Origin of the sequence: Rhizobium sp. NPDC090279 (assembly GCF_044769665.1) — a bacterium.
Classification (GTDB): domain Bacteria; phylum Pseudomonadota; class Alphaproteobacteria; order Rhizobiales; family Rhizobiaceae; genus Rhizobium.
The window spans coordinates 562,278-619,444 of sequence record NZ_JBIVYI010000002.1 but is presented as its reverse complement, the minus strand read 5'-3'; the positions used below and the strand labels follow the sequence as shown (position 1 = coordinate 619,444).

Here is a 57,167-nt window from a genome sequence, read left to right as displayed (position 1 = left end):
CTGCCTGCCTGATTGCTAGCCCAGTAGCGGTAGCCGCTATAGGCGGCGGTGGCGAGAACGACGAGCACGGCCGCGCCGATGATGAGCTTGCCAAAACGGCGCCATACGAACCGCAACCGGTCCGAACGCAGTTCCTCGTTCACCTCGCGGATGAAGCTGTCGTCATTAAATGCCATTCTCGTCTCCGGCCCAGGCCAAATAATTCCAAAAAAGCTTAGGGGTTGGGGGCCTTCTACTCCATTTTACGGCTGATGTAAGGGGGAACGGCAGAAATCGTCACATAACGAGCGGCGAAACCCCGATAATCCACGCATGAAGCTTCCAAATGATCAGCGCCCAGACGACGATACCGATGATGATCGCATAGAGATCGTATTTCCCCGAGACGAACGGACGCAGCGTGATTTCGCCGGCACGTTCCCGCCGCTTCAACGAAATGCGCAGGATCACGCCCCAGGCAAGGAAGGCGGCAAACAGCAGCATCGCCGCACCGTCGCCGTTGGACAGCAGGTGCGCCAGCGCCCAGATCTTCACCGACAGCACCATAGGATGCTTCGTCCTGACCGCGATGTGCCCCGCCGGCAGCAGCGAGGCGGTGAGACAGATCATCGCAAACAGCATCAAAAGGATGGTGATGTGGCTCATCCAGAACGGTGGCGACCAGATCGGCGTCATGTCCCGCGCCTGGCCGAAGCCGTAAATCAGGACGATCAGCGCGACGATGCTCGCGATCGAATAGGCGATCTTCCAGCCGGAGTCACCGAGGCTTGCGATCAACGATGCTCGCAGGCCAGGTGCCACGACGCGGATCAGATGGAGGCCGAGAAAGAGAACAATGCCGAGAATGAGCAATGCCATGAATGGAATCCTCTATAGTCTTGTAGTCACATCCTTATCGGCTGCTGCAAAAAAACGCCAGCGTCACCGCAGCTTCGCCGCATTTGCGCGAAAGGAAGGTAGCGACCCGGAGCACGCATCCGATATCGCCAGACGATCCCTCGCAAGCCGTGCTCGATCCAATCAGTGTTCGGTGCCCATGTTTCGCTTAGTTTCCTGTCTCTCCCTCGCCGTTTCCTTAGGGCTGCCCGTAGCCGCCCAAGCCGACGGCAAGCCCAAGCAGCTCGTCATGATCTCCTTCGATGGCGCTCATGACAATGCGCTCTGGACCAAGAGCCGCGAGATCGCGTCGCGCAACGGCGCGCATTTTACCTATTTCCTCTCCTGCACATTCCTGATGAACAAGGCGCAGGCCAAGGCCTATCAGGGGCCGAAGCAGCGACCGGGCAAATCGAATGTCGGCTTCGCCAAGAGCGAGGACGATGTCCGCACCCGCGTCGCCAATATCTGGGGCGCGCATCTGGAAGGCCACGATATTTCCAGCCATGCCTGCGGCCATTTCGACGGCAAGGGCTGGAGTGCCGCCGACTGGAGCCAGGAATTCATGAATGCGCGCATCGCCCTTCGCGACGCCTGGAAGAATGTCGGCCTTGCCGACAAGGAGCCTCAAGGCTGGGAAGATTTCGCCACGCATGACGTCAGGGGATTCCGCGCGCCCTACCTCTCCACCAGCGACGGCCTTGTGCCGGCTGAGAAGCAAATGGGCTTCCAGTATGATGCAAGTCTCGTCACCAAGGGGCCCGCCCTGCCGCAGGTGGTCGACGGCATCTATCGCTTCGGGCTGCCCTTGATCCCCGAGGGACCGGAGCATCGCCTGGTCATCGGCATGGACTACAATCTCTATGTCCGCCACTCCAAGGGCGTCGAGGACAAGGCCAACGCCAGGACCTATGAAGACCGCACCTTCGAGGCCTTCGAGGCCGCTTTCAACAAGCAATATGACGGCGAACGCATTCCGCTGCAGCTCGGCTTCCATTTCGTCGAAATGAATGACGGCGCCTATTGGCGCGCGCTCGACCGCTTTGTCAGCGACGTCTGCCACAAACAGGATGTTGCCTGTGTCAGCTACTCCGAAGCCATTCCGCTGATCGCCTCCCGCGGCAAGCCGCAGCAGGGGTAGGAGCGGTCGGGCAGAGCAAGAACAATCGATCCGGTGGATCGACGGCAGCGACGAACGCCCTCAGCCAAAGCGAAGAGCCGGCGGCGCGGCAGAGGGAGGTCCCTCCGTTACCTCTAAAGCCTAACACTCCAGCTCCCCATTGAAAAAGGCCCCGTTTCCGGGGCCTTAATTCGTTAGCCATCCGCGTGAATGACGCCTGCTTCACGCTCCAAATAGCGCTGATCAATCGGTGGCAGCGGCTCGTCGTCGATGGCAGCCTCGAAAGCTTTCAGACGCTTGTGGATCGAGAGAAGCTCGATGATCGTCGTCCAGGAGCTGACGAGATACTGGAAGGAGTTGCTGACTTGGCCAAACGCCGTGGCAACCTGCTGCCAGATGCCGAGTGTAATCTTATGGGCAACGAAGGTTGGCACCAGCACGAAGTAGAGAAATATCGCGTCGAGCTGGCCATAGGAATAACGCGCCACGTTGAAATACGCATAGTGGAAGTACATGCGGAAGTAGTTGCGCCGAACGTTGGAGAAGAGTTCCATCACGGTAGGCGGCTGCGCGCGATCGTCGCGATCCTCTCCGTAGACGAGTTCCTTTCGGTAGGCGGCCTCGACACGCTGATTGCGGAAGTTCAACCCCGGCAGTTTTATCCCGAAGAGCGCAAGCAGGAACGTACCGAATACCGACCAAACCAGCGCCAGCCAAACGAGCGAATACGGAATTGCACCGATAATCGGCAGATCCGTCACATATTTCGACAGCTCCAGGAGGATGGGCAGGAAGACGATCAGGGTCATGACGGAACCGATCAGGCTGACGCCGAGCCCTTCGAGGTTCGTCGCAAAGCGCATGGTGTCTTCCTGAACACGCTGAGATGCGCCTTCGATGTGCCGAAGCTTTTCCCATTTTGACATGTAAAAATTGTTCATCGCCCAGCGCCAGCGGAAGAGGTAGTGGCTCAGGAAAAACGATGAAATGACGCTGACCGCTACGCCCACCATACCGAGCTGCGTGAACGCCCATAGCAATGTGTAGAAATCCCCATCCGTAACGCCAGGCTTTCCGCCGAGCGCATTTTGCAACAGGTCAAAAAACGGCCGGCGCCACACATTCACCGCCACATCGATCTGAACACCGAAGTAAGTGATGAATATGATGAATGCGGAACCCCACACCGACCAGACGGCCCAGGAATTGTTCCTTGAAATCGCGTGCCAAACGCCACAGAAAACCGCGGAGCAGAGAATAAAATATAAATAAAACAGGAAATTATTGGGAACAGCAAAAAACGCCGCCCCGACCGGCTGCTGCTCTTCCGGCAGCGGTGGATAGCCCATGGATGCCACGACATGCGCGCCGGCAAAGTACCACAGGAAGACGCAGACGAGCGCCCAGACGACCGCTGAGGAAAAAAACAATCTCGGATTCGGGAAGAATGAATGGAACACGACGGTTAGGCTTCCTATTGCTTCGAACGACCGCAAATGGCGTCAATTTGCGGCGAGCCTAAGACAGTTCGCCGGGAGCGGCAACCGGCAGAGGCCTATTCTTACGTAGATGTAATCGCTTATCCCATGATCGTGATGCAGTTGTTCAGCAGCGAAATTTCACCCAATGGATGAACTCCCTCTCCAAAAGAGCTGATCTCCCCACGACAGCCAACCATCCGAAAATCGTCCCCCTTGCAAGATGCTATCTTACGATATATATCTTACGACATGACTAACGATACAAACCTTCACACTTCAAGGAGAAACGATATGAGAGGTTTTAGAGATCGCCATATGTGCGGAGATGGCTTTGACATCGTCGAGGCATATATCCTACGACATGGTCGAGGCCGTGAATCGCACGGCGAGCATAGGAGAGACTTCATGAGAGGCTTCAAGGGCGGCATGTTCGGCGGCGGGTTTCGCACCGGCCGCAAGTTCGATGCTGCCGATCTGCAGCTCATCATCCTTGCTTTGCTCTCCGAGCAGCCACGTCACGGCTATGAACTGATCAAGACCTTCGAGGAGCGCTCCGGCGGCTTCTACGTGCCGAGCCCGGGCGTCATCTACCCCGCCCTCACCTACCTCGAGGAAACCGGCCAGGCCGAAGTCGAGGCAAGCGGCACGAAGAAGCTCTACCGCATCACCGAAAGCGGCCAGAAGCGCGTCGACGATAACAGCGAGCTGGTGGAAGTGACATTCGCCAAGCTCGCCGCAATCGGCGAGAAGATGGCCCGCGTCCGCGAGGTCTTCGACGGCGGTGACGAGGACGGCCGCGACAATCCGTTCGATCGCCATGGCGCCGGCGACGTGCATCGCGCCCGCCATCTGCTGCGCTCGGCCCTTCGCACGAAGTTCCCGTGGAGCAAGGCCGAAGGCGCGCGCATCGCTGATATCCTCGAGCGTGCCGCAGCCGATATCATCCGCGGCGAAACGCAAACTGAGAGCGACCCGAAGTCCGACGATTGAGCCGGGCTTTCACTTGTCCGGCCCGGTCTTTCACTTGTCCGGCAATGTGAGGATGACAGGTCCGTTGCGGGTGGCGATGATCGTATGTTCGTACTGGACGGTGGGTGCCTGCGGATCGGCATAGAGCGTCCACGCATCGTCGCCACCCTCTGCCCAGGTCGCACCGAGCGAGAGAAACGGCTCGACCGTGAAGACCAGGCCGTCTTCAATGATCCGGCTTTCGGAAGGGTCCGCCCAGGTGGAAACCTCGGCGGGCTCTTCGTGCAAGGAACGGCCGATGCCATGGCTAGCGAGGTTGGCGATCAAAGTATAACGGTTCTTCTGTGCGAAGGCGCCGACGGCCTGCCCGATCTTCGATAGCGGCGCGCCGCTGCGCACTTGGTTGAGTCCGACCCAGAGCGCCCTCTTGCCATCCCGGCACAAGCGCTCGATCTTCGGCTTGACCGGCGGCACGGTAAAGGATGCGCCGGTATCGGAAAAGAAGCCGTCCTTCTCCGCGGAAACGTCGAGATTGACGAGGTCCCCCGCCTTGATGACGCGCGGACCGGGAATGCCGTGGGCGACCTCCTCGTTGACGCTGATGCAGGTCGCTCCTGGAAACTTGTAGACCAGCTCCGGCGCCGATTGCGCGCCGGCATCCTCCAGCACCTTGCGGCCGATCGCATCCAGCTCCAGCGTGGTGATGCCCGGCTCGAGCGCGGCCGCCATGGCCTGCAACGCATTGGCGCAGATGCGGCCGATATCTTTCAGCTTGCTCAGTTCTTCTTCGGTCGAGACGATCATTTACGGCTTCCGGCACTCCCACTCTCTCGGCAACGGTCGGCGAGAGGCTCAAGGTCGCTTTCGCCCCTTCGCTCCCAGCAGTCAACGTCTTTCTTACGCTTTCTGGCAGATAGCGCGACTTTCGGATTCCAAAAGAGATCAGGATCGCGGATCGTCAGCGAGCAATGCCCAGCGCTCGTGATCGCACCACACGCCGCCAATCTTCAGATATTTGGGCGAAAATCCTTCCTTCCGGAATCCGAGCCGCTTGACCAGCGCGATCGAAGGCTGGTTGCCGGGCTGGATATTGGCTTCCAGCCGATGCAGGCCAACAGCATCGAAGGCGTGCGTCACCGCCAGGCGAACCGCTTCCGTCATGAAGCCCCGGCCGGCAAAACCCACCATGCCGTGATAGCCGAGAAAGGCGCTGCGGAAACCGCCCCAAACCATCTGGCTGATATTGACGACGCCGACGATAGCGCCAGAGCCGGGATCGCGCGCCACCAGGCCTATGTTCGGCCCAGTCACCGTCTGGCCGAACCAAGCATCGAAACCGTCGCGATCGAGGAAGGGATAGGCCCAGGGCACATGATGGGCGCGGCTGGCGATATTGGCGGCAATCAGCTCGTCCGCATCTGACTGTCTGACCGGCGCGATGATCACTTGCGGCATAGCTCGCTCCCTCTATTCGAGGCAGCGAGCCTTAGCAAATCGAATCCGAAATCAAAAGCTTCGCTGAAAGAACGGAATCATTTTCCGAACCGCTTCATAACGTAGATAAAGTCCGCCCCAGGCCATCACGCCGACATAGACGCCGAACAAGAGATGCGAGAAGATCGGGCTACCGACCCTCAGATGCGTCGCGATCGCTCCGCCAAGAAGGCCGGTCAACAGGATCGCGCCAAGGACCGAAGTCCTCGGGATCGCGTAGAGAATGGCGCAGCCAAGCGTGATGACGCCAAGGAGCCGCGCCAGCGCCGGATCGGCAGAATAGCCGAGCCCGGCCATCGTCTCCGTGACGACTGGCAGCGGCACGAGTTTGATGGCGCCGTCGAAGACGAGAAAGGCGACGATGAGGCCGCTGAGGATCATACCCGCCACGCGCTGAGCGCGCGTGACCGAAGGCACAGATGAATCGACTGCATAAGACATTCCAATATCCCCCGGAATTGAATCAGAAATTCAGATCTTCGCCGCCAGCGCGGCAAGCTGATCGGCGCACTGGGCCCATCCCTGATGGAAGCCCATTTTCTCGTGCGCCTCGCGATCTCCAGCCGACCAATGCAGGACGGTCGCCGTATAGCGCGTCTTGCCGCCGCCGAGATCGTCGAGCTGGATCGTCACCACCATGAAGGGCTTTGCCGACGGCACCCAGGCGCTGGTGAAGGCATCGGTGAAGACGATCCGCTCATTCGGAACGACTTCCAGATAGACACCATTGCCTGGGTAATCCTCGCCTTCGGGGCTGCGCATGGTAACCGAGCTCGAGCCGCCCGCGCGAAGATCGATGCTGGCGGCAGATACGGTCCATGGCAGCGGCGCGAACCATTGTTTCATAAGCTCCGCTTCGGTCCAGCAACGGAAAATCTTCTCGCGCGGCGCATCGATGACGCGGGTCAACGAGAGTTCGTGGCGCTGGGTCTGCTCAGTCATGATTCCATTCCTCTTTGCTGTTTGACGCGGCCTGCTCGGCCTATACCTTAATGACGTTCGGGACCGTCGTTTCCCGACAGCGCAAACACAATTTTTTCGATTATTTTGAAGCGGCAACAGCATCCGCGCTCAGACGATCCAGCTGGTGGCGGATATGGGCCGCTTCGGCGGGCGAGCGGGCAAGCGCAATCGCCCTGTCGAAAGCGACGCGCGCCTCCTGCGAGCGGCCGAGCTGCGCGAGCAGGCCGCCCCTGACGCCATGAAAATAGAAATAGCTGTCGAGCGGCGCTTCCAGCGTCGCAATCAGCGCCAGAGCCGCCTCCGGTCCCTTGAGCTTCGAGACTGCGACCGAGCGATTGAGCGTGACGACCGGCGACGGCGTCAGCCGCTCCAGCATCTGGTAGAGAAGGTTGATCTCTTCCCAGTCCGTATCCTCAGCCCGCTTTGCTCTGGAATGCAGCGCCGCGATTGCCGCCTGAACCTGATAAGGGCCGGGCCGGCGATGGCGGATCGCCTTGTCGAGCAGAGCAAGTGCCTCGTCGATCGATATACGGTCCCAGAGCGAACGGTCCTGATCTTCCAGAAGGATGATCTGCCCGTCCGTATCAAAGCGCGCCTCCTTGCGCGATTGCTGCAGCAGCATCAGCGCCAGAAGCGCCATGGTCTCAGGCTCGGAGGGAAAGATCCGCAGGAGCAGTCGGCCGAGCCGGATCGCCTCGTCGGCGAAGGCTGCCGCCTCGCGATGTGTCCCGCCAGCCGAATAGCCTTCATTATAGATGAGGTAAATCATGGCGCTGACAAGTGCCAGCCGTTCGCTCCGCTCCACCGCGCCAGGCGTTTCGAAGGGAACACCGGCTGCGGCCACACGCGCCTTGGCGCGGGTGATACGCTGCTCCATGGCGCTGTCGCTAACCAGGAAGGCGCGGGCGATCTGTGGCACGGAAAGGCCCGATACAATGCGCAGCGCGAGCGCAATCTGCTGCGTCGCCGGCAGGTCCGGATGGCAGCAGATGAACAGCAGCCGGAGAATATCGTCGCGATAGCCAGAACCATCAAGGCGTTCGGCAAGATCGCTCTCGGCGTCGCCGGTGTCGGAAATCGTCTCCTCGTCCGGCAGGCTCTGCAATTTCGCCTGCTTGCGCACCGTATCGATGCCGCTGTTGCGGCCGACGAAGATCAGCCAGGCAATGGGATCGCGCGGCGGCCCCTTGTCGGGCCAGGTCTTCAGCGCCCTGAGACAGGCCTCCTGGAAGGCCTCCTCGGCGATATCGAGATTGCGGAAGTAGCGCAGCAGCGCGCCCAGCGCCTGCGGCCGGGCATTCGTCAACGCGATGTCGATCCAGGCAATATCCGTCATGTCGCAACCGTTCCCGGCCTGAACACGTAAAGCGGGCGAATCTCGTAGGAGCCGACACCCGGATTAGCCTCGGCCAATTGTTTTGAAAATTCAATCGCTTCGTCGAGCGTTTCAAAGTCGATGACGTAGAAGCCGAGCAATTGCTCCTTCGTTTCGGCGAAGGGGCCATCGATGACGAGCGGTTCGTTCTTGCCTTTGCGCAGCGTTGTTGCTGCCGTCGTCGGCATCAAACGCGCGACGGGGCCGAGCTTGCCCGCTTCAGCCAGCGGCGCCTGCACGGCAAGCAACCGCGCCATAGTCGCCTCCTCCTGCTCCTTGGACCAGGCGAATACGGTATCTTCGTCATTGTAGCATAGGATCGCATAGAGCATGAGGACCTCCTTCTCCAGTAAAGACGAAGGAATAGCATCTGCTCCGACAGGCTGTGTCAAAAAAATCGTTGTGGAAAGAGGTCAGGTGTCGTTGCGCCCGATCGCCAATGTCCCCGCCCTTGCATCGAGCTCCGCGACGGCACCGATGAAAACGCTTGCCGGGCTATCGCCGTGCCCGAGCGGCAAGCCGCCAAGCACCGGCACGCCCAGCTCGGCCAGATGTTCGCGCAGGATATCGATCACCGAATAGGGGCGATCGAACTCGAAATCCGTGAATTGACCAATCGCAACACCCGCCAAACCATCCAGATGGCCCGCCTTGCGCAGCATCGTCATTTGTCGATCCACCTGCCCGCGATACAAATTGACGGCTTCGAGCAACAGGATCGCGCCACGCAGATCCGGCAACGCCCAGCCGGCCGATGTCGCCACCAAATCGAGATTGCCGCCAATCAATCGCCCCTTGGCTGCTCCGCTTGTTGTCAGACCGGAGGTCGGCTCTTCCGGACGCGCATCGATGACGATGTCCTCCGTTGTCATCAACGCCCGACGCAGCGATTCACTGGTATAGGGACTGACACTCTCTTCTTTCGGCCCGAAGGAGAAGGCTCCATGGATGCCGATCTGATTGCAGTTCTTCAGAAGGCTCAAATGCAATGCGGTGATGTCGCTGAAGCCGATGACGAGCTTGGGGTCGCGCCGCGCGGCGGCAAAATCCACTTGATCGGCAATCCGATACGACCCCTTGCCGCCGCGCGTCGTGAAGATCGCCCGAACGTCCGGATCGCGAAATGCGGCGTTGAGATCCGCCAATCGCTCCCCGTCGGTGCCTGCAAGATAAGCCCACTTGCAAAAGGCGTGCTCGCCGAAATCGACGTTCAGCCCCCAGCCTTCCAGTATTTCGGCACTCCTCAGAACCCTGTCCTTGTCGGGGGAGCTTGCGGGCGACACAAAACGCACCTTATCGCCCGGCCGAAGTGGCGGCGGCATCAGCATCTGACTGACCTCTGTGCAATCGAGTGATTCTATGCCGCGATCTTGGCATAAATCGACGACCTTCGTCAGCCGTCGTTCAGCTGCATCCGCATCAACCCGGCGACGGATTGACAGCGATCGTCTGCTGCAATTCTGCGCGCGTCGCTTGGGTGGCCGCCTCCGGCGCGCGCGCCACCTCCGCCCTGCCCTTCCACAAGGGGAGGCCGATCGACCGCGACACGGCCGGATCGCTTGTGAACACCGGATAGCCGCGTTCGAGAAGCCGTTCGAGAACTTCGCGGTCCTTGCGGACATGCAATCGGGCGAGATTTTCGGTGTTGTAGACATGCCCGCCGGAATCGGGGTTGATGCCGGTAATGATGACTTCGGTCGCACCGTTATAGAGCGCGAAAAGCACCGCGTTGATGCCGTTGGAGCATTTGTCGTCCGCGCCGAGCTCGCTGCACTTTACCCCGCCGACGCGGTCGAGAAGCGCCATGCGCTTGTAGCGATCGACGATCTCAAGCCTGTCGTAGCGGTAATTGAAGGCCTTCAACCCGTCTTCCAGCCGCTGAAACTCCTTCCGCCAGAGCAGGACGTAGAGCATCCTCGTCCGCTCGCCGTTGAGAACGCGGCGCACCTCGACGGCGTTTGTATTCGTTCCCTCGATCTGATTGAACTGGACGAGCGTCACATCGGGCGCCTCTATTCCCCAGCCCTTCGTCACCGTCTGCGATCCATTGATGGTGATGACCCGGAAGCTCTTGTCGAAATCCACCGGTCTGTTCGAGACCGGCGCCGATCCGACGACAAGAACAGGGCCATCGAACCGCTCCGCCAGCACCGGTGGCCGCGGCCGCGTCAGATGATACTTGATCCGTCTGTAGATGTGCTTCTTCAGTTCGCTAAATTGAGCAGCCATCATTCGCTTTATCGTCTCTCGGAAGGCGTCCGTCCCGATGGGATTGATCCTGCGAATCGCGATCCGGGACTTTCCTCCCGAGCCGCGAATGAGGCGAGTATCGCTGCGTGCGTTTATATAAGCAAAATAAAGAAATCTTACACGGCATAACCTGGGGTGAGCAGCCGATGAAAGCTTATCACCCCTACCGTGTACTCAAGGTGCGCGAGACCACGTTTTTCCAGCCTTTGAGCTTCGCATTTCGGGTCTTGTCATCCATGTCGGGCTCGAAACGCTTGTCGCGCGCCCAGGCCTTGGCAAAACCGGCGCGGTCCGGCCAGACGCCAGCGCGGCTGCCGGCGAGCCAGGCGGCGCCAAGCGCGGTCGTTTCAAGGATCGTCGGGCGGTCGACCGGTGCGTTGAGCAGGTCGGCAAGCCGCTGCATCGTCCAGTCGGAAGCGACCATGCCGCCATCGACGCGCAGCACCGTATGCTGTCCGCCGCCGTTGCGCCAATCCTTGTGCATGGCATCAAGCAGATCGCGCGACTGGTAGCAAACGGCCTCCAGCGCCGCCCGGACGATTTCCTCAGGCCCGGTATTGCGAGTCAGCCCGAAGATGGCGCCACGAGCATCCGGGTCCCAGTAGGGCGCGCCGAGGCCGGTGAAGGCCGGCACGAGATAGACTTCCTGCAATGGGTCGGCCTTGGCCGCCAGTTCGCCGGAGTCGGAGGCGCGCTGGATCGTCTTCAAGCCGTCGCGCAGCCATTGCACGGCCGCGCCTGCGATGAAGATCGATCCCTCGAGCGCATAGGTCGTCTCGCCGTTCAGCCTGTAGGCAATAGTGGTCAGCAACCGATTCTTCGAGCGTACCATGTCGGCGCCGGTATTCAGCAGCGCAAAGCAGCCGGTGCCATAGGTGGATTTCATCATGCCGCGCTCGAAGCAAGCCTGACCAATGGTCGCCGCCTGCTGGTCGCCGGCAACGCCGAGGATCGGGATTGCGGCGCCGAAGAGCGAGGGATCTGTGATGCCGAAATCGGCAGCACAATCCTTCACTTCAGGCAACATCGCACCCGGCACCCGCAGTATATCGAGCAGTTGCTCGTCCCATTCGTTGCTGCCGATATTATACATCAGCGTCCGGGACGCATTGGTCGCATCGGTGACGAAGCTCTTACCCCCCGTCAGCCGCCAGATCAGGAAGGTATCGACGGTGCCGAAGCAGAGGCTGCCCTTGGCGGCGCGGGCACGGGCGCCCTTCACATTGGTCAGCAGCCAGGAAAGCTTGGTGCCTGAGAAATAGGGATCGAGCAGCAGGCCGGTGCGGCGGGTGAACAGTTTTTCCAGGTCCTGACGCTTGAGCTTCTCGCAATAGCTCGCCGTGCGGCGATCCTGCCAGACGATGGCATTGTGGATCGGCTTGCCGGTCTCGCGATCCCAGACGACGACGGTCTCGCGCTGGTTGGTGATGCCGAGTGCTGCAATATCCTTGGCGGTGATGCCGGCAGCCTCGATCGCCTTGCGGACGGTAACGAGAACCGACGACCAGATCTCTTCCGGATCATGCTCGACCCAGCCAGGCTTCGGATAATGCTGGGTGAATTCCTTCTGCCCGACGCCGGCAACCTTCATCTTGCCGTCGAAAACAATTGCCCGCGTCGACGTCGTTCCCTGATCGATCGCCAAGACATAGCCGCTCATACAGTCCTCCCGCCTGTTGTGTCCCGAAACAACAGATACGCGAGCAAAACGAATGTGAAAAGAAAGCAAAACGAAATTTTTCGCCAAAGCCGGCGCTTTCCTGTTCACGGCATCGTGGGTCAAAGCGCCGCAAAGGCGACCGGCAGCAATGCGATTGCCATATCCGACGATTTGGGACTAGGCTCAACCTGTTTTGCACTGCAGCAGGAAGCTGCGCTGTCCAAGGAGAAGATCATGGCTAGAACAGTTGTCGTCACCGGTTCCACGAGCGGTATCGGCCTCGCCATCGCGACGGCCTTCGCCGCCAAGGGCGATAACGTTGCCATCAACGGCTTCGGAAAACCCGAGGAAATCGACGCGATCAAGACCAAACTGGAAGCCTCGGGCGGCGGCAAGGTGATCTATCATCCCGCCGACATGACCAAGCCCGCCGAAATCGCCGATCTGATCGCAACCGCCAACTCCACCTTCGGCAGCGTCGACGTCCTCGTCAACAATGCCGGCATACAGCATGTCGAGAAGATCGAGGACTTCCCGATCGAGAAGTGGGACCAGATCATCGCGATCAATCTCTCCAGCTCCTTCCACACCATCCGCGCCGCCATTCCGTTGATGAAGGCCAAAAAATACGGCCGCATCATCAACATCGCTTCGGCGCATGGCCTGGTCGCCTCCCCGTTCAAATCCGCCTACGTCGCTGCAAAACATGGTATACTTGGCCTGACCAAGACGGCGGCACTCGAGCTTGCCGAATTCGGCGTCACGGTCAACGCCATTTGCCCCGGCTACGTCCTGACCCCGCTTGTCGAAAAGCAGATCCCGGACACGGCCAAGGCCCGCGGCATGACCGAGGAGCAGGTCAAGACCGAGGTCATCCTCAAGGCCCAGCCCACGCATGAGTTCGTCAAGGCCGAGGAGATCGGCGCCCTGTCGCTTTACCTTGCAAGCGACGACGCGCGCCAGGTCACCGGCACGCATGTCTCGATTGACGGTGGCTGGACCGCGGAATAACCATATGCGGTTAGGGCCGGATTCGTGTGAGCGCCTCCGGCCCTAACCAAACAGATAATAATCGGGAACGACATGAGCGACAGCATCCGCTTTATCCTCAACGGCGAGGATATTACGCTAACAAGCCTGCGCCCCACTGAGACGTTGCTTGACTTCCTGCGTCTCAACCGGCGCCTGACGGGAACGAAGGAAGGGTGCGCGGAAGGCGATTGCGGCGCCTGCACGGTGCTTGTGGGACGCCTGATCGATGGTGGGCTTTACTATGAGTCCGTCAATGCCTGTATCCGCTTCGTCGGCTCGCTGCACGCTACCCATGTCGTCACAGTCGAACATCTGGCCGCCCAGAACGGCACGCTTCATCCGGTGCAGCAGGCCATGGTCGATTGCCACGGCTCGCAATGCGGTTTCTGCACGCCGGGTTTCGTCATGTCGCTCTATGGCCTCTGGCTTTCGACGGATAAGCCGAGCCGGGCGCAGATCGAGAAGTCGCTCCAGGGCAATCTCTGTCGATGCACGGGCTACGAGCCGATCGTCAAGGCGGCCGAACAGGTCAGCCAGAAGCGGCCGAGCGCCCTCTTCGACCCGTTGGAGAAGACCAGGGCCGATATCATCGCCCGCCTCTGGGCAATGCAAGGCGGCGACACGATCGAGATTACCGAGGGCGACGATCGTCTCATCGTGCCCGGTTCCGTGGCCGCTCTAGCGCAAGTGCTTGCCGACGAGCCGAAAGCGACCGTCGTCGCCGGCTCGACCGATGTCGGCCTCTGGGTCACCAAGCAGATGCGCCGGCTCAATCCGGTGGTCTTCATCAACCATCTGGCCGATCTGCAAAAGATTGTGGTCGAAGACGAAGGCTTGAGCATCGGCGCCGGCGTCACCTACAGCCGCGCCTTTACTGTGATCGGCGAAAAGATCCCGGCCCTTGCCAATCTCATCAACCGCATCGGCGGCGAGCAGGTGCGCAATATGGGCACCATCGGCGGCAATATTGCCAACGGCTCGCCGATCGGCGATACGCCACCGCCGCTGATCGCGCTTGGCGCCACCGTAAAACTCCGCTCGACAGCAGGCACACGCAGCTTGCCGCTGGAGGATTTCTTCATCGATTACGGCAAGCAGGATCGCAATCCCGGCGAGTTCGTGGAAGGCATGTTCGTGCCCTACCCTGCCGCGTCAGCACATTTCGCCGTCTACAAGATCTCGAAGCGCCGCGACGAGGATATCTCGGCCGCCTGCGGCGCTTTCCACCTATCGCTGGATGCCGCCGGCAATGTCGCCGATATCCGCATCGCCTTCGGCGGCATGGCCGGCACGCCGAAGCGCGCCCGCGCTGTGGAGGCAGAATTGATCGGCAAGCCCTGGACGGAGGCGACGGTAACAGCCGCACGCGATGCCTTCGATAGCGACTACACACCGCTATCCGACTGGCGCGCCTCGGCCGAATATCGCCAGCTGACTGCCAAGAACCTCCTCATCCGCTTCTACCTGGAAACATCGGGCGCGCCGCAAGAGCTGAAGCGCTTTGCGACGGCGGAGGTCTGAGCCCATGGACAAATCCACTTTCCAAGAACCCAAGGTCGTCATCAACGGCTCCATGCACGGCTCGCTGAAGCATGATTCAGCGCATAAGCACGTCACCGGAGCAGCTGATTACATCGACGATATTCCCGAACCCGCCGGCCTGTTGCACGGCGCGCTCGGCCTTTCCGACCGCGCCCATGCCGAGATCGCCGGCATCGATCTTTCGGCTGTGTCAGCCTATCCGGGTGTCGTCTGGGTCTTCACCGGCGCCGATATCCCCGGCGTCAACGACACCAGCTCCAACGGCATGCATGACGAGCCGCTACTCGCCGAAACGAAGGTCGAGTTCCACGGCCAGCCGATCTTCGCCGTCATCGCCGAAACCCGTGATGCCGCCCGTCGTGCGGCCCGCCTTGCCAAGATCGACTATCGCGACCTCACGCATTGGAGCGATATCGACGGCGCACTCGCCAATGGTTCACCGCTCGTCTACGAGCCGATGACCTTGAAGCGCGGCGAGCCCGAAACCGAGATGGCGAACGCCAAGCATCGCATCAAGGCGCAGATGCGCATCGGCGGCCAGGAGCATTTCTATCTCGAAAGCCATATCGCGCTCGCGATCCCCGGCGAAGACGATGAGGTCGCTGTCTGGTCGTCGACGCAGCACCCGAGCGAAATCCAGCATATCGTCGGCCACGTCCTCGGCATCCCGTCCAACGCCGTGACCGTCAACGTCCGCCGCATGGGCGGCGGCTTCGGTGGCAAGGAGACGCAGGGCAACCAGTTCGCGGCGCTCGCCGCCGTCGCCGCCAAGAAGCTCGGCCGCGCCGTGAAATTCCGGCCAGACCGCGACGAGGATATGAGCGCCACGGGCAAGCGGCACGACTTCCTGGTGGATTACGAAGTCGGCTTCGACGACGAGGGCCGTATCCATGCCGTCGATGCCACCTATGCGGCGCGTTGCGGCTTCTCCTCCGATCTTTCCGGCCCGGTCACCGACCGCGCGCTGTTCCATGCGGATTCGAGCTATTTCTACCCGCATGTGCATTTGGTTTCGAAACCGCTGAAGACGCACACCGTTTCCAACACCGCCTTCCGTGGCTTTGGCGGCCCGCAGGGCATGGTCGGCGGCGAACGCATGATCGAGGAGATTGCCTATGCGCTCGGCAAGGACCCGCTCGAAATCCGCCGGGCCAATTTCTACGGCCAGCCGGGCTCCGGGCGGACGCTGACCCCCTATCACCAGGAAGTTACCGACAACATCATCAACCGCGTCGTCGACGAGCTGGAACAGACCGCCGACTACCAGACACGGCGCAAGGCCATCATCGAGTTCAACCGCTCCAGTCGCTTCATCCGCAAGGGGATTGCGCTGACGCCGGTGAAATTCGGCATCTCCTTCACCATGACCGCCTTTAACCAGGCCGGTGCGCTCGTGCATATCTATCAGGACGGCTCCATCCACCTGAATCATGGCGGCACCGAAATGGGCCAGGGCCTCTATACCAAGGTGGCGCAGGTGCTGGCCGACAGCTTCCAGGTCGATATCGACCGGGTGAAGATCACGGCGACGACAACAGGCAAGGTGCCGAATACGTCGGCAACCGCGGCATCCTCCGGCTCGGACCTGAACGGCATGGCCGCCTTTGATGCCGCCCGGCAGCTCAAGGAGCGCCTCGTCGCCTTTGCCGCAGAAAAATGGGGCGTCGGCGCTGAAGACGTGCAGTTCCTGCCGAACCGCGTGCGCGTCGGCGAGGAGGAAATCCCCTTCCCGGATTTCGTCAAGCAGGCCTATTTCGCCCGCGTCCAGCTCTCGGCTGCCGGCTTCTACAAGACGCCGAAGATCCACTGGGACCGCAAGGCCGGCCGCGGCACGCCCTTCTATTACTTCTCCTACGGTGCCGCCTGCTCGGAAGTGTCGATCGACACGCTGACGGGCGAATATCTGATCGACCGCGCCGACATCCTCCACGACGTCGGCCGCTCCCTTAATCCGGCGATCGACATCGGTCAGGTCGAAGGCGCTTTCGTGCAGGGCATGGGCTGGTTGACCACCGAAGAGCTGTGGTGGGATGCCAAGGGCCGGCTGCGCACCCATGCGCCGTCGACCTATAAGATCCCGCTGGCGTCGGACCGGCCGAAGATCTTCAACGTGCGCTTGGCGGAATGGTCGGAGAATACGGAGGCCACTATCGGTCGTTCCAAGGCTGTCGGCGAGCCGCCCTTCATGCTACCGATTTCGGTGCTCGAGGCGCTATCGATGGCGGTCGCGAGCGTCGCGGATTACCGCGTCTGCCCACGGCTCGATGCCCCGGCAACGCCGGAACGGGTGCTGATGGCGGTGGAGCGATTGAAGGGGATGTGATATCTGCCGAGCCAAAGCTGGCATGCAGACCGTCGGATGTCACAGAGGGAGCTCGTGTTTGCCGCAGCATACCCCCTCTGTCACTGTCGTGACATCTCCCCCACAAGGGGGGAGATCGTTGGGAGTTTGTCCCGCCGCCTAACAGAACATCGCAACATTGTTTCTGCAGGCATAGTGTTCGTTTGATACTCGTAGAAGCTACGAGTTACCAATCTCCCCCCTTGTGGGGGAGATGTCACGACAGTGACAGAGGGGGGTACGGAGTCTCAGCATACTCATAGGTCTTAACTCGTGACCGGAATTAACATCGAGCCGACCCTTAACACCCCTTCACCCACTACAGCACTCGCCTATCGTCATAATGCGGTTCACGCCCGTCGAGAAATCCAAGGTCGCGCTTTAGCCGGTCCGGCATCTCATCGAGATCCAGATGTGGCGACGGCTCCGCATGTTTGACGAAAGCCTGTGTCAATGATTCCAAAAGACGTGCCAAAACCGTGGGCTTGGCTGCCGCCACCGGCTCTACGATATAGCAATCCATGATAACACCTCAGTCCAGTCAACGATATGGATTGCAGTTTGTCGCGAAAAATGCTGAAATTCCAATCGAACTATCGTCTGCATACATAAAGAGAACTTATCCATGAAGCTGTCCAAGCGCTTTCCTTTGAATGCGCTCCGCGTCTTCGAGGCCGCCGCCCGGCTCGGCAGTTTCACGCGGGCCGGCGAAGAGCTCGGCATGACGCAGACGGCGGTCAGCTATCAGATCAAGTTGCTGGAGGAGACCGCAGGCGAGCCATTGTTCCTGCGCCGGCCGCGACAGATTCTCCTGACCGAAGCCGGAGAGCAGCTGGCGCCGAAGGTGTCGGAAGCCTTTGCCATGCTGCAGGAAGCCATGGCCTCGATCAGAGGCGAGGCCGAAACCACGCTGCATATCCACTCGACCCCCACTTTCGCCTCGCAATGGCTGGCCCGTCATCTCGGCTCGTTTCAGCTCAGGCATCCCAATATCGCCGTGCGGCTGGACACGTCTGGCTCGATCATCGACTTCGCCCGGGAGCCCTCCGATATCGCCATCCGCGCCGGACGTGGCCAGTGGCCGGGACTGCGCGCGCACCTGCTGATGAAGGTCTATTTCACGCCGATGTTGAGCCCCGCGCTGGCGGAAACGATCGGCGGTATCCACGAACCGGCGGATCTCTTGAAACTCCGCATCATCGATGCCGGCGATCCATGGTGGGTGCAATGGTTTCAGGAGGCCGGCGTTCCCGATCCCGGCCTTCAGGGCCGGCCGCGCAGCAGGCTCGGCGCCCAATCCTTCGAGGCGAGTGCCGCATTGGCGGGTCAGGGCGTTGCCGTTCTGACACCCGAATTCTATGTGGATGATCTGGCTTCCGGCAGACTGATCCAGCCCTTCGATATTCTTTCGTCCGACAATACGGACTACTGGGTCGCCTATCCGGAAAACAGGCGTCATACGCCGCGCATCCGCGCATTCAGGGATTGGCTGCTTGGCGAATTCGGCATGCCGCTGGAATAATGCTCAATAGTCCATATCAGGTGCGTAGAAACAGCGTGGCGTATTCTCGTCCGGAAACAGGCAGAGATGATAGGCGCCATCCGGCGAGCGCATCGTCTTTTGCTGTGGCAGATTGAAGATATGCGCGTGCGTTATGTAGCGATGGTCACCGGGATTGAGCGTCACCCGATAGCCGCCGGGCACGATGGTAACGCTGCGCGAGGGGATCATCTCGCAATCGCCGGTCTTGCTGTCGCCATTGCAGCAATATGGATCATAGGACCAGCCGGAGGGCGCATCATGCGCCAGGGCAGAGCTTGCGAAGAGAATAAATACGAACGCCAGAATACCACGCATGGGCAATTCTCCGTCGAAAGATGGACGGCCGCCGCGGACACGGCCCGCTCCAAGCAGCCGAGGGCGTTTTATTAAAAACTGCCGTAATCTGATCTAATGCGGCCTGGGCGCCAGACAAGCCCGCGGCTTTTTGCCGGCGCATCAAACTCTCCGCTTCCATCCGACCCCAACATTTTGCAAGGTGTCGAGTCGGGAGAGAAAAAGGGGAACTGAATGTACGAATACGCCATCGCGTGGGAATGGCTGTCCTTTGCGGCCCGCTGGTTCCACGTCATAACCGCGATCGCCTGGATCGGTTCGTCCTTCTATTTCATCGCGCTCGATCTTGGGCTGGTGAAGCGTCCGCATCTTCCACCCGGCGCCTATGGTGAGGAGTGGCAGGTTCACGGCGGCGGCTTCTATCACATCCAGAAATATCTCGTGGCGCCCGCGCAGATGCCGGAGCATCTGACCTGGTTTAAATATGAGAGCTATTTTACCTGGCTTTCCGGCTTCCTGATGATGTGCATCGTCTATTATGGCGGCGCCAACCTCTTCCTCATCGACCGACATGTACTCGACGTCAGCGTCCCCGTCGCAATCCTGATTTCGCTCGCCTCGCTCGCCGGCGGCTGGATCGTCTACGACCTGCTCTGCAAGTCACCGCTCGGCAACAATACCTGGGGCCTGATGATCGTGCTTTACGCCGTTCTGGTCTTCATGGCCTGGGGCTACACGCATCTCTTCACCGGCCGCGCCGCCTTCCTGCATCTCGGCGCCTTCACCGCGACGATCATGTCGGCCAACGTCTTCATGATTATCATTCCCAACCAGAAGATCGTCGTCGCCGACCTCATTGCCGGCCGCACGCCCGACCCTAAATATGGCCGCATCGCCAAGCAGCGCTCGCTGCACAACAACTACCTGACGCTGCCTGTCATCTTCTTCATGCTATCGAACCATTATCCGCTCGCGTTCGGCACGGCCTATAACTGGGTGATCGCAGCACTGGTGTTTCTTATGGGGGTCACCATCCGTCACTGGTTCAACACGACGCATGCACGCAAGGGTCATCCAACCTGGACCTGGATCGTCACGCTCGTCCTCTTCATCGTCATCATGTGGCTTTCGACCGTTCCAAAGGTGCTGACCGGCGAGAAGGAGGTCAGTACAATCCCTCCCGCCTTCCGGCAGTTTGCCTCGGATATACATTTTTCGTCCGTCAAAGAAGTTGTTTCGACGCGCTGCACGATGTGCCATTCGGCCGAACCCGTCTATGAGGGGATTGTCCGGCCACCAAAGGGCGTCATGCTGGAAAATGACGAGCAAATCGCTACACATGCCCGGGAGATCTATATTCAGGCCGGCCGCAGCCATGCCATGCCCCCGGGCAATGTCACCGAGGTGACGCCCGAGGAGCGCAAATTGCTGGTCGCCTGGTTCGAAAGCTCCATCGGAGAAAAAAGCCCATGACCACCCTTCTGCGCGGCCGACTGCTTTCCTTCAAGCGCCTGCCGCAAAGCCTCGATGACACGGATAGCTACGCCTATGAAAACGACGGCGGTCTGCTGATCGAGAATGGTATGATCGCCGCGATCGGCCCTTACGCCACCATCAAGGCGCAGGCGCCGGATGGCGTGTCCGAAATCGATCATCGCCCGCATCTGATCCTGCCCGGCTTCATCGACATGCACCTGCATTTCCCGCAAATGCAGGTGATCGCCTCCTATGCCGCCAATCTTCTGGAATGGTTGAACACCTATACCTTCCCCGAGGAATGCCGCTTCGTCGAAAGCGCCCATGCCGAGCGTATCGCCACCCATTTCTACGACGAGCTGATCCGCCACGGCACGACGACGGCCGTCGCCTATTGCTCGGTGCACAAGACCTCTGCCGATGCCTTTTTCTCGGAAGCGATGCGCCGCAACATGCGCATGGTCGGCGGCAAGGTGATGATGGATCGCCACGCGCCGCAGGGCCTGCTCGACACGCCTGAGATGGGCTACGACGAAACCCGCCAGGTGATTAGAGACTGGCATGGCAAGGGCCGCAACCACGTCGCCATCACCCCGCGCTTCGCCATCACATCGACACCGGCGCAGATGGAGGCGACTGCCGCCCTCGCTCGTGAATTCCCCGATCTGCACATCCAGACGCATCTCTCCGAGAACCACGACGAGATCACCTTCACTTGTGAACTCTACCCGGAAGCGATCGACTATACGGACATTTATGCCCGCTATGGCTTGCTCGGTTCGAAGAGCCTGTTCGGACACGCAATCCACCTCTCCGAGCGCGAAGCCGACGCCATGAGCGAAGCAGGCGCAGTCGCGGTGCATTGCCCGACATCGAACCTGTTCCTCGGCTCCGGCCTCTTCCCGCTGAAGGCGCTGGCACGCCGCGAGAAGCCGGTGCGCATCGGCGTCGCCACCGATATCGGCGGCGGCTCCAGCTATTCCATGCTCAGAACCATGGATGAGGCCTATAAGATCCAGCAGCTCCTCGGCGAACGCCTCAACCCGCTGGAAAGCTATTACTATATGACGCGCGGCAATGCGGAGTCCCTCTCCCTGGTCGACAAGATCGGCACGCTCGACGCCGGCACGGAAGCTGACCTCATCGTCCTCAACGCTGCCGCAACACCGGCCATGGCGCTGAAGATGGAGGTCACGAAGAGCCTCACCGAAGAACTGTTTCTGCTGCAGACCATGGGCGACGATCGCGCTATCGTTGAAACCTATGTGGGCGGGAAACCGATGAAATCGATCCTTCAGTAAGGCGATCCAATCCCACCGCACTACAACCATTCAGAGGGCCCACAGCCATGACCGCGCCGCTTACCATTGCCGAACTGAAGACGCTCGCCAAGCGGCGCGTACCGAAGATGTTCTTCCAATATGCCGATTCCGGCTCGTGGACGGAATCGACATATCAGGCGAACGAGGCGGATTTTGCCAAGATCAAGCTGCGCCAGCGCGTCCTCGTCGACATGTCCGATCGCTCGCTGGAAACCACCATGGTCAGGCAAAAAGCCTCCATGCCGGTGGCGCTGGCGCCAACTGGTTTGACCGGCATGCAGCATGCCGATGGCGAGATGCTGGCAGCCCGCGCGGCGGAGGAATTCGGCATTCCCTTCACGCTGTCGACGATGAGCATCTGCTCGATCGAGGACATCGCCTCGGTGACGAAGCAGCCCTTCTGGTTCCAGCTCTATGTCATGAAGGATCGCGATTTCGTCCTCAACCTGATCCATCGCGCCAAGGCGGCGAAATGCTCGGCGCTGGTGCTGACGGCCGATCTGCAGATCCTCGGACAGCGTCACAACGACATCCGCAACGGCCTCTCCGCGCCGCCAAAAATGACAGCGAAAAACCTCTGGCAGATGGCGACGCGGCCGGCCTGGTGCATGGAGATGCTGAAAACGAAGCGTCATTCCTTCGGCAACATCATCGGTCATGCCAAGGACATTTCCAACATGACGACGCTGTCGAATTGGACCCATTCGCAGTTCGATCCCAAGCTTTCGTGGAGCGATGTCGCCTGGATCAAGGAGCAATGGGGCGGCCCGCTGGTCATCAAGGGCATTCTCGATGTCGAGGATGCCAGGGCAGCCGTGGATACCGGCGCTGACGCCATCATCGTTTCCAACCATGGCGGTCGTCAGCTCGATGGTGCTCATTCCTCGATCAGCATGCTGCCAAGGATCGTCGACGCCGTCGGAGACAAGATCGAGGTGCATATGGATGGCGGCATTCGCTCGGGCCAGGATGTGCTCAAGGCCATCGCTCTCGGCGCCAAGGGCACCTTCATCGGCCGCCCCTTTCTCTATGGCCTCGGCGCCATGGGCAAGGAAGGCGTTTCGCTGGCACTGGAAATCATCCGCAAGGAGCTGGATATCTCCATGGCGCTCTGCGGCAAGCGCGATATCAAGGCGGTGGATCGGTCGATCCTGGCGGATTTCTAACGCAGCCAGCCCGTCGCCAGGCCGCTTGCCCATTCGTGCCGGCCCTTCTCCGCTGCCAGCTCCGCCATCGCCTGATGATCGTAGGCGACCTGCCGGAAGACGGGCAGCCAGCGCTCGCCGTCTTTTTCCAGAATGGCGTAAGAGGCGAAGGGATGGCCGGCCTCCACTTTGTGATATCTGGGCAGATCGTCGTCATAGGCCGGGCAACCGACGCTGCCGGGATTGACGATGAGGCGGCCATCGGAAAGCCTGACGGCGCGCGGAATGTGGGTATGCCCACACAGGATCAGCGGAAAATCGACACCCGCGGCCAGCGCTTCGATCTCCTCCAACGGGCTTAAATGGACATGACCGTCCGACGAGACGGATTCCAGCCAATAGACGTTGTCATCAGCCGGCGTCGCGTGGCAGAGATAGGCCTCGTCCCGGTAGACCGCATTGAAGGGCAATCCGCGCAGCCAATCGAGATGGCGTTCCGTCAGTTCCGAGTATGCAACTCTATCCGATACGTGCATGGCCTCCGGCGCCTGATCGATCAGATACCGATCATGGTTGCCGCGAACCGTCAAAGCATCGAGTCCCAGCAGGATATCAGCCGTCTTCCCCGCCGTCAGCGGCCCGCTGAAACAATCGCCGAGATTGACGATCTCGGTAATGCCCTGCCTTCTGATATCCTCAAGCACCGCCTCCAGCGCCAGATGATTGCCGTGAATATCCGCGATGGCTGCAAAACGCATATCTCAACTTCCGCGATAGGTGGAATAGCCGTAGGGTGAGATCAGCAGCGGCACATGATAATGCGCCGTCGTATCGGCGATGCCGAAGCGGATCGGCACGAGATCCAGAAAGGCCGGCTGCGGCAGCTTGGCGCCGCTGGCACGCAGATAGTCTCCGGCGCGGAACAGCAATTCATAGGTGCCGATAACGAAGCTGTCGCCGATCAGGATCGGACCGCCGTCCACGCGCCCGTCGGCATTGGTCGTAACGGTCTTCAGATGCGTGCGGGCATCGCCCTCGATTTTGAAAAGATCGATCACCAGGCCTTCGGCCGGCTTGCCGAGGGCGGTATCGAGCACATGGGTGGTCAATCCGGTCATGACGTCGGTGCTCCGATGATGAAGGGCGCGTCGAAGAAATATTCTTCCAGATTATTTCCCGGCCCGTCGCGATCCACGATAAGGAAATCGCTCTGCTCGTCGAGCGCCATCAGGGGAAAATGCCAGACATTGACCCGGTAGTTCACACCCTGATCGCCGCGCGCTAGGAAGACCTGCGGCCTGCCGGGCTTGCCGCCCTCATCCTCTGCGACGACCACGAGGAACGGCCGGCCGTTCAGCGGCACGAAACACTGGCTGCCGAAGGGGTGGCGTTCCATCATGTCGATCGAGAAGGGAAAGGCGCGCGGCTGGCCGCGAAAGAGGTTCAGGATAACGCGTGCCCCGTCTCCGGAAGCCTCGGCGTTGGACAGTGCATGGAAGCGCTCCGTCGTGCCGCCATTGATGAATCGCATCGTTGCCGGATCGGCCTCGATCACATCGCCGAAGGATGCGAATGCGGCCTTTGTCAAAGGATTGATGTCTAGATGCTGTGTCATTGAATGATCATTCGCCTTCCGCTCGCCAGTGGCGAACGGAGTCCAGTTGCAGGAGCAACTCCGGAACAGATTTATGCGCAAGACCCCAAAGGGCCGGCAGCTCGATGTCGAGATACCCTTGCACAATCCGATTCCGGAAGTCTCGCATCACATGCCAAGGCAGCTCCGGATGGTCAACGACAAACTCCGGATATTCTTCCGCAATGCGCGCAGCGACCTCACAGATCAGCACGAGATTCATGCCGATGGCGCGCTGCTTCTCAACTGTCTTGAAAAACGTGGCTTGATCGATCCCCAGAAGGAATTGACCGATTTCGGATGCAGCCCGCTGCATACGCTCAAGGTAGGTGATCAGCCGATCCAGGCTCATGCCGGCTTCCCTTGACCGGCAATGTCCGATTTCCTCGCGATGACGCGCCTCTCGGCGTCGCCGGTCGTCCGTCCGCTTCTATCTCTGTCCAATGCTTTCCAGGGCCTCATGGCTTGGTGTTCTACCAAGCGGATACTAAGCCATGAACGGATCGAAAAATAGCGCGCACATTAATACGAAAACCCATGTGTGGACATGGACAGAAAGGTGGCGGCCCAGGGGCCGCCCATCAGCTTTCGGGAAGCATGGATTGCAGACGCAGCAGAGCGATCTTCTCGACCTGGGCGGCCGCCGTTGCGAACTCCGCATCCCGGCTGTTGTCTATCCGGGTTTCGAAGGCGGCCAGGATATCGTCCTTGCCGAGCCCCTTGACCGCGATGATGAAGGGAAAGCCGAATTTCGTCACATAGGCGGCATTGAGCTCGGTAAACCGGGCGTGTTCTTTCGGACTCAGCCGATCGAGCCCGGCGCCGGCCTGTTCCTTGCGGCTGTCCTCGGTCAGCTCGCCGGCGATCGCCAGCCGGCCGGCGAGATCGGGGTGCGCCTGCAGTACGCCGAGCCTTTCAGTCTCGCTGGCAGTGCGGAAAACCCGCACCAGCGCGGCATGCACACCGCCGGAGGTCAGCGGCTCGGCAATACCGCCGGCATCATAGGTGCGTTCGGCGACAAAAGGCGAATGTTCGAAGACGCCGCCAAAGCGGCCGACAAAATCGTCCCGCGAGATCATGTCAGCGCGCACCTCCGGGCATATGGTTCTCATGCCAGTGATTGGCGATCTCGATCCGCTTCGGAATCCAAACCTTGTCGTGCTTCAACACATATTCAATGAACCGCCGGAGAGCCGCAGCACGGCCCGGACGGCCGACGAGACGGCAATGCAAGCCCACGGACATCATCTTCGGGCTGCCCTGCTTGCCTTCCTCATAAAGCGTATCGAAGGCATCCTTGAGATAGGTAAAGAACTGGTCACCGGAATTGAAGCCCTGCGGCGTCGCAAAGCGCATGTCGTTGGTTTCAAGCGTATAGGGGATGATCAGGAACGGCTTGCCGTTCAGACCATCGACCCAGAAGGGCAGATCGTCGGCATACGAGTCGGAAGAATAGAGGAAACCGCCCTCCTCCATGACCAGCCTGAGCGTGTTGTCCGACGGCTTGCCCTGGTACATGCCATAGGGCCGCTCGCCAGTGAGCTCGGTATGCAGCCGTACCGCCTCGACAATGTGCTTGCGCTCCAGATCTTCGGAGAAATCCTTGTATTCCAGCCAGCGATAACCGTGGCTCGCAATCTCCCAGCCGGCTTCCTTCATGGCAGCGACCGCTTCCGGGTTGCGCGCCATGGCAAGCGTCACGCCATAGACGGTCGCCTGAACCTTGAGGTCGGTAAACATGCGCCACAGCCGCCAGAAGCCGGCGCGGGAACCATATTCATAGATCGATTCCATATTGAGATTGCGCTGGTTCGGCCAGGGTGCCGCACCGACGATCTCGGACAGCAGGTTCTCCGAAGCAGAATCGCCGTCGAGAATGCAGCTTTCCCCGCCCTCTTCATAGTTGATGACGAATTGCACCGCGACGCGCGCGTCGCCTGGCCATTTCGGGTCCGGCGTATTGCGGCCGTAGCCGATGAGATTACGGGGATAGATTTCCGACATTGAAGCACCTTCTCTGATAGCGGAACGGTAGCATCCATGCAGGGAAAGTCGAGACGGAAACTGGGAAAATCACTTTCGCTTCAAAGCGAGGTATTGGCGCGAGCACGGTGCGCTAATCTAGGCGATCTTTCGCGCGCTTACCTTTCCCATCGGATGCAGGGAATGCACCCGGAAGGGACCGCCAGCCCCATCTTCCATCATCAGGGCAATGTTGGATACCGGAACCGGCGCGGCGAGAGCCGGCTCGAAGAAATCGCGCAGCGAGCGCTCCATGCGCGGCATGTCGCTCGGGCTCACCGTACCGGTCAGCATCATTTGGAAGCGATATTCATCCATCACATGCGGGTGGCCCCAGCGATGGAGATTGGCAAATTGCGTTGCCGAAAGGCCATCGGGATCGATGCGCTCGATTTCCGCTTCGCTCAGCGGCGCCCTGTATTGATCGAAGGCCTGCACCAGCGATGCCGCCAGGAAGTGCATCTGCTGGCTTGGCGCGGAGGGAACCAGGCCGAGCGCACCGCCGAGCCGCGCTACCTCGAGGCTTGGGATCTGGAAGGGCGCGACCGTGCCGGAAAACCGCATCAGGTCGCGCAGCAGCCCCGCCTCGGACATGTCTTCGGCAAGGCGGAACGGCGCTTTGAGCAGGCCCATGAAACCATAGCGACGCGGAACGGCGGTGTAGAAGGCAATCTCATGAATGCCGAGCCCGCGGATCGCGGGCGGCTCGACCATCTCGCCGGAATACACATTGCGACCGAGCCAATTTGCCGCCACAAGCGTCAGCGGATCGCTCGCAGACGGCGTGAAGCAAATGGCGTACCGCATAAAATTTCCTCCAGGGCGTAGCATCGGGCAGACCGAACCGGCACCGACGGCCAAGGAGATAGGTGATTTGCGTGACAGATTGACGACCTCGGAGAGGCGTAAATTCACGTTTTATGTGATATGACTGAAATATGACTTGCTAAAGTGAAGCTCTGCGGCAAGTTGAAGCGACGGGACATGTCAACCGCTTCCCGCACCGCCGCTTCGGCCAGCCGATGCGCCAGGCCGAAGCTTACCTTGAAGCCGCCTGTCAATGCAATCAGCGACGGATGGTCGGGATGCGCACCCACCATCGGGTCGCGATCCACGGCCTTCGGACGCAAGCCCGCCCAGCGTTCCATCACCTCCGCACCGGCCAGCACCGGCGCCATGGCGACGGCTGCGGCGAGCAGATCGTCAAGCTGCCCATCCGTCGACAGCGGATCGTCGAATCGATTCTCGCTGGTGCTGCCGACTGCAACCAATCCATTCTCATGCGGAACGATGTAGAGACCGTCGCGGAAGATAACCGGAAAGCCGGCCTCGACATCGGCCTTCAGCATGGCGGCCTGCCCCTTGACCGCTTGGCCAAGCGAGGATTTGCGACCCTCCGTCAGCCCGTCAAGGATTGGAAACGAACGATGACCGGCGGCCAAGATGCAGCGACCGAAGCGGATGTCGCCGTCGTTCGTGCGGGCCAGTCCCTTGTCCGGATCGATGCTCTCGACGGCAACGCCCTCGGCGAGCCGGACATGGCGTGCTGTCGCCAGAAACTTGCAAAGCACCTCGATCAAGGCGCGGGGCGCGACGCGCGCCGCCAGGGTATCGAAGACAAACCCGCTTTCCGCGAGGGAAGGCTCGATCCAGCCTTCGACGGGTGCCGCGTCGAGCACGTGCCAGTGAAACCGACGCTCGCCATGCCGCCAGTGCGCTTCCGCATCCTGAGAATGACCAAGCGCGATCTGCCTCAGATGCGGCTTCGGCAGCGGGATCAGGCGGCCGGCACGACGGTAGCCCGCCGAAAGCCCTGTCACCGCCTCCAGGGCCGAAATTTCCTCTTCCAGTGAAATCAGCGCGTCGAACTGAAACTGCTTCTTGTCAGACCATTTGTCCGGCATGTGCGGCATCAGCGCGCCGAGTAGACCGCCGCTCGCCCCTTGCCCGAAATGGCCGGCCTCGACGAGCAATCCCCGGATGCCGAGACGCTCGGCATGAACGGCCGCCCACAGGCCCATGATCCCGCCGCCGACGATCAGCAGATCGACGGACGATTGACCGGCAGGTCTTGGAGGATTATCGGCTCTTTCCATGACAGATCCAGTTTCCGATCGGACCAAGGCATCCGAAACCAATGCGGCAAGCCCGGAGCTTGAATGGCGCGACGGCGATATGCCCTATTCGACCGCCTTTGGCGACCATTTTTATTGCCAGACGGACGGCCGGCTGGAATGCGGCCACGTCTTCCTGGCCGGCAATGGCCTGCCCGACCGCTGGCAGGGGCGACAAGATTTCCTCGTCGGCGAACTCGGCTTCGGCACGGGGCTCAATTTCTGCGAGACATGGCGCCAATGGCGACAGCTGGCTGCTCCCGGTTCGGCGCTGCATTTCATGTCATTCGAACTCTACCCCATGCAGGCCGAGGAGATCGACCGCGCGCTGTCACACTGGCCGGAAATCGATAGCGAGCGCCAGGCGCTTGCGTCAGTCTGGCCGAGCCATCCGCAAGGTGTCGTGTCCCTGCAGCTCGATGCGCATACACGCCTCAGCGTCGTCTGCGGCCCGGCCCTAGAGAACGTGAGCCGCGCCCAACCCGGCTTCGATGCCTGGTATCTCGACGGCTTCGCGCCGTCGCGCAATGCCGATATGTGGTCGCCCGAACTCATGCAGGCGCTCCATGACAAGACGGTCCCGCACGGTACTTTCGCCACCTACGCAGCCGCCGGCTTCGTGCGGCGAAACCTGCAGGCGGCGGGATTTGTCGTGGAGCGGCGCAAGGGCTTTGCCGGCAAGCGCGAAATGCTCTGCGGCATCAAGCCGGCCTGAGCTCGGGTTTATTTGCCAAGCCAGACGACGACTGGCGCGGGAGGTCAGATCAGCTCACCAAGATGCCGACGAACCCAATTCGCCTCCTCCGAGGCCGTACGCCGGAAGTGTCGTTTGAAGTCGCGGCTGAACTGGGCGGGGCTCGCGTAGCCGACCAATGCCGCCACCTCCGCGATCGTCCTGTCCTGACGCGCGATCATCAACCGCGCCTCGTGGAGCCGCATCGCCTTCACATATTGTATCGGACTGCTGCCCGTCAGGGCCTTGAAGTGGACGTGGTAGGACGGAACGCTCATCCCTGCTTCACGCGCCAGCACGGCGACCGAAATCTCGGAACTGTAGGTTTCACGCAATCGGGTCAGGCTTCGCACGATCTTCCCGGAAATACCCTGCTGTTGAAGGGCTGAAATCATCGCACCGCCTTGCGGGCCGACGAGTACCCGGTAATGCAGCTCGCGCAGGATGCCTGCTCCCAGAACCGCAAGCTCGACAGGATCGCGCAGCGCCCGCAGCAGACGCAACACCACATCCTCGACCATCGGCTCCATTCTGCTCGATACCAGGCTTCTCACTCTGCCGGCGGTTGGTTCGGAGCGCCTCGCCCCCACTTCCTCGGCGATCTCGGCAGCCAGAAGCATGTCGAACTCGACGTAAACAGCAAGCAGAGGACGTTCTGCGCTGGCTGAGGATTCCATCCGGAACGGAACGGGCACCGACACGGCCAGATAGTGTTCCTCATCATAGAGATAGACCTCGCCTTCCAGCATGCCCTGCTTTCGGCCTTGCAGGACGAATACCGCGCCTGGCTTGTAGAGCACCGGGACATCATGAAGGACCGCCTCGGTCCTGAGAATACGGACCCCGGCAAGCGCCGTTGGATTGTATCCCTGGCTCGGAGCCAGAAGCCCGGCCAGCTCCGCCAACTCCCGGCGCTTCGCCACCTCGTCCTTCAGTTTCATAGGATTTGGCAAGCTAATCATAGTTTTCGCAATCGTTAGCGACAGTTTCGAAGATTATCAGTCATGAACATCGATCAATCAAGAAGAGAACGTCAATCATGCCACAGAAGACTTTCTTCATTACCGGCGCGAACTCCGGCTTCGGCTTCGCGATCGCCGCCGCCGCGAGCCGCCAGGGTCATAAGGTCGTCGGCACCGTCCGCTCCGAACAGTCGCGGGCAGCCTTTGCGGAGCGCTTGCCCGCAGCGCAGTCCGTCCTGTGCGATGTGACGGAGTTCGACCGAATGGCAGATGTCGTTCGAAAGGCCGAGGAGGATCATGGGCCGGTCGACGTGCTGATCAACAATGCCGGTTATGGTCACGAGGGAACCCTTGAGGAGTCGTCTCTCGAGGAAATGCGGCGTCAGTTCGATGTGAACGTCTTCGGCGCCGTTGCGGTTGCCAAGGCCTTCCTGCCGCGCTTTCGAGAAAGGCGTCGAGGATTTATCGTCAATGTCACCTCGATGGGCGGCATGATCACCATGCCCGGCATCGCCTATTACTGCGGAAGCAAATTCGCTCTTCAGGGCATTTCGGAAGTCATGCGGGCGGAGATGGCGCCATTCGGCGTTCGAGTGACGGCCCTCTGCCCCGGCTCCTTCCGGACCGACTGGGCCGGGCGCTCGATGATCCGGACCGAGCGATCGATCTCGGACTACGATGCGCTGTTCGATCCAATCCGGCAGGCGCGGCAGTCCAAAAGCGGCAAGCAACTCGGCGATCCCGACAAACTCGCCGCAGCCGTTATGGACTTGATCGAATCGGATTCCCCGCCGCCACAGCTCCTGCTCGGCAGCGACGCCCTTGGACTGGTGACGGACAGGATCGAGCGCCTCAAACAGGAGATCGAAGCATGGAAATCCGTTACCGTTTCGACCGATGGCTGAGAGCCGTCATCCGGCCTTGCGCTCATCCTATCGATCTGGACCCTAGCTGTTGGAGCGATCGGCCTGAAAGGCGGCCTTGCCGAGATAGCGCTCGATCTTGGCCTCGAGAAGTTCGGGGCTAATCGGCTTCGACAGGCAGTCATCCATACCCGATTGCATGCACATGATGCGATCGACGTCGAGCCCTTGCGCCGTGACGCCGACGATGGGCACGTGCCCTCCCCGTCCAAGCTGCGTCTCTAGCTGCCGGATCATGCGCGACGCCTGATGACCGTTCATGACAGGCATGGAAACATCCATGAAGATCAGCGACGGCCGCAATTGGCGCCATGCGTCCACGGCCGCCTTGCCGTTCTCCACGACAAGGAAGCGCAGGCCGGTTGCCTGCAAGATCTGCGTGAAGACGATCTGGTTGACGTCGTTGTCCTCGGCGACGAGGACGTCGATAGCATTGCCGGGTTCGACCGACGCCAACTGGTCGGTGGCTTCGATCGCTGCTGCGGCTTCCACCTCTATCGGTAGCCGCCGCTCGGCGGGAGCCGATCGCTCGCCCAGTTTCTTCCGTCGCGACGCGCGCACGACATCGATGATCGTGCTGCGCAACACGTTGGCGCGAACGGGTTTCATGAGATGCGCCTGACCGTTGACGGCGGCAAATTCCTTGTCGCAACCGGCGACACCCATCGACGTGAGGAATACGATCGGCAGCGCGTCGAAACGCGGATCGGCGCGCACGGCGCTCGCGACCTGATAGCCATTCATGTCGGGCATGCTGTAATCGATGATGATCGCATCGACCGATACGCCCATATCGGCAGCAGCATCCAGAATGGCGAGCGCGGTCTTGCCATCCTCGGCCACGTGCCCGTCGAAACCCCATTGCACCAATTGTTCGGTCAGGATGCCGCGATGAATCGCATCGTCTTCCACGATCAGGACCCCGGCCTGCCTGACATTGACCGGCAATTCCGCGACCTTGCCGTGCGCGGCGACCAGCGGCATCGGCACGTGGGCCGTGAAGACCGACCCCTTGCCCCATTCGCTCTTCACCGACAGCGAGCCGCCGAAGAGATCGACAAGGCCGGCGGTAATCGCGAGCCCCAGGCCCGATCCCTCAAGACGCCGCGCAAAGGAAGAATCCGCCAGCGAGAATTTGTCGAAGATCGTATCGAGCTTTTCGTCGGGTATGCCGATGCCCGTATCCTCGACACGGAGCCCGAGCAATATCTTGTCATCAGGCGCAGACCGACCGTTCAGCTCCACCAGAACATGACCGCGCTCGGTGAATTTGATCGCATTGCCGACGAGATTGGTCACGATCTGCCGAAAGCGGCCGGCATCGCCGAGAACCCCTGCCGGCACGCCGGGAGCGATATGCACCATCAACTCTATGTTCTTTTCCGATGCGGCAGCAGCCAGCAAGGTCGTTATATCCTCGACGGCTTCGGCGGGATCGAACGCCATCTTGCGCAGATGCATTTCACCGGTATCGATGCGGGAGAAGTCGAGAATGTCGTTGATGATGGTCAGCAGCGCATTGCCCGATTTGACGATGATGTCGACGAAGGTCTTCTGCCGGGCATCGAGATCCGTCTTGCCGAGCAGTTCCGCCATGCCGAGAACGCCGTTCATCGGCGTGCGGATTTCATGACTCATATGAGTAAGGAACTCGGATTTCGCCCGGTCCGCAGCGTTGCTGCGCGCCAGCAGCAACTGCAGATCCGCCTCGCGCTCCTTCATCTCGGTGACATCGGTCAGCACCGCCGTCCAGCGGCGATGCCCGCCGATTGCGGCATCGAGTTGCATCCAGCGATTGTCGGTGACCTGGAACACACAGGAGATCGGCTTGCTCGCCGCGATGCTTTGTGCCCACGATGTCCGCACCGCATCGGGATCGTCCCCGAAGTCGCCGCGCTCCGCGCAATAGTCGAACGCCGCGGACCAGTCTTTGCCGACCTCAAGAAGTTCCGCCGGCAGCTTCAACATATCCTTCAGCCGATCGTTGGCCAGCATGATCGTCCCGTCCTGGACGATCAGCAGGCCTTGGGACATCGCCAGCATGGCATCGGCCATGAGTTCGCCGAGGCGCTCCAGCGCCAACCGGGTCTCGGTGATCTCCTGGGACTGCTGTTTGACGGAAGTAATATCCATGTAGGACATTAATGTCTTGCCGTTGGAGATCTGCCGCGCATCGATGATGACGGATTTGCCGTCGGCAAAATTCACTTCCGTCTGCAGATGTTCGCCCGCCTTGCGCAGTGCCGCCAGACGCGCCTGATAAATGTCGTCGATGCTGCGGCCGTCGGAACCGAAACGTGCCAGTTCATAGTGCTTGGCGATGAGGTCTCGATAGGGTCGGCCTTCGAAGCGATCGTCCTTCGAGAACTCCCAAATGTCGTAGAAAGCGTCGTTGACGTATTCCACGATGTAGTCGCTGTCGTGGATCAGGACGCCGATCGGCATCGAGCGAAGGATATTGTCGAGATCGTGATGCAGCGTCTTGGCCGGCGCGCCGAGAAACATGCCAAAAATATAGACCCGGTCTTCCGCTGCGGAAAAGCTCTCGATCTGTATGCGCGAACGATGCTCGCCCGACGCATCGAAGCAGAGTGCGATCTCTTCCGAACCGAAGACCAGAGCGCGGCGCTCCCTGTCCTCGATGTCCGCACTCTCGCCGGCATCGAGGAGATCGTGGCTGCGATTGCCGATGAAGTCGGAAATGGCGTGCCCGAAAAACCGCGCATAGGCGTCGTTGACGGCGACGTAACGAAGCTCGCTGTTCTTGATGTAGGCGGGCCTGTCCAGACCGGCGATCCGGCGGCACGCTATGCCAAGCAGTTCACCGTCCAGGGTCAAACGGAGCCTCTCTTTTCACGGCGCATGATAGTTCATGAAACGACGCTCTAGCACGATTGGCTTTAACAAAGCCTTAACCATGTTTAACCGTCACGGCGACGTCGCGTTCAGACTATGCGCTATCCTATAACGGTCATGCCTTGGTCGCAAACGACAGCGGCACGCCGCTGGAAACTCTGCCAAGAATCCGTCAACAGATAATTGGGAGCGAGCGCCATGAGCGACGAAGAAAGCCTCATCTTGAACGAAGCGCAGAGCGCGGCAGCGACGGGGGAACGGCGGCGGCGGGCCGGAGGGCGCGGAGCCGAACGCAGCCGCAAGCCGAGCGGCACGAAATACCTCAATCTCGTCAACAATCTGGCTCGCACCGAACTGCTGTCGCCCGAAGCGCTCGATGATATTCACAATGCATCGCTGACCATTCTCGAAGAGATCGGCATGGATATCATCCTGCCGGAAGCGCGCGAGCGCATGAAGGCTGCCGGCGCCGATGTCACCCCGGGCAAGGAACGCGTACGCTTCGACCGCAACCTAATCCTGGAGCTGATCGCTTCCGTTCCGTCGAACTTTACCCTGCACGCCCGCAATCCTCTTCGAAATGTCCAGATTGGCGGCCGCAATCTCGTCTTCGCACAGGTCGCCTCGGCGCCCTTCGTCGCCGATCGCGAAGGCGGCAGGAGAGCCGGAAACCAGGAGGATTTCCGCAAGCTCATCAAGCTTGCCCAGTCCTTCGACGTCATCCACATGACCGGCGGCTATCCGGTGGAGCCGATCGATATTCATGCCTCCGTGCGCCATCTCGACTGCCTTTCCGATATCGTGAAGCTCACCGACAAGGCTTTCCACTGCTATTCGCTCGGCCAGCAGCGCAATCTCGACGCCATCGAGATCGCCCGCATCGGCCGCGGCATCAGCATGGAGCAGATGGAGCGCGAACCGTCGCTCTTCACGATCATCAACTCCTCTTCGCCGCTCCGCCTCGACGGGCCGATGCTGCAGGGCATCATCGAAATGTCGTCGCGCGGCCAGGTGGTGGTGGTCACGCCGTTCACGCTGGCGGGCGCCATGGCGCCGGTCACGATCGCCGGCGCGCTGGTACAGCAGAATGCCGAGGCGCTGTGCGGCATCGCCTTCACGCAGATGGTGCGCAAGGGTGCGCCGGTCATGTATGGCGGCTTTACGTCGAACGTCGACATGAAGACCGGGGCACCTGCTTTCGGCACGCCGGAATATATGAAGGCTGTCATCTGCGGCGGTCAGCTCGCCCGTCGCTACGGCATCCCCTACCGCACCTCGAACACCAATGCGTCCAACACGCTCGATGCCCAGGCGGCCTACGAATCGGCACTGTCGCTGTGGGCTCTGACCCAGGGCGGCGGCAATTTCGTGCTGCATGCGGCCGGCTGGAGCGAAGGTGGCCTCACCGCCTCTTTCGAGAAATTCATCCTCGATGTCGACATGCTGCAGATGGTCGCCGAATTCCTGACGCCCTTGGATGTCAGCCAGGATGCCCTGGCACTCGATGCCGTGCGCGATGTCGGCCCCGGCGGTCATTATTTCGGCACGGCGCACACGCTCGCCCGTTACGAAACGGCCTTCTATTCGCCGATCCTGTCGGACTGGCGAAACAATGAAACCTGGGCGGAAGCCGGGAGGCCCACAACCTACGATCACGCCAACCGCGTCTATAAGGAAACGCTGGCGCGTTATGAACGCCCGCCGCTCGATCCGGCCATCGAGGAAGAGCTCGACGCCTTTGTCGCAAAGCGCAAGGCGGAAGGCGGCGTCCCCACCGATTTCTAGTTGAAAACAAAGGGCTTTTACGCCTCAAATCATGAACGAAATTTAATGTCGAGATCCTCTTTTTGGCCGCGACTTCGCCCCTTTCCCACGCGACTTTGAACTCGGCTTCGGCTGGGAGGCCTTTGTTTTTGGGAAAGGGATGTCAATGTCTGTGCTTCGCACATTAACGACGGCCGGTTTGATCGCGCTGACGCTTGGCAGCGCCGCCGCCGTAACCACCACCACTGCCAGCGCCTCCGACCGCGGCGCCTTCTTTGGCGGTCTCGCCGCCGGTGTCGTCGGCGGCGCCCTGGTCGCCGGGGCCATGCGGCCGGCCTACCCGGCTTATTATCCGGCCTATCCTGCCTACTACGACGGCCCGGTCTACGAACGGGTCTATGTGCGCCCCTATCCCAGCTGCTACTGGGCATGGCGCCATGACGGCTGGGGTCGGCCCTACCGTGTTGAGGTCTGCCGCTGACGCCTGGGGGGGGGGCAAGTGCCGATGGCGCTCCCTATAAGTCGTCTCCGATTTCGGATGCCGCCGGATTTCCGGCGGCATTTTCGTCTGTCTGTTGAAAAGCTTTCGCCCACACCCCTTGACATTAGCCGCATTTAAGACCAAATGCGCTCCAGCTTTCACCTTCCGGCCGCCGCGTGAGCGTGCCCTGCGGGACAATATGTACGCAAGAGAAGGACAAAAGCGCTTTAGATAACGAGACCGCACCCAAGGCGGTCAGATGCGCTGGAAAGCTTTTTTCCAACTTACAAGTTCCCACTTCACGCGGGGTTCTTGACGCCAGAGACAGACCGGACCGCATGGGGCGATCCGGCCTATTTGCTTTGGCGCCCCCGAAAGGTATTGAATTGACCGATTTTCACTCGCTTGGTCTTTCCAAGCAGATCGTCGATACGCTGTCGCAGAACAACTTCTCCACCCCGACGCCGATCCAGGCGCAGGCTATTCCGCTCGTTCTCCAGGGCCGCGATCTCGTCGGCCTCGCCCAGACCGGCACCGGCAAAACGGCCGCCTTCGGCCTGCCGATCATTGAAATGCTGCTGAAGGATGCCAAGCGTCCCGATAACCGCACCGTCCGCACCCTCATCCTCGCCCCCACCCGCGAACTGGTCAACCAGATCGCCGACAACCTCAAGCTCTTCGTCCGCAAGACGGCGCTCAGGATCAACGTCGTCGTCGGCGGCGCCTCGATCAACAAGCAGCAGCTGCAGCTTGAGCGCGGCACCGACATTCTCGTTGCCACCCCCGGCCGTCTGCTCGACCTCATCAGCCGCCGCGCCCTGTCGCTCGGCCAGGTCAGCTACCTCGTCCTCGACGAAGCCGACCAGATGCTCGACCTCGGCTTCATCCACGACCTGCGCAAGATCTCGAAGATGGTCCCGGCCAAGCGCCAGACCATGCTGTTTTCGGCTACCATGCCGAAGGCGATCGCCGATCTCGCCGCCGACTACCTGACCAACCCGGTCAAGGTCGAAGTCTCGCCTCCGGGCAAGGCCGCCGACAAGGTGGAGCAGTATGTCCATTTCGTTTCCGGCCAGAACCACAAGACTGAAATCCTGAAGGAAACGATCTCCGCCAATCCGGATGGCCGCGCCATGGTGTTCCTGCGCACCAAGCATGGCGCCGAGAAGCTGATGAAGCATCTCGACCATGTCGGCTTTGCCGCCGCCTCCATCCACGGCAACAAGAGCCAGGGCCAGCGCGAACGGGCCCTCAAGGGCTTCCGGGACGGCGAGATCCGCGTTCTTGTCGCCACCGACGTCGCCGCCCGCGGCATCGACATCCCCGGCGTCTCGCATGTCTACAACTTCGACCTGCCGGAAGTGCCGGATGCCTACGTCCATCGCATCGGCCGCACCGCGCGCGCCGGCCGCGACGGCATCGCCATCGCTTTCTGCGCTCCGGACGAAATCCGCCTGCTGCGCGACATCGAACGCCTGATGGGCATCGAGATTGCAGTCGCCAGCGGCGAAGCCCCGGCCGATCGCGGCCGTCCGGCTCGCGGCAACAACCGCGGCGGCGGCCAAGGCCGTGGTGGTCAGGGCCAGGGCCGTGGTGGCACCGGTCAGGGACGTGCCGAAGGTCGTCCGGCTCGCCCGGCTCGCCGCCCGTTCCATGACAACGAAAACGGCGAGGCTCGCAGCCACGCCGGCGAGCGCCAGGATCGCCGCCCCCGCGAAGACCGTCCGCAGCGCGAAAACAACCGCAATGCCGATTTCCGTGGCCAGCGCCGCAACGAGCAGACACCGCGCCCGGAAGCAGACAACGATCTCGCATCGACGTCGGACTTCCGTCCCGCTCGCAAGCAGCATGGCGGCCAGTCCAACGGCAACGGCGCCTCGCATGAGGGCGCCGGCGCCCATCGCGGACAGCGCCATGCCCATGGCCGTCCCGCAGGACGCCACAACGAAGAACGCGGCGCCCAGGGCGAGCAGCGCAACGGCGGCAATGGCCGCCAGAAGCGCCGCGGCCCCGGCAATGGCGGTCAGCGCCGCGAACGCGCCTGATACGATAAGCAATGAAAGGGGGCCGAGTGGCCCCCTTTTTCTTTGTAGGATGATGCTAGCCTATTCCGGCACCACATCCGCCGCGCGCCGGTTGGTAAGATAGACCCCGAACACCACGATCACCGTGCCGATGATGATCGGCAAGGTCAGCGGCTCGCCGAAGGCGATTGCGGCTTCGATGGCGACGGCTGGCGGCATCAGGTAGATCAGCGATGCGGCGCGCGATACCTGCCCCCTGCGGATGAGATAGAGCAGCAGGCCGACGGCGCCCATCGACAGGCCGAAGACGGACCAAAGAAGAGACAGGATCGCCGTCTGCGTGCCGTCGAAATGCAGGCCCTCAACTGTGAAGGCGAGCGGCACGGTGACGATCAGCGCGCCGACATATTGCAATGTCGCGATGGTGCGGAGATCGCCGGTCTGCAGATGCCGCTTCTGATAGAGCGTGCCGTAGGTCACGGAGACCATTGCCAGCAGATTGACGATCAGAGGAACGGCGGACTGCCAGAGACTGGCCGTGTCGGTCGTCAGGAGCTTCGGCGAGATCGCGATGGCGATGCCGAGAAAGCCGAGCAGCAACCCCAAGCGCTGAATGGGCTGCAGCCGTTCGCCGACGAGAAAGGGGGCCGCCATCGCCGTCATCAGCGGCTGCAGCGCCGCGATGATGCCGGAAATGCCGGCCGGCACGCCTTGCGCAATCGCCCACCAGAGTCCGGCCAGATAGATCCCATGCAGGAAAATACCGGAATAGATGGCCCGAAACACGCTTGACCAATCGCGCGGCCATTTGGCGCCGGTAACCGAACAGAGCAGGACGAAGGCGAGCGCCGACAGGCTGTAGCGGATCATCAGGAAGGTGAAAGGCCCCGCATGCAGCGAGGCATATTTGGCGACGATCCAGCCAGTGGACCAAAGAAAGACGAAGATCGCCGGCGCGAATTTATCGAGGGACATGGAAACGGACCGATATGTGTTTGGCGCGCCGGTGCCGGAATCGGGGTCGAACTCGAGCTATCGCGCGGAGGGCTAAAGGCTGATAGCGGATGGCAGCAGAACGGTCAAAATCCATCTGCTGAAAACAGCCATCAATTTTTCTTCACCGGCTGCGAACCATCATGCGGGGTCAAGGAGCTTCTATCGCCACCGAAGCATTCCGTCTGCAAAAGAAGCAGATGCTCAAATTTTGATCCGGGCATTGCGGCAATAACCGGCCAATAATAGCTGCACTCATCTTAAATGCCTGCAAATCCAGCATTTTTCATCGCCGCGAAATTCGTACCGCGAACTGCGCATACTTCTTGCATTGTAAAAACCATTGTATTCAAATGGGTAAAAACACGGGGATCGCGCCTTTGGCATTTGATGAAATGATTACTGCGGACGAAAGTCCGCGCACGCCTTACCAGAAATACTTCGAATGGTACTCCGGCCAGGACAGGGGCCACCTCATTGCCAAGTCCCGCGATGCGGAAACCATCTTCCGAAAAACGGGTATTACCTTCGCGGTCTACGGACACGCAGACTCCTCCGAAAAGCTCATTCCCTTCGACATCATTCCCCGCATCATCTCCGGCCGCGAATGGCGCAAGCTTGCCCAGGGCATTGAACAGCGGGTCATCGCTCTCAACGCCTTCCTCGACGATATCTACCACAAGCAGGAAATCATCCGCGCCGGCCGTATTCCGCGCGAGCTGATCGAGAAGAACGACGCCTTCCTGCCGGAGATGATCGGCTTTCGCCCGCCGGGCGGCGTCTACACGCACATCGTCGGCACCGATATCGTCCGCACCGGCGAAGACCAGTTCTATGTGCTTGAGGATAACGCCCGCACGCCGTCCGGTGTCAGCTACATGCTGGAAAACCGCGAAACGATGATGCAGATGTTCCCCGAGCTGTTCCACCAGAACAAGGTGCAGCGCGTCGAGGATTATCCCCTTCAGCTACGCCAAAGCCTTGCCTCGCTCGCCCCTCCTGGCTGCAAGGGCAAGCCGCGCGTCGCGGTCCTCACGCCCGGCATCTACAACTCCGCCTATTACGAGCATTCCTTCCTTGCCGACATGATGGGCGTGGAGCTGGTGGAAGGCTCGGATCTGCGCGTCATCGACGGCAAGGTGAAGATGCGCACCACGCGCGGCTATGAGGCGATCGACGTGCTCTACCGCCGCGTCGACGACGATTTCCTCGATCCCCTCACCTTCCGCCCGGATTCGGCGCTCGGCATTCCGGGCATCATGGATGTCTATCGCGCCGGCAATATCACCATAGCCAACGCGCCGGGCACCGGCATTTCAGACGACAAGGCGATCTATTCCTACATGCCGGAGATCGTCGAGTTCTATACCGGCCGCAAGCCGATCCTCGAAAACGTGCCGACCTGGCGCTGTTCGGAGCCAGACAGCCTGAAATATGTGCTCGAGAACCTGGCCGATCTGGTCGTCAAGGAAGTCCATGGCTCCGGCGGCTACGGCATGCTCGTGGGACCGACCGCCTCCAAGAAGGAGCGGACGGAATTTGCCGCGAAGCTCAAGAGTAGGCCGAACAACTACATCGCGCAGCCAACCCTTTCGCTGTCGACCGTGCCGATCCTGGTCAACAAGGGCATTGCGCCACGGCATGTCGATCTGCGGCCCTATGTCCTCGTCTCCGACAAGGTGCGGATCATCCCCGGCGGGCTGACCCGCGTGGCGCTGAAGGAAGGCTCGCTGGTGGTCAACTCCAGCCAGGGCGGCGGCACCAAAGACACCTGGGTTCTGGAGGACTGAACGGACATGCTGGGAAGAACCGCGAATGGCCTCTACTGGATGTTCCGTTACATCGAGCGCGCCGAAAACATAGCCCGCCTGGTCGATGCCGGCCAGCGCATGTCGCTGACGCGCAGCGATGCCGTCGATGACGACTGGGACGGCGTCCTGCAAAGCGCCGGCGTGCGCGAAGCCTATGACGAAGTGCATGGCAAGCTGACCGGAGCCGACGCGATCGACTATCTGATGCGCGACCGCTCGAACCCGTCGAGCGTCATGTCCTGCATCGAATACGGCCGCAACAATGCCCGCATGGTGCGCACGGCGCTGACCCGCGACACCTGGGAAGCGACCAACGAATGCTGGATCGAGCTCAAATCCCTGCTCGGCAAGAAGCTGAAGACGGCCGAACTGCCCGAGACGATCGACGTGATCAAGCGTCGTGCCGGCCTGATCCGCGGCGCCTTTCACGGCTCGATGCTACGCAACGAGCTTTATAACTTCGCCCGCATCGGCACCTTCATCGAGCGCGCCGACAATACGGCCCGAATCCTCGATGTGAAATATTACGTCCTGCTGCCATCCGTTTCACATGTCGGCTCGTCGCTCGACAACGCGCAATGGGAATCGATCCTGCGATCCGTCTCGGCGCACCGGGCCTACAAATGGGCCTACGACCCCGAATATAAGCCGGCAAACATTGCCGACTTCCTGATCCTCAACGGACAGATGCCGCGCTCGCTTGCCTATTGCTATGACAAGATCGTCAGCAACATCGGCTATCTCAGCGCCGAATACGAAAAGCGGCTGCCGGCGCACGAAACGGCCGAAGCCATCCGCCAGTCGCTGCAACGGCTTACGGTCAGGAACATCATGGATCAGGGCCTGCATGAGTTCCTCGAGGATTTCGTTGCAAGCAACCACAAGCTTGGCGCGGAAATCTCCGACGGCTATCGGTTCTACGAGTAGGCGGGCGATATCATGAAACTGACGATCAGCCATATCACGGAATATCGCTACGATGATCCCGCGCAATTCTCCCTGCAGCGGCTGCACCTGACGCCGCTGACCGGCGTCGGGCAAACGGTCACCGACTGGAAACTGACCGTCGAAGGCGCCAAGCCCGAGGTGGAGTATGACGACCAGTTCGGCAACCGCACCACGCTCGTTTCCCTCGACGGACAGCAGGACGCAACGAAGATCATCGCGTCCGGCGAAGTCGAAACCCACGACCTCAACGGCGTCATCGGGCCGCATCTCGGCTTCAGCCCGCTCTGGCTTTTCCTGCGGGATTCGCCGCGCACCAGGGCGGGAAAGCTGACGAAGGATCTGTTGCGCGGGGTTTCCGGCGATAACGAGCTCGGCAAGATGCATACGTTGATGAAGGCAATCCACGAGACCGTGGAATACAAGCCGGGCACCAGCGACACGGAAACGACAGCGGAACAGGCACTGGAGGCGAAAAGCGGCGTCTGCCAGGACCATGCTCACATCTTCCTCGCCGGCGCCCGCGCATTGCACATCCCGGCGCGTTATGTCTCCGGCTATCTGATGATGGAAGGCAAGAACGAGCAGGCAGCAACGCATGCCTGGGCGGAGGCGCATATTCCCGGCCTCGGCTGGGTCGGCTTCGACCCGGCCAACGACGTCTGCCCCGACGAACGCTATGTCCGCATCGCCACCGGCCTTTGCTATCGCGACGCAGCCCCCGTCTCCGGTATGCGGGTCGGCACGCCGGGCGAAACCCTCACCGTGAAGGTGTCCGTGGCAAGCCAGGGGCAGAGCCAAAGCCAGAGTCAGAGCTGATGGAAGCAATCGGGCCTAACATCTTCGCTCCAACAGTCATGTAACCAACTTATCACCTGGAGCAATTCTAGGAAAAGTGCGCAGCGGTTTTCCGTCCGGAATTGCGTAAAAACAAAAAGGTGGAGCGCTTTCGCGATTCGAAAAAAGCGGAAGGGCTCTAGTTGGCCACCTGTTCGCCATTCACCGACACATCCTCGCCCTCGCCCACAGCGACCGTGCGCAGAAAATTCAGCTTCTTGCCGCTAAATGTCAGAACGAGTTTTTGTTGTTCGCCGAATCCCAAAACCGGCGCATCGATCACGAATGTCTGTGCATTTAGCCATGTTCCCTTGGCCTCGGTGACATGGCCGATACCGGGATCGGATGGCTTCGGCGCCCCTTTGCGATAGAACCCGTCGAGTCCGATCGGCAGGCTATACCTGGCCGACGAGCCGACCGGGTAACGCAGGGAGAATTCGACGTCGAAATGCGGACGAGGTTGAGTTAGATCGAGCGTGAACGACTTCAATCCGAACTCGTTCTCGGAGAATGCGTAAGTCTTTCCCGAGATCGCGGAAGCGATCTCGGGCGTTGGGCCGACAGGTGTCGGCTTTTCGATGGCGGCGCCCTTGATGGCATCAGCAAGTTGTGCCGCGGCGTTCGGGTTCGACGGCAGCGCCACGTCGGACCTGGCCGCGCTGGAAACGGCATCGATCAAGGTTCTATACTGGACTTGCTTTCTGGCGGTGGTCACGACCACGACATCCAAATCGGGAAACACCACGATCAACTGGCCGTTTTTGCCATTCGCCATGTAAACGTGCCTGTCGGGAAAGACCCAGATAAAATTCGAATAGCTCTCGTTGGGATCATTCGATGCGTGCACATTGACGAGCCTATGGTCCAAAATATCTGCCCAGCCCGATGGAAGCAGGCGCTTTCCTTCCCATTCGCCGTGCCGGAGATACAAATAGCCGATTTTCGCCATGTCGCGCGGCAGCAGATACAGCATACCGTGTCCCATCGTGAGGCCTTGTGGATCGCGATCCCAGTGCCAATCGACAATGCCCAACGGAGCAAAAAGCTTTTCCCTCGCATAATCTTCGGCAAGCTTGCCGGTCAGCTGGGTGATAACAGCGGAAACCAGATCCGCATTGCCGTTGCTGTAATTGAAAACCTCTCCCGGCGGATGCGCCATCGGACGATCAAGAATGAACTGGGTCCAATTGGAGCTTCGTGCCAGATCGAACATCGTCTGTTGCTTGCCGCCCTCGAATCCCTGATCCCAGTCGAGCCTGGGGGTCATGTCCAACAGGTTCTGGATTGTGATGGCTTTCTTTCGGTCATCCACATTCGCAAAGCGGCGATCGGCGAAAAAATCGAGCACAGGATGATCGAGCCGGTCGAGCAGACCGTCCTTGTAGACCATCCTAAGAAGGGTGCCGGTGATTGCTTTCGTCGAAGAGAATATCTCGTGCGGAATATCGCCGGTGTAAGGCGCGTAATAGGCCTCCGTGACAATTCGTCCGTGACGCACCACGAGCAGGCTGTCGAAGCTGTTGCGCGCGCCATAGGCGACAAGCTTGGCGAGCGCAGCAGAATCCATGCCCTGCTCTTCCGGCGTGGACGTCAGCCATTCTTTGGTCGGCCAGATCGATTGATCCATATCCTGCGCGTGGGTCGGCCCGAATTGAACTGCGGCGAACAAGGCGCACAAGCTTAACACTGCTCTCAGAACAGAGCGCTTCCTGATTTCCATGCCCATGATGGTCTCCGATCAGGCAAAGACTAGGCCCTCGTGCGGGACGGTACACTATGCCCAGATTGCCACGCATGACTAGACCGAAGAGCATGTCTCCGGCCTTGGCTGGCTGTGCTTCGGCACGGCCAACGGCATCTGTCCCAATGCTCGTTATGTGCGCGTCGCGCCGATACCCCGTTCTCCGGCGCGCTGGCCGCGGTCGAGACGTAACGCCGTGGCGGAAATGGGTCGGACCACCGGTCCCGATGCGCAAACCGCTCTTTTGTCATTCCGCTCTAAATTAACATACGCAGCGTATATTAAATTGACATACGGTGCGTATCTGTATTATTTCACATACGCGCCGTATATCAAATGCGGCGATTGCGAAACATGGCGCTCCGCTCGCCGGACGCGGCTCAACCACAATGAAGAGATATGAAAATGACCCAGCGTGAAGCGATCTTTCCTGCGAACAGGCATGCTCTTTACGAGGAACACGGTTATTCGGCGGCCATTCGATCCGCTGACCTTCTATTCGTTTCCGGGCAGGTCGGTAGCCGCTCCGATGGAACGCCCGAAGCCGATTTTGAACAGCAGGTCCGGCTAGCCTTCGAGAACCTGCGCGCAACGCTCCACGCAGCTGGCTGCACATTCGATGACATCGTGGATGTGACGACCTTCCACACGGACCCTGAGAACCAGTTCGGAACCATCATGGCCGTCAAGCAACAGATTTTCAGTAAGAAGCCTTATCCGAACTGGACCGCAATCGGTGTGAATTGGCTCGCCGGCTTCGATTTCGAGATCAAGGTCATCGCGCGCATCCCCTCCGGCGCATGATATTTTGCCACGAAGATCCTCATCTTCGCAACAAAATCAACGACTTCGAAAAGCTTAGCATTTCCTGCCGCAAACTCAGTCGCTGAAACCATGCGACGACTTTTGTGGCGGCGCGTATCCCACATTCAAAGAGGGGCGGGATTTTGATCCCGCCCCTTTTCAGTTCCAAACACCAATCTCAGTGGCTGTCGCGGTTGTTTGGGATTTCCGAGCCGCGCGGGCCGACGAGGAAGTCGAGATCGGCGCCGGTATCGGCCTGCATGACCGACTTCACATAGAGGCCGCCGTAACCGCCGTTCAGCGGCTTGACCGGCGAGACCCAGGCAGCGCGGCGCTTTGCCATTTCCTCGTCCGAAATCTCGAGCTGGATCGTACGGGCCGGAACGTCGACGGCGATTATGTCGCCGTTCTGGACCAGTGCCAACGGTCCGCCATCGGCGGCTTCCGGAGCGGTGTGCAGGATGACGGTGCCATAGGCCGTGCCGGACATGCGCGCATCGGAAATGCGGATCATGTCTGTGATGCCCTTCTTCAGCACCTTCGGCGGCAGGCCCATGTTGCCGACTTCTGCCATGCCCGGATATCCCTTCGGGCCGCAATATTTCAGCACCATGATACAGTTCTCGTCGATGTCGAGATCGTCACGGTTGATGCGGGCGTGATAGTCCTCGATGCTTTCGAAGACGACGGCGCGGCCCTTGTGCTGCATCAGATGCGGCGAGGCGGCCGACGGCTTCAGGACGGCCCCCTTCGGCGCGAGATTGCCGCGGAGAACGGCGATACCGCCCGACTGTGTCAGCGCCTTCTCGCGCGGGACGATAACGTCATCATTGTAGTTGACGACATCCTTGACGCCGGCCCAGATGCTTTCGCCGGTCACGGTGATCGCGTCCTTGTGCAGCAGACCTATGTCGCCGACCGCCTTGATGACGACAGGCAGGCCGCCGGCATAGTAGAACTCTTCCATCAGGTGCTTGCCCGACGGCTGCAGGTTGACGATTGTCGGCACTTCGCGGCCGAGACGATCCCAATCGTCCAATGACAGGTCGACGCCGATACGGCCGGCAAGCGCCAAAAGGTGCAAGACGGCATTGGTCGAACCGCCGACGGCGCCATTGACACGGATGGCGTTCTCAAAGGCTTCCTTGGTCAGAATGTCCGAGGGCTTCAGGTCTTCCTTGACCATGTCGACGATGCGGCGGCCTGACAGTTGCGAGATGACGCGTCGACGCGCGTCGACGGCCGGGATCGCGGCATTGCCGGGTAGCGTCATGCCGAGCGCTTCAGCCATCGACGCCATGGTCGAGGCGGTGCCCATGGTCATACAGCTGCCGGCCGAGCGGGCCATGCCCTGCTCCGCATCCATGAATTCGTCCAGCGACATCTCGCCGGACTTCACCATTTCCGAAAACTGCCAGATCGCCGTGCCGGAGCCGACATCCTTGCCGCGCCACTTGCCGTTCAGCATCGGGCCGCCGGACACGAGGATGACCGGGATATCGACGGAGGCAGCCCCCATCAGCAGGCTTGGCGTGGTCTTGTCGCAGCCGCCAAGCAGCACGACGCCATCGACCGGATTGCCGCGGATCGCTTCTTCGACGTCCATGGCCGCAAGGTTGCGGAACATCATCGCCGTTGGGCGCAGCGTGCTTTCGCCGACCGAGAAGACAGGGAATTCGACGGGGAAGCCGCCGGCCTCGTAAACGCCGCGCTTCACGCGCTCCGCAAGATCGCGCAGATGAGCGTTGCAGGGCGTCAGTTCCGACCAGGTATTACAGATGCCGATGATCGGACGGCCGTCGAACGTGTCGGCAGGCAGGCCCTGGTTCTTCATCCAGGAGCGATGCATGATCGCGTTCTTACCGGTGCCGCCGAACCAGTCGTAGGAGCGCAGTCTGCGCGGCCATTCAGCTTTCTTTTTCATTGTCTCAGTACCTTTTGCGCCACCCGGGCCACCTCGTTCGCGCCCGGGCCTTGAAATCGATGATCAGGCCAGCGTGTAAGCGGTCTTGACGGTGGTGAAGAATTCGGCGGCATATTTGCCCTGCTCGCGCGGACCGAAGGACGAACCCTTGCGGCCACCGAACGGCACGTGGAAATCGACACCCGCCGTTGGCAGGTTGACCATCACCATGCCCGCTTCCGCATTGCGCTTGAAATGCGTCGCATGTTTCAGGCTCGTGGTGGCAATGCCGGAGGAAAGACCGAACGGCGTGTCATTGGCGACAGCAAGCGCTTCCTCGTAATTCTTCACCCGGATGACGGACGCGACCGGCCCGAAGATCTCTTCGCGGCTGATGCGCATCTGGTTCGTCGCTTCGGTGAACAGCGTTGGCTGCAGGTAGAAACCGGGCGTGTCGCGGCTGATGAGCTCGCCACCGAAGGCGAGCCTGGCGCCTTCTTGGCGGCCGATCTCGATATAGTCGGTGTCGGTCTTCAGCTGCTTGGCATCGACAACCGGCCCGATATGGGTGCCGGGCTTGATGGCATTGTCGACATTCAGCGTCTTCAGCTTTTCCGTCAGCGCCGCCACGAACTTGTCGTGGATGCCTTCGGTCACGATCAGGCGGGACGATGCGGTGCAACGCTGGCCCGTCGAGAAGAAGGCGGAGTTGGCGGCGGCCTCGACCGCAACCGTCAGATCAGCATCGTCAAGGACGACCATGGGGTTCTTGCCACCCATTTCGAGCTGATACTTGCGGCCGTGCTCGACGGAGGAAAGCGCGACGCGCTTACCGGTGCCGACCGAGCCGGTGAAGGTGAGGCCTGACAGAACCGGGCTGTCGAGCATCGCCTGGCCGACGACCGAGCCCTTGCCCATGACAAGGTTCAGGACGCCCTTCGGCAGGCCGGCGCGGTGCAGAATATCGACGATCGCCCACGAGCAGCCGGGCACGAGATCAGCCGGCTTGAAGACGATGGTGTTGCCGTAGCAGAGCGCCGGCGCGATCTTCCAGGCGGGAATAGCGATCGGGAAGTTCCAGGGCGTGATGATGCCGATGACGCCGAGCGGCTCGCGCGTGATCTCGACGCCGATATTCGGACGCACGGAGGGAAGCACTTCGCCCGCAAGACGCAGCGCCTCGCCGGCGAAGAAATCGAAGATCTGCGCGGCGCGGATGGTCTCGCCGATCGCTTCCGGCAAGGTCTTGCCTTCCTCACGCGCAAGCAGTGCGCCGAGTTCGTCCTTGCGCGCCAGGATCTCGTCGCTGGTCTTCCTCAGGATGGAATGACGCTCGAGAATGCCGGAGCGCGACCATGCCGGAAAGGCAGCGTTCGCGGCAGCGATGGCGTCGGCGACGTCCTGAACGCTGGCGCTGGCATAGAGGCCGACGACCTCATTGGTGTCAGATGGATTGATGTTTTCGGCACCGGTCGTCCCGGTCCACTCGCCGGCGATCAGATTCTGATGAATGGTCATGGCGTCATGCCTTCCTGGATCGTGTTGGAAACGCCCGGCCTATCCTTTGCGGCCGGGCTCGACGAATTACAGCTGGCGAACAGCCACTTTCTCTTCGGCGGCAACCGCCAGCGGATTGCGCAACGGCAGGCCGAATTCCGCGACTTCGATTTCGAACACATCGCCCGCCTCCGGCTTGATGCCCTCGGCGAAGGAGAGCGTTGCCGTGCCGAACATGTGGACATGCACATCGCCGGGGGCGCGGAACAGGCCGTACTTGAAGTGATGATATTCGAGGTTTGCGAAAGTGTGCGACATGTTCGCCTCGCCAGACAGGAAAGGTTTTTCGAAGATCACCTTGTCGCCGCGCCTGATGCGCGACGTGCCGCGGATGTCCTCGGGCGCCGCGCCGACACGGATTTCCGGGCCGAAGCTTGCCGGGCGCAGCTTCGAATGGGCGAGATAGAGATAGTTGATCCGCTCGGTGACGTGATCGGAGAATTCGTTCGACAGCGCAAAACCGATACGGAACGGCGAACCGTCCTTGGCGATGACATAGATGCCAGCCATCTCAGGCTCTTCGCCGCCATCGAGCGCGAAGGAAGGCGATACCAGTGCGGCACCGGGAGCTGCAGCGCCATAGCCGTTGCCCTTGTAGAACCATTCCGGCTGCACACCCTTCTCGCCGTCCTTGGGCTTGCCGCCCTCGATGCCCATTTTGAACATCTTCATGGAGTCGGTCAGCGTCTCCTCGGCGGCTTCGGTCGTCTTCTTGTGCATGGAGTCGCGGGTGGCGGCTGAACCTAGATGCGTCAGACCGGTTCCGGTCAGATGCAGGTGGGCGGCATCGGGATGGGTGATCGGCGGCAGGAAACGGCCGTCGGAATAGACCTTTTCAAGATCGATCGCCTCGCCGAGACCATGCGCCTCGATGACCGATGCCAGCGATTTGCCGCTATCGGCAGCTTCCATGGCAAGCTTGTAGACGCTGCCGCCATTGACGACGGCCTTGGCAACTTCGCCGGGTCCGTTGCGGACGACAACGACGATCTCGCCGTTCGAACCCTTGATCTGCGAGATGAGCATGTCTTTCATCCTTTCCTATCAGACAGAGAACGGATGCAGTTTACCGTTCCGGCTCTCAGCGAGAGCCGGACTCTGTCATGGATTTGGTTTTAAAGTTTTGGCTGGTCGCTTAAGCGATCAGCCCTTGTTCTTGTTGTAGACGTCGATGAACACCGCAGCGAGCAACACGGCGCCCTTGATCATCTTCTGCGAGTCCGTCTGGTAGCCAAGGATCGACATGCCCTGGTTCAACACGCCCATGATCAAGGCACCGATGACAGCACCCGTCACCTTGCCGACGCCGCCGGACGCCGAGGCGCCGCCGATGAAGCAAGCCGCGATCACATCGAGCTCGAGACCGTCGCCGCCCTTGGCTGTCGCCGAATTCAGGCGCGTGGCAATGATGATGCCGGCGATGCTGGCAAGGACACCCATGTTGATGAAGGTGTAGAACGTCAGGCGGCGGGTATCGATGCCCGAAAGCTTCGTCGCCTTCTCGTTACCGCCCATCGCATAGATGCGGCGGCCGATCGTGGTGCGCTGCGTGGCGAAGGCGTAGAGCGCAATCAATAGCAGCATGAGGATCAGAACGTTCGGCAGCCCCTTGAAGGAGGAGATTTGGTAGCCGATGAAGATGGTCGCAGCCGCAACCACCAGATTCTGGCCGATAAAGAAGCTGAATGGCTCGACATCGATACCATGCTTCTCGTTGACGCTGCGGCGGCGCCAAGAGAGGAAGAACATGACGATCGGAATGGCGACGGTCAGCAGGATCGACGTCGAGTGAATGCCGCCTACATCGGCAAAATCGGGAATGAAGCCCGTTGCGACGATCTGGAATGCCGGCGGGAACGGGCCGATGCTGCTGCCGTTGCCGGTCGTATTGATGATGGCATAGGTCAGGCCGCGGAAAACCAGCATGCCCGAGAGCGTGACGATGAACGACGGAATACGGTGGTAGGCGATGAAATATCCATGCCACGCGCCGACCGCCGCACCCATCAGAAGACAAATCACCGTCGCGGCGGCAAGATTCATGTGCATCTGCACGACCAGCACGCCCGCAACCGCCCCGACGAAGCCGACGACGGAGCCGACCGACAAGTCGATATGGCCGGCCACGATGACGAGCAGCATGCCGAGCGCCATGATGACGATGAACGAGTTCTGCAGCACGATGTTGGTCAGGTTTTGCGGCCTGAACAGAACGCCGTTGGTGAGATACTGGAACAGCAGCATAATGACGACGAGCGCGATCAGCATGCCGTATTCGCGAATATTGTTGCGGATATGGTCGCCGACAGAAACGACGTGGCTGCTTTCCGTGGCTGGGTTGGCCGAACTCATTGATGCTTCTCCCCTGAGCGCATGATAGCGCGCATGATGCTCTCCTGGCTCGCCTCTGCCTTTGGCAGTTCGGCGACGATGCGACCCTCGTTCATGACGTAGATGCGATCGCAGGTGCCGAGAAGCTCGGGCATTTCCGATGAGATCATCAGAACGCCCTTTCCGTCGGCGGCAAGCTGGTTGATGATGGAATAGATTTCGTATTTGGCGCCGACGTCGATGCCGCGCGTTGGCTCATCGAGGATCAGGACGTCCGGATCGGAAAACAGCCACTTCGACAGCACCACCTTTTGCTGGTTGCCGCCGGACAGGTTCCCCGCCTCCTGGAAGACGCCGGCCGAGCGAATGCGCAGCTTGGAGCGATAGTTCGTCGCCACCTGCAGCTCACGCACATCGTCGATGACGGTCGCCCTGGAAACGCCAAGCAGATTGGCAAGCGTCGTATTGTGCAGGATGCTGTTCGACAGCACGAGACCGAGTTGCTTGCGGTCTTCTGTCACGTAGGCAAGACCGGCATCGATCGCCTTGCGCACCGTGCTGGTGTCGACGGGCTTGCCCTCGAGAAAGACTTCGCCGCTGACCTTGTGCCCATAGGACTTGCCGAACACGCTCATGGCGAATTCGGTGCGGCCGGCACCCATCAGGCCGGCGATGCCGACCACTTCGCCCTTGCGCACGTGGACGTTGATGTCGTGCAGGATCTGCCGGTCGCGATGCTGCTGATGGTAGGCGTTCCAGTTCTTCACTTCGAAGATGGTCTCGCCGACCGGAACCGAGCGGGGCGGATAGCGGTCGGCCAGCTCGCGGCCCACCATGTTGCGGATGATGATGTCTTCGCTGATCTCTTCTTCGTGACAGTTCAGCGTCTTCACCGTCATGCCGTCGCGCAGCACCGTGATCTCGTCGGCCACCTTGCGCACTTCGTTGAGCTTGTGCGTGATGATGATCGAGGTGATGCCCTGATTGCGGAACTCGATGAGGAGATTGAGGAGCGCGTCGGAATCGCTTTCGTTGAGCGATGCCGTCGGCTCGTCGAGAATGAGCAGCTTGACGCTCTTCGACAGGGCCTTCGCGATCTCGACTAGCTGCTGCTTGCCGACGCCGATGTCGGTGACGAGCGTGTTCGGAGATTCCTTGAGGCCGACCTTTGTAAGGAGCTTCTTGGTGCGGGTGAAGGTTTCCTGCCAATTGATCATGCCATTGGCGACGACCTCATTGCCCAGGAAGATGTTTTCGGCGATCGACAGAAGCGGCACGAGCGCCAGCTCCTGATGGATGATGATGACGCCGATATCTTCGGAATCCCTGATCGTCTTGAACTGGCGAACGGCGCCATCGTAATAGATGTCGCCCTCATAGGTGCCGGCCGGATAGACGCCCGAGAGCACCTTCATCAGGGTCGACTTGCCGGCTCCATTTTCACCGACCAGGGCATGAATCTCGCCCTGACGGACTTTCAAATTGACATTTTCCAAGGCGTTCACACCGGGGAACGACTTGGTGATGTTCCGCATTTCGAGAATGGTATCGTCCATAGTCCAAATCCAACGCCGCGATCGAACATAGCAGACCGCGCGATCGTCTTAAATATCAAAGCCAGGGCCCGCATTCGAGCGAGCCCTGACAGCTATATCGGAAGGTTACTTCAGCTGATCAGCCTTGTAGTAACCGCCTTCGACGAGGATCTTCTCGTAGTTGGTCTTGTCGACTGCGACCGGGGTCAGCAGGTAGGACGGGATGACCTTGACGCCGTTGTCGTAGGTCTTGGTGTCGTTGACTTCAGGCGTCTTGCCTTCCATCAGAGCGTTGACCATGTCGACGGTGACCTTGGCGAGGTCACGGGTGTCCTTGAAGATCGTGGAGTGCTGTTCGCCAGCGATGATCGACTTGACCGACGGAACTTCGGAGTCCTGGCCGGTAACGACCGGGAGCTTCACGCTGCCGGTGCCGTAGCCAACGCCCTTGAGCGAGGACAGGATACCGATCGACAGGCCGTCATAAGGAGACAGGACTGCATCGACGTGAGCGTCGGTGTAGTAAGCCGACAGCAGGTTATCCATGCGAGCCTGGGCCGTTGCCGGGTCCCAACGCAGCGTACCGACCTTGTCCATACCCATCTGGCCGGACTTGACGACCAGCTTGCCGCTGTCGATGTAGGGCTTCAGGACCGACATTGCGCCGTCATAGAAGAAGAAGGCGTTGTTGTCGTCCGGAGAACCGCCGAACAGTTCGATGTTGAACGGACCCTTGCCGTCCTTGAGGCCGAGAGCGTCGACGATCGAGCCAGCCTGAAGAACGCCGACCTTGAAGTTGTCGAACGTGGCGTAATAGTCGACGTTGCCGCTGTTGCGGATCAGACGGTCGTAAGCGATGACCTTGATGCCGGCATCGTGGGCCTTCTGCAGAACGTCAGACAGCGTGGTGCCGTCGATCGAAGCGATGACGAGAACCTTGTCGCCCTTCGTGACCATGTTTTCGATCTGCGAAAGCTGGTTCGGAATATCGTCGTCGCCATACTGCAGGTCGGTGCCGTAACCGGCGGCCTGGAGCTGCTTGACGATGTTGTTACCGTCGTCGATCCAGCGAGCCGAAGCCTTGGTCGGCATGGCGATGCCTACCGTGCCCTTATCCGCCGCGAAGGCAGGTGCAACCAGCGTAGCGACGCCGAGCGCAGCGCCGGCCATCAATGAGATAATGGATTTCATTACTCTCTCCCTTGTTGATAATATGACGGACAAAAGCCCGCCCGAAACTGCGGCAGGTTCCGTAGAAGGAATGATTTACTTCTAATTGTGAGAAACGAAGTAGGTCTCCTCCACGCTCTCACGGTTTATGAGCTGTACCCAGCGCACGATCGGCAAACTCGTACGATTTCGTATAACTGTCAAATAGAATAACTGGCTAAACATATACCAAGTTTGGTATAATGTTAAAAAATAGTACTTTTTTGCCGACGGAGGGGAAATTTGGCCGCTATGGAGAAAATATATAACGATTATGTCAGTGATGGCATTGAGATTCATTCCGACAGTTTTCGCGACGATACGCTGTTGAAAGCCGGTTTGAAGCTCAATCACCTGCGCATGATCGTCACGATCGAGGATCACGGGCAAATCTCCGCCGCCGCTGAGTCCATGAACATGTCACAACCTGCAGCTTCGCGCATGCTCTCAGAAATGGAGTCCATTGTCAAAAGCCCGCTTTACGAGCGTGTAGCCAGAGGCGTCATGCTTACCCCCTTCGGGCTCGCATTGGCCAAACGGGCGCGCAAGATCCTGCTCGAGTTGCGCGAGGCCGGCCGGGAGCTCGGCGCCCTACGCACCGGCAGGGGCGGCTCCGTCTTCCTGGGAGCGGTGACGGCGCCGGCAATCAGCCTCGTAGTGCCGGCAATCCAGCGAGTGACGCGCACCTATCCCGGCATCGAGATCAATATCGAGGTCGAAAACAGCAATGTGCTGGCGCGCGAGCTTCTGGCCGCTCGCCACGACTTCATCATCAGCCGTATCCCGGACGATCTCGACCCACGCCTGTTCACCGCCCATGAGATCGGCGTCGAGAAGGCCTGCCTTGTCGTCCGCAACGGTCATCCGCTGCTGGAAAAGGGTGTCGCAAGCATGGAGGATCTTGCCGGCTACGACTGGGTCTTCCAGCCGCCCGGAACATTGCTGCGGCGCAAGGTGGAGGACATATTCCTTGCAGCCGGCGTGCCGCTGCCGGAAAACGTCGTCAACACCTCGTCGCTGCTGTTGACGCTTGCGGTGGTCTGCAAGACGGATGCGATCGCGCCGATCGCGCTCGACATGGCGCAATTCATCTGCGGGCAATCCTCGCAGGCGGGCGAATCCAGCATCCTGCCGATCGATTTCGACATCGACGTCAGGCCCTACAGCCTCATCACCGCCCGCGAACGCGCCATGCCGCCAAGCGCCCGGCTACTGCACGACATGATCCTGGAAGAAAGCCGGAATCTCTCGCCGGCATAAGCCCGTCATAAGCTCCGCGCCAACTTCCGCTCCTATGAAGCTTGGCGTGGAGGCTCCGCATGCTGGTCAGGCAATCATTGTTCCAATCCGTGCTCGATCGTCTCGATACGGAAGAAGAGATTTCGGAAGAGGAAGAGGCGGCGCACCGTATCCGCGGCCTGAACGTCAGTTTTGTGGCCACGGTGCTCGGCGGAGAAACGCCTGCGGCACAACGGCCCGACGAAGCCTATCGCGATAATCTTGGCGATCCGATCATCGAGCCCCCGCCGGAACCCGAACCAGCGCCGAAGGAGCCGGAACTGCCGGTTATGCCCGAACATCTCGCGCGCACGTCGCGGGAAGAGGTCGCGTCGGAACTCGCAATCACGTCCGACCATACGCGCGAAGCCTTGCAGGAGAAACGCCGCAGCTTCGCCAAGGCCAACCATCCAGATGGCGTCGACGCCGCCTTCCGCGAGCAGGCAACGGCCCGCATGACACTCGCCAATCAGCTGATCGACGAGGCCATCCGCCGCTTGAAGCGATGATTATTTCTTGTCATCCGCCGGCCTATCGCTCTCGTCAGCATCGTCATGCGGCGGAGCTTCGACATCAGCCACGGGCGGTTGCGGCTTGAAATTCAGGAGCAGCATCCAGGCCGCATAGGCGCCGAGCGCACCTGAGAGCATCGCCCAGAATGGCTGTGAGCCAAGCATCTCGACCCCTGCCCAGCCAAAGCAGACGGCCACAATGAGGATGCGCACCCAAAGCGGCTTATAGAGCGGATGACTGGGATCGATCAGTTGCATGGGTCTCTTTTGCCTGTTCAAGAAGACATGTCTTTAGCGCATCATCGGGAAAATTGTGAAGCCGTCCGGATAAAATAAGGTTTCGCGGCCTAATTTCAGGTAAGCCGATCTCGGACAGTAATTTTCAGAATTGTGAAGTCCGGCCGGCTTGACGCCGTGGTCGGAAAATGGAATGAAAATTCCATAGAGGTTGATGTTCGGTTCATTTATTCCGAATCCAGGGAGGTAAGAATGACTGTCAGATTTGGTCTGCTCGGTGCCGGACGCATCGGCAAGGTGCATGCGAAGGCCGTAAGCGGCGATGCCAACGCCAAGCTCGTCGCTGTCGCGGACGCGTTTCCCGCGGCTGCCGAAGCGATCTCCGCCGCCTATGGCTGCGAAGTGCGCACCATCGAGGCGATCGAGGCCGCAAAGGATATCGATGCCGTCGTCATCTGCACGCCGACCGATACCCATGCCGACCTTATCGAGCGCTTCTCCCGTGCCGGCAAGGCCGTCTTCTGCGAGAAACCGATCGATCTCGACGCTGCCCGCGTCAAGGCCTGCATCAAGGTCGTCGAAGAGGTGAAGGGCAAGCTGATGGTGGGCTTCAACCGTCGCTTCGACCCGCATTTCATGGCCGTGAAGAAGGCGATCGACGAAGGCCGCATCGGCACCGTCGAGATGGTGACCATCACCTCGCGCGATCCGGGCGCCCCGCCCGTCGATTACATCAAGCGCTCCGGCGGCATTTTCCGCGACATGACGATCCATGACTTCGACATGGCCCGCTTCCTGCTCGGCGAAGAGCCGGTGGCCGTCACCGCAACTGCCGCCGTGCTGGTCGACAAGGCGATCGGCGAAGCCGGAGACTACGATAGCGTTTCCGTCATCCTCCAGACGGCATCCGGCAAGCAGGCCGTGATCTCCAACTCCCGCCGCGCCACCTACGGCTACGATCAGCGCATCGAAATCCATGGCTCGAAGGGCATGGTATCAGCCGAAAACCAGCGCCCTTTCTCCATCGAAGTCGCTAATGGCGATGGCTACACCCGCCCGCCGCTGCATGATTTCTTCAT

At 60.4% G+C, this 57,167-nt stretch carries 53 protein-coding genes (2 of these 53 cut by a window edge); 21 read left to right on the top strand and 32 right to left on the bottom strand.

The features are described 5' to 3' along the window. On the bottom strand, window positions 1–176 hold the start of the coding sequence (locus tag ACIQWP_RS07120) for a tetratricopeptide repeat protein (RefSeq protein WP_402784034.1). 508 nt of this gene lie to the left of the window's left edge; 176 of the gene's 684 nt are visible here — the first part of the coding sequence; the start codon lies at window positions 174–176; its stop codon lies off the left edge, out of view. A 100-nt stretch (window positions 177–276) separates the two neighbouring features. Then, entirely contained in the window at window positions 277–858 is a 582-nt protein-coding gene (locus ACIQWP_RS07115; protein ID WP_402784032.1) for an NnrU family protein, read from the bottom strand. A gap of 178 nt (window positions 859–1,036) precedes the next feature. Here ACIQWP_RS07115 and ACIQWP_RS07110 point away from each other — a divergent pair, with 178 nt between their 5' ends. Beyond that, a complete protein-coding gene (locus ACIQWP_RS07110; protein WP_402784030.1) occupies window positions 1,037–2,017 on the top strand; it encodes a polysaccharide deacetylase in 981 nt (326 codons plus the stop codon). Between the two features lie 173 nt (window positions 2,018–2,190). On the opposite strand, the gene sbmA is transcribed toward ACIQWP_RS07110, so the two are convergent. After that, a complete protein-coding gene (gene sbmA, locus ACIQWP_RS07105) occupies window positions 2,191–3,456 on the bottom strand; it encodes a peptide antibiotic transporter SbmA (RefSeq protein ID WP_402784374.1) in 1,266 nt (421 codons plus the stop codon). Between the two features lie 426 nt (window positions 3,457–3,882). On the opposite strand from sbmA, the gene ACIQWP_RS07100 reads away from it, so the two are divergent. Then, window positions 3,883–4,467 (top strand): PadR family transcriptional regulator, encoded by a 585-nt coding sequence (locus ACIQWP_RS07100; RefSeq protein ID WP_402784028.1) that lies wholly within the window; start codon window positions 3,883–3,885, stop codon window positions 4,465–4,467. Window positions 4,468–4,497: 30 nt separating this feature from the next. Here the strand turns inward: ACIQWP_RS07100 and map are convergent, their stop codons facing one another. From map to glpK, 9 genes are all read right to left on the bottom strand, one after another. Beyond that, a complete protein-coding gene (gene map, locus ACIQWP_RS07095; RefSeq protein WP_402784026.1) occupies window positions 4,498–5,250 on the bottom strand; it encodes a type I methionyl aminopeptidase in 753 nt (250 codons plus the stop codon). A gap of 138 nt (window positions 5,251–5,388) precedes the next feature. Beyond that, entirely contained in the window at window positions 5,389–5,901 is a 513-nt protein-coding gene (locus tag ACIQWP_RS07090) for a GNAT family N-acetyltransferase (protein ID WP_402784024.1), read from the bottom strand. Between the two features lie 51 nt (window positions 5,902–5,952). Then, complete coding sequence (locus ACIQWP_RS07085; protein ID WP_402784022.1) at window positions 5,953–6,381, bottom strand: DoxX family protein; 429 nt, start codon at window positions 6,379–6,381, stop codon at window positions 5,953–5,955. A 30-nt stretch (window positions 6,382–6,411) separates the two neighbouring features. Then, entirely contained in the window at window positions 6,412–6,882 is a 471-nt protein-coding gene (locus ACIQWP_RS07080) for an SRPBCC family protein (RefSeq protein WP_402784020.1), read from the bottom strand. A 100-nt stretch (window positions 6,883–6,982) separates the two neighbouring features. Further along, window positions 6,983–8,239, bottom strand: coding sequence for an RNA polymerase sigma factor (locus tag ACIQWP_RS07075; protein WP_402784018.1), 1,257 nt, complete (start codon window positions 8,237–8,239; stop codon window positions 6,983–6,985). Next, window positions 8,236–8,610 carry a YciI family protein gene (locus ACIQWP_RS07070; RefSeq protein WP_402784016.1) on the bottom strand — a complete coding sequence of 125 codons (375 nt, stop codon included), beginning with the start codon at window positions 8,608–8,610 and terminating at the stop codon, window positions 8,236–8,238. Before ACIQWP_RS07070 ends, ACIQWP_RS07075 begins: the two co-directional genes overlap by 4 nt. Before the next feature lie 81 nt (window positions 8,611–8,691). Continuing rightward, window positions 8,692–9,561 (bottom strand): LD-carboxypeptidase, encoded by an 870-nt coding sequence (locus tag ACIQWP_RS07065; protein WP_402784014.1) that lies wholly within the window; start codon window positions 9,559–9,561, stop codon window positions 8,692–8,694. 136 nt (window positions 9,562–9,697) lie between these two features. Then, window positions 9,698–10,507 (bottom strand): membrane-anchored protein, encoded by an 810-nt coding sequence (locus ACIQWP_RS07060; RefSeq protein ID WP_402784012.1) that lies wholly within the window; start codon window positions 10,505–10,507, stop codon window positions 9,698–9,700. Between the two features lie 184 nt (window positions 10,508–10,691). Then, on the bottom strand, window positions 10,692–12,188 hold the full coding sequence (gene glpK / locus ACIQWP_RS07055) for a glycerol kinase GlpK (protein WP_402784010.1): 1,497 nt from the start codon (window positions 12,186–12,188) through the stop codon (window positions 10,692–10,694). A gap of 234 nt (window positions 12,189–12,422) precedes the next feature. Here glpK and ACIQWP_RS07050 point away from each other — a divergent pair, with 234 nt between their 5' ends. From ACIQWP_RS07050 to ACIQWP_RS07035, 4 genes are all read left to right on the top strand, one after another. After that, the gene (locus ACIQWP_RS07050) at window positions 12,423–13,199 is read left to right on the top strand and encodes a 3-hydroxybutyrate dehydrogenase (RefSeq protein WP_402784008.1); all 777 of its coding nucleotides are present in this window, start codon (window positions 12,423–12,425) and stop codon (window positions 13,197–13,199) included. A gap of 72 nt (window positions 13,200–13,271) precedes the next feature. Next, on the top strand, window positions 13,272–14,741 hold the full coding sequence (gene xdhA / locus ACIQWP_RS07045) for a xanthine dehydrogenase small subunit (RefSeq protein WP_402784006.1): 1,470 nt from the start codon (window positions 13,272–13,274) through the stop codon (window positions 14,739–14,741). Window positions 14,742–14,745: 4 nt separating this feature from the next. After that, on the top strand, window positions 14,746–17,085 hold the full coding sequence (gene xdhB / locus ACIQWP_RS07040; RefSeq protein WP_402784004.1) for a xanthine dehydrogenase molybdopterin binding subunit: 2,340 nt from the start codon (window positions 14,746–14,748) through the stop codon (window positions 17,083–17,085). A gap of 643 nt (window positions 17,086–17,728) precedes the next feature. Further along, a complete protein-coding gene (locus tag ACIQWP_RS07035; RefSeq protein ID WP_402784002.1) occupies window positions 17,729–18,625 on the top strand; it encodes a LysR substrate-binding domain-containing protein in 897 nt (298 codons plus the stop codon). A 3-nt stretch (window positions 18,626–18,628) separates the two neighbouring features. On the opposite strand, the gene ACIQWP_RS07030 is transcribed toward ACIQWP_RS07035, so the two are convergent. Then, entirely contained in the window at window positions 18,629–18,961 is a 333-nt protein-coding gene (locus tag ACIQWP_RS07030) for a hypothetical protein (protein ID WP_402784000.1), read from the bottom strand. Window positions 18,962–19,174: 213 nt separating this feature from the next. Here ACIQWP_RS07030 and ACIQWP_RS07025 point away from each other — a divergent pair, with 213 nt between their 5' ends. The 3 genes from ACIQWP_RS07025 to ACIQWP_RS07015 are packed head-to-tail and all read left to right on the top strand — an operon-like array spanning window position 19,175 to window position 22,904. After that, window positions 19,175–20,413, top strand: a complete 1,239-nt coding sequence (locus tag ACIQWP_RS07025) for a urate hydroxylase PuuD (RefSeq protein ID WP_402783998.1) — start codon at window positions 19,175–19,177, stop codon at window positions 20,411–20,413. Next, window positions 20,410–21,717 carry a guanine deaminase gene (guaD, locus tag ACIQWP_RS07020; protein ID WP_402783996.1) on the top strand — a complete coding sequence of 436 codons (1,308 nt, stop codon included), beginning with the start codon at window positions 20,410–20,412 and terminating at the stop codon, window positions 21,715–21,717. Before ACIQWP_RS07025 ends, guaD begins: the two co-directional genes overlap by 4 nt. A gap of 47 nt (window positions 21,718–21,764) precedes the next feature. Next, the gene (locus ACIQWP_RS07015) at window positions 21,765–22,904 is read left to right on the top strand and encodes an L-lactate dehydrogenase (protein WP_402783994.1); all 1,140 of its coding nucleotides are present in this window, start codon (window positions 21,765–21,767) and stop codon (window positions 22,902–22,904) included. Here the strand turns inward: ACIQWP_RS07015 and ACIQWP_RS07010 are convergent. The 8 genes from ACIQWP_RS07010 to ACIQWP_RS06975 form a co-directional block, all read right to left on the bottom strand. Then, window positions 22,901–23,641: a metallophosphoesterase family protein gene (locus ACIQWP_RS07010; protein ID WP_402783992.1), complete on the bottom strand. Its 741-nt coding sequence runs from the start codon at window positions 23,639–23,641 to the stop codon at window positions 22,901–22,903. The genes ACIQWP_RS07015 and ACIQWP_RS07010 overlap by 4 nt on opposite strands. A 3-nt stretch (window positions 23,642–23,644) precedes the next feature. Then, window positions 23,645–24,001, bottom strand: a complete 357-nt coding sequence (gene uraH / locus ACIQWP_RS07005; RefSeq protein WP_402783990.1) for a hydroxyisourate hydrolase — start codon at window positions 23,999–24,001, stop codon at window positions 23,645–23,647. Then, complete coding sequence (locus ACIQWP_RS07000) at window positions 23,998–24,498, bottom strand: ureidoglycolate lyase (protein WP_402783988.1); 501 nt, start codon at window positions 24,496–24,498, stop codon at window positions 23,998–24,000. The genes uraH and ACIQWP_RS07000 overlap by 4 nt, the downstream gene beginning before the upstream one ends. A 7-nt stretch (window positions 24,499–24,505) precedes the next feature. Next, entirely contained in the window at window positions 24,506–24,868 is a 363-nt protein-coding gene (locus ACIQWP_RS06995; RefSeq protein WP_402783986.1) for a DUF86 domain-containing protein, read from the bottom strand. A 229-nt stretch (window positions 24,869–25,097) separates the two neighbouring features. Continuing rightward, window positions 25,098–25,595: a 2-oxo-4-hydroxy-4-carboxy-5-ureidoimidazoline decarboxylase gene (gene uraD / locus ACIQWP_RS06990; protein WP_402783985.1), complete on the bottom strand. Its 498-nt coding sequence runs from the start codon at window positions 25,593–25,595 to the stop codon at window positions 25,098–25,100. A 1-nt stretch (window position 25,596) separates the two neighbouring features. Further along, a complete protein-coding gene (puuE, locus tag ACIQWP_RS06985) occupies window positions 25,597–26,520 on the bottom strand; it encodes an allantoinase PuuE (protein ID WP_402783983.1) in 924 nt (307 codons plus the stop codon). A gap of 117 nt (window positions 26,521–26,637) precedes the next feature. Next, on the bottom strand, window positions 26,638–27,345 hold the full coding sequence (locus ACIQWP_RS06980; protein WP_402783981.1) for a DUF1045 domain-containing protein: 708 nt from the start codon (window positions 27,343–27,345) through the stop codon (window positions 26,638–26,640). A gap of 104 nt (window positions 27,346–27,449) precedes the next feature. Continuing rightward, a complete protein-coding gene (locus tag ACIQWP_RS06975; RefSeq protein ID WP_402783979.1) occupies window positions 27,450–28,634 on the bottom strand; it encodes an NAD(P)/FAD-dependent oxidoreductase in 1,185 nt (394 codons plus the stop codon). Here ACIQWP_RS06975 and mnmD point away from each other — a divergent pair. Then, a complete protein-coding gene (gene mnmD, locus ACIQWP_RS06970; RefSeq protein WP_402783977.1) occupies window positions 28,633–29,367 on the top strand; it encodes a tRNA (5-methylaminomethyl-2-thiouridine)(34)-methyltransferase MnmD in 735 nt (244 codons plus the stop codon). The genes ACIQWP_RS06975 and mnmD overlap by 2 nt on opposite strands. A 44-nt stretch (window positions 29,368–29,411) precedes the next feature. Here the strand turns inward: mnmD and ACIQWP_RS06965 are convergent, their stop codons facing one another. Beyond that, a complete protein-coding gene (locus ACIQWP_RS06965) occupies window positions 29,412–30,347 on the bottom strand; it encodes an AraC family transcriptional regulator N-terminal domain-containing protein (RefSeq protein WP_402783975.1) in 936 nt (311 codons plus the stop codon). Window positions 30,348–30,424: 77 nt separating this feature from the next. Between ACIQWP_RS06965 and ACIQWP_RS06960 the strand changes: the two genes are divergently transcribed. Continuing rightward, a complete protein-coding gene (locus tag ACIQWP_RS06960; protein ID WP_402783973.1) occupies window positions 30,425–31,252 on the top strand; it encodes an oxidoreductase in 828 nt (275 codons plus the stop codon). A gap of 42 nt (window positions 31,253–31,294) precedes the next feature. Here the strand turns inward: ACIQWP_RS06960 and ACIQWP_RS06955 are convergent, their stop codons facing one another. Then, window positions 31,295–34,108, bottom strand: coding sequence for a response regulator (locus tag ACIQWP_RS06955; protein WP_402783971.1), 2,814 nt, complete (start codon window positions 34,106–34,108; stop codon window positions 31,295–31,297). A 216-nt stretch (window positions 34,109–34,324) separates the two neighbouring features. Here ACIQWP_RS06955 and ACIQWP_RS06950 point away from each other — a divergent pair, with 216 nt between their 5' ends. From ACIQWP_RS06950 to ACIQWP_RS06940, 3 genes are all read left to right on the top strand, one after another. After that, window positions 34,325–35,911: a trimethylamine methyltransferase family protein gene (locus tag ACIQWP_RS06950; protein WP_402783969.1), complete on the top strand. Its 1,587-nt coding sequence runs from the start codon at window positions 34,325–34,327 to the stop codon at window positions 35,909–35,911. A gap of 145 nt (window positions 35,912–36,056) precedes the next feature. Then, window positions 36,057–36,371 carry a hypothetical protein gene (locus ACIQWP_RS06945; RefSeq protein ID WP_402783967.1) on the top strand — a complete coding sequence of 105 codons (315 nt, stop codon included), beginning with the start codon at window positions 36,057–36,059 and terminating at the stop codon, window positions 36,369–36,371. A 338-nt stretch (window positions 36,372–36,709) separates the two neighbouring features. After that, complete coding sequence (locus ACIQWP_RS06940) at window positions 36,710–38,416, top strand: DEAD/DEAH box helicase (RefSeq protein WP_402783965.1); 1,707 nt, start codon at window positions 36,710–36,712, stop codon at window positions 38,414–38,416. 60 nt (window positions 38,417–38,476) lie between these two features. Here the strand turns inward: ACIQWP_RS06940 and ACIQWP_RS06935 are convergent, their stop codons facing one another. Further along, complete coding sequence (locus ACIQWP_RS06935; RefSeq protein WP_402783963.1) at window positions 38,477–39,370, bottom strand: DMT family transporter; 894 nt, start codon at window positions 39,368–39,370, stop codon at window positions 38,477–38,479. Window positions 39,371–39,768: 398 nt separating this feature from the next. Between ACIQWP_RS06935 and ACIQWP_RS06930 the strand changes: the two genes are divergently transcribed. From ACIQWP_RS06930 to ACIQWP_RS06920, 3 genes are read left to right on the top strand one after another with little or no spacing between them, the layout of a single operon-like run. After that, a complete protein-coding gene (locus ACIQWP_RS06930; protein ID WP_402783961.1) occupies window positions 39,769–41,178 on the top strand; it encodes a circularly permuted type 2 ATP-grasp protein in 1,410 nt (469 codons plus the stop codon). A 6-nt stretch (window positions 41,179–41,184) separates the two neighbouring features. Beyond that, the gene (locus tag ACIQWP_RS06925) at window positions 41,185–42,126 is read left to right on the top strand and encodes an alpha-E domain-containing protein (RefSeq protein WP_402783959.1); all 942 of its coding nucleotides are present in this window, start codon (window positions 41,185–41,187) and stop codon (window positions 42,124–42,126) included. Between the two features lie 12 nt (window positions 42,127–42,138). Further along, window positions 42,139–42,963, top strand: coding sequence for a transglutaminase domain-containing protein (locus tag ACIQWP_RS06920; RefSeq protein WP_402783957.1), 825 nt, complete (start codon window positions 42,139–42,141; stop codon window positions 42,961–42,963). A 157-nt stretch (window positions 42,964–43,120) separates the two neighbouring features. Here the strand turns inward: ACIQWP_RS06920 and ACIQWP_RS06915 are convergent, their stop codons facing one another. Further along, complete coding sequence (locus tag ACIQWP_RS06915) at window positions 43,121–44,707, bottom strand: serine hydrolase domain-containing protein (protein WP_402783955.1); 1,587 nt, start codon at window positions 44,705–44,707, stop codon at window positions 43,121–43,123. A gap of 420 nt (window positions 44,708–45,127) precedes the next feature. Between ACIQWP_RS06915 and ACIQWP_RS06910 the strand changes: the two genes are divergently transcribed. Beyond that, a complete protein-coding gene (locus ACIQWP_RS06910) occupies window positions 45,128–45,526 on the top strand; it encodes a RidA family protein (RefSeq protein ID WP_402783953.1) in 399 nt (132 codons plus the stop codon). A gap of 178 nt (window positions 45,527–45,704) precedes the next feature. Here the strand turns inward: ACIQWP_RS06910 and araD are convergent, their stop codons facing one another. The 6 genes from araD to chvE form a co-directional block, all read right to left on the bottom strand. Then, window positions 45,705–47,450 carry an L-arabinonate dehydratase gene (araD, locus tag ACIQWP_RS06905; RefSeq protein ID WP_402783951.1) on the bottom strand — a complete coding sequence of 582 codons (1,746 nt, stop codon included), beginning with the start codon at window positions 47,448–47,450 and terminating at the stop codon, window positions 45,705–45,707. Window positions 47,451–47,513: 63 nt separating this feature from the next. Beyond that, window positions 47,514–48,947 carry an aldehyde dehydrogenase family protein gene (locus ACIQWP_RS06900; RefSeq protein ID WP_402783949.1) on the bottom strand — a complete coding sequence of 478 codons (1,434 nt, stop codon included), beginning with the start codon at window positions 48,945–48,947 and terminating at the stop codon, window positions 47,514–47,516. A gap of 66 nt (window positions 48,948–49,013) precedes the next feature. Further along, complete coding sequence (araD1, locus tag ACIQWP_RS06895) at window positions 49,014–50,012, bottom strand: AraD1 family protein (RefSeq protein ID WP_402783947.1); 999 nt, start codon at window positions 50,010–50,012, stop codon at window positions 49,014–49,016. A 117-nt stretch (window positions 50,013–50,129) separates the two neighbouring features. Next, window positions 50,130–51,338 (bottom strand): multiple monosaccharide ABC transporter permease, encoded by a 1,209-nt coding sequence (mmsB, locus tag ACIQWP_RS06890; protein WP_402783945.1) that lies wholly within the window; start codon window positions 51,336–51,338, stop codon window positions 50,130–50,132. After that, window positions 51,335–52,873 carry a multiple monosaccharide ABC transporter ATP-binding protein gene (mmsA, locus tag ACIQWP_RS06885; RefSeq protein ID WP_402783943.1) on the bottom strand — a complete coding sequence of 513 codons (1,539 nt, stop codon included), beginning with the start codon at window positions 52,871–52,873 and terminating at the stop codon, window positions 51,335–51,337. The genes mmsB and mmsA overlap by 4 nt, the downstream gene beginning before the upstream one ends. 105 nt (window positions 52,874–52,978) lie before the next feature. Then, window positions 52,979–54,043 (bottom strand): multiple monosaccharide ABC transporter substrate-binding protein, encoded by a 1,065-nt coding sequence (gene chvE, locus ACIQWP_RS06880; RefSeq protein WP_402783941.1) that lies wholly within the window; start codon window positions 54,041–54,043, stop codon window positions 52,979–52,981. 270 nt (window positions 54,044–54,313) lie between these two features. Here chvE and ACIQWP_RS06875 point away from each other — a divergent pair, with 270 nt between their 5' ends. Next, window positions 54,314–55,321 carry a LysR family transcriptional regulator gene (locus ACIQWP_RS06875; RefSeq protein WP_402783939.1) on the top strand — a complete coding sequence of 336 codons (1,008 nt, stop codon included), beginning with the start codon at window positions 54,314–54,316 and terminating at the stop codon, window positions 55,319–55,321. Window positions 55,322–55,380: 59 nt separating this feature from the next. After that, window positions 55,381–55,848 (top strand): hypothetical protein, encoded by a 468-nt coding sequence (locus ACIQWP_RS06870; RefSeq protein ID WP_402783938.1) that lies wholly within the window; start codon window positions 55,381–55,383, stop codon window positions 55,846–55,848. Here the strand turns inward: ACIQWP_RS06870 and ACIQWP_RS06865 are convergent, their stop codons facing one another. Next, entirely contained in the window at window positions 55,849–56,109 is a 261-nt protein-coding gene (locus tag ACIQWP_RS06865; RefSeq protein ID WP_402783936.1) for a hypothetical protein, read from the bottom strand. It lies immediately after the preceding gene. Window positions 56,110–56,340: 231 nt separating this feature from the next. On the opposite strand from ACIQWP_RS06865, the gene iolG reads away from it, so the two are divergent. Further along, window positions 56,341–57,167: the 5' portion of an inositol 2-dehydrogenase gene (iolG, locus tag ACIQWP_RS06860; RefSeq protein ID WP_402783934.1), read on the top strand. The gene runs 166 nt beyond the window's last position; only the first 827 of its 993 coding nucleotides appear in the window; the start codon lies at window positions 56,341–56,343; the stop codon falls past the right edge of the window.

Excerpts from the sequence above, each read along its gene's own strand:
- uraD (WP_402783985.1), bottom strand. The coding sequence starts at position 25,595 with ATGATCTCGCGGGACGATTTTGTCGGCCGCTTTGGCGGCGTCTTCGAA.
- ACIQWP_RS07080 (WP_402784020.1), bottom strand. The coding sequence starts at position 6,882 with ATGACTGAGCAGACCCAGCGCCACGAACTCTCGTTGACCCGCGTCATC.
- araD1 (WP_402783947.1), bottom strand. The coding sequence starts at position 50,012 with ATGCTCATCTCGCAGATCAAGGGTTCGAACGGCGAGATCGTCGTTGTC.
- uraH (WP_402783990.1), bottom strand. The coding sequence starts at position 24,001 with ATGACCGGATTGACCACCCATGTGCTCGATACCGCCCTCGGCAAGCCG.
- ACIQWP_RS07085 (WP_402784022.1), bottom strand. The coding sequence starts at position 6,381 with ATGTCTTATGCAGTCGATTCATCTGTGCCTTCGGTCACGCGCGCTCAG.
- ACIQWP_RS07110 (WP_402784030.1), top strand. The coding sequence starts at position 1,037 with ATGTTTCGCTTAGTTTCCTGTCTCTCCCTCGCCGTTTCCTTAGGGCTG.
- ACIQWP_RS06965 (WP_402783975.1), bottom strand. The coding sequence starts at position 30,347 with ATGATTAGCTTGCCAAATCCTATGAAACTGAAGGACGAGGTGGCGAAG.
- araD (WP_402783951.1), bottom strand. The coding sequence starts at position 47,450 with ATGAAAAAGAAAGCTGAATGGCCGCGCAGACTGCGCTCCTACGACTGG.
- map (WP_402784026.1), bottom strand. The coding sequence starts at position 5,250 with ATGATCGTCTCGACCGAAGAAGAACTGAGCAAGCTGAAAGATATCGGC.
- ACIQWP_RS06995 (WP_402783986.1), bottom strand. The coding sequence starts at position 24,868 with ATGAGCCTGGATCGGCTGATCACCTACCTTGAGCGTATGCAGCGGGCT.
- glpK (WP_402784010.1), bottom strand. The coding sequence starts at position 12,188 with ATGAGCGGCTATGTCTTGGCGATCGATCAGGGAACGACGTCGACGCGG.
- puuE (WP_402783983.1), bottom strand. The coding sequence starts at position 26,520 with ATGTCGGAAATCTATCCCCGTAATCTCATCGGCTACGGCCGCAATACG.
- ACIQWP_RS06940 (WP_402783965.1), top strand. The coding sequence starts at position 36,710 with ATGGGGCGATCCGGCCTATTTGCTTTGGCGCCCCCGAAAGGTATTGAA.
- ACIQWP_RS06915 (WP_402783955.1), bottom strand. The coding sequence starts at position 44,707 with ATGGGCATGGAAATCAGGAAGCGCTCTGTTCTGAGAGCAGTGTTAAGC.
- ACIQWP_RS07075 (WP_402784018.1), bottom strand. The coding sequence starts at position 8,239 with ATGACGGATATTGCCTGGATCGACATCGCGTTGACGAATGCCCGGCCG.
- ACIQWP_RS07010 (WP_402783992.1), bottom strand. The coding sequence starts at position 23,641 with ATGCGTTTTGCAGCCATCGCGGATATTCACGGCAATCATCTGGCGCTG.
- ACIQWP_RS06935 (WP_402783963.1), bottom strand. The coding sequence starts at position 39,370 with ATGTCCCTCGATAAATTCGCGCCGGCGATCTTCGTCTTTCTTTGGTCC.
- ACIQWP_RS07090 (WP_402784024.1), bottom strand. The coding sequence starts at position 5,901 with ATGCCGCAAGTGATCATCGCGCCGGTCAGACAGTCAGATGCGGACGAG.
- ACIQWP_RS06960 (WP_402783973.1), top strand. The coding sequence starts at position 30,425 with ATGCCACAGAAGACTTTCTTCATTACCGGCGCGAACTCCGGCTTCGGC.
- ACIQWP_RS07025 (WP_402783998.1), top strand. The coding sequence starts at position 19,175 with ATGTACGAATACGCCATCGCGTGGGAATGGCTGTCCTTTGCGGCCCGC.
- chvE (WP_402783941.1), bottom strand. The coding sequence starts at position 54,043 with ATGAAATCCATTATCTCATTGATGGCCGGCGCTGCGCTCGGCGTCGCT.
- ACIQWP_RS06900 (WP_402783949.1), bottom strand. The coding sequence starts at position 48,947 with ATGACCATTCATCAGAATCTGATCGCCGGCGAGTGGACCGGGACGACC.
- ACIQWP_RS07035 (WP_402784002.1), top strand. The coding sequence starts at position 17,729 with ATGAAGCTGTCCAAGCGCTTTCCTTTGAATGCGCTCCGCGTCTTCGAG.
- ACIQWP_RS07050 (WP_402784008.1), top strand. The coding sequence starts at position 12,423 with ATGGCTAGAACAGTTGTCGTCACCGGTTCCACGAGCGGTATCGGCCTC.
- ACIQWP_RS06925 (WP_402783959.1), top strand. The coding sequence starts at position 41,185 with ATGCTGGGAAGAACCGCGAATGGCCTCTACTGGATGTTCCGTTACATC.
- ACIQWP_RS06975 (WP_402783979.1), bottom strand. The coding sequence starts at position 28,634 with ATGGAAAGAGCCGATAATCCTCCAAGACCTGCCGGTCAATCGTCCGTC.
- ACIQWP_RS07100 (WP_402784028.1), top strand. The coding sequence starts at position 3,883 with ATGAGAGGCTTCAAGGGCGGCATGTTCGGCGGCGGGTTTCGCACCGGC.
- ACIQWP_RS07030 (WP_402784000.1), bottom strand. The coding sequence starts at position 18,961 with ATGCGTGGTATTCTGGCGTTCGTATTTATTCTCTTCGCAAGCTCTGCC.
- ACIQWP_RS07015 (WP_402783994.1), top strand. The coding sequence starts at position 21,765 with ATGACCGCGCCGCTTACCATTGCCGAACTGAAGACGCTCGCCAAGCGG.
- ACIQWP_RS06945 (WP_402783967.1), top strand. The coding sequence starts at position 36,057 with ATGTCTGTGCTTCGCACATTAACGACGGCCGGTTTGATCGCGCTGACG.
- mmsB (WP_402783945.1), bottom strand. The coding sequence starts at position 51,338 with ATGAGTTCGGCCAACCCAGCCACGGAAAGCAGCCACGTCGTTTCTGTC.
- xdhA (WP_402784006.1), top strand. The coding sequence starts at position 13,272 with ATGAGCGACAGCATCCGCTTTATCCTCAACGGCGAGGATATTACGCTA.
- ACIQWP_RS07070 (WP_402784016.1), bottom strand. The coding sequence starts at position 8,610 with ATGCTCTATGCGATCCTATGCTACAATGACGAAGATACCGTATTCGCC.
- ACIQWP_RS06920 (WP_402783957.1), top strand. The coding sequence starts at position 42,139 with ATGAAACTGACGATCAGCCATATCACGGAATATCGCTACGATGATCCC.
- ACIQWP_RS06950 (WP_402783969.1), top strand. The coding sequence starts at position 34,325 with ATGAGCGACGAAGAAAGCCTCATCTTGAACGAAGCGCAGAGCGCGGCA.
- ACIQWP_RS07115 (WP_402784032.1), bottom strand. The coding sequence starts at position 858 with ATGGCATTGCTCATTCTCGGCATTGTTCTCTTTCTCGGCCTCCATCTG.
- ACIQWP_RS07000 (WP_402783988.1), bottom strand. The coding sequence starts at position 24,498 with ATGACACAGCATCTAGACATCAATCCTTTGACAAAGGCCGCATTCGCA.
- guaD (WP_402783996.1), top strand. The coding sequence starts at position 20,410 with ATGACCACCCTTCTGCGCGGCCGACTGCTTTCCTTCAAGCGCCTGCCG.
- ACIQWP_RS06910 (WP_402783953.1), top strand. The coding sequence starts at position 45,128 with ATGACCCAGCGTGAAGCGATCTTTCCTGCGAACAGGCATGCTCTTTAC.
- mmsA (WP_402783943.1), bottom strand. The coding sequence starts at position 52,873 with ATGGACGATACCATTCTCGAAATGCGGAACATCACCAAGTCGTTCCCC.
- ACIQWP_RS06865 (WP_402783936.1), bottom strand. The coding sequence starts at position 56,109 with ATGCAACTGATCGATCCCAGTCATCCGCTCTATAAGCCGCTTTGGGTG.
- ACIQWP_RS06980 (WP_402783981.1), bottom strand. The coding sequence starts at position 27,345 with ATGCGGTACGCCATTTGCTTCACGCCGTCTGCGAGCGATCCGCTGACG.
- xdhB (WP_402784004.1), top strand. The coding sequence starts at position 14,746 with ATGGACAAATCCACTTTCCAAGAACCCAAGGTCGTCATCAACGGCTCC.
- ACIQWP_RS06875 (WP_402783939.1), top strand. The coding sequence starts at position 54,314 with ATGGAGAAAATATATAACGATTATGTCAGTGATGGCATTGAGATTCAT.
- mnmD (WP_402783977.1), top strand. The coding sequence starts at position 28,633 with ATGACAGATCCAGTTTCCGATCGGACCAAGGCATCCGAAACCAATGCG.
- ACIQWP_RS07060 (WP_402784012.1), bottom strand. The coding sequence starts at position 10,507 with ATGGCTGCTCAATTTAGCGAACTGAAGAAGCACATCTACAGACGGATC.
- ACIQWP_RS06870 (WP_402783938.1), top strand. The coding sequence starts at position 55,381 with ATGCTGGTCAGGCAATCATTGTTCCAATCCGTGCTCGATCGTCTCGAT.